The sequence below is a fragment of the Dehalobacter sp. CP genome (genome assembly GCF_047652685.1).
Classification (GTDB): Bacteria; Bacillota; Desulfitobacteriia; order Desulfitobacteriales; family Syntrophobotulaceae; genus Dehalobacter.
The window spans coordinates 892,176-949,846 of record NZ_CP157399.1 but is presented as its reverse complement, the minus strand read 5'-3'; the positions used below and the strand labels follow the sequence as shown (position 1 = coordinate 949,846).

General features: G+C 46.1%; 54 protein-coding genes (2 of these 54 cut by a window edge). 11 read left to right on the top strand and 43 right to left on the bottom strand.

Annotated features, from left to right (window positions below; translation table 11 throughout):
• Together serA and AAH944_RS04765 are read right to left on the bottom strand one after the other, a co-directional pair.
• On the bottom strand, positions 1 to 1,031 hold the 5' portion of the coding sequence (gene serA / locus AAH944_RS04770; RefSeq protein ID WP_415536945.1) for a phosphoglycerate dehydrogenase. It extends 562 nt beyond the left edge of the window; 1,031 of the gene's 1,593 nt are visible here — the first part of the coding sequence; its start codon is at positions 1,029 to 1,031; the stop codon falls past the left edge of the window.
• A 182-nt stretch (positions 1,032 to 1,213) separates the two neighbouring features.
• A complete protein-coding gene (locus tag AAH944_RS04765) occupies positions 1,214 to 1,876 on the bottom strand; it encodes a C40 family peptidase (protein ID WP_415536943.1) in 663 nt (220 codons plus the stop codon).
• 312 nt (positions 1,877 to 2,188) lie between these two features.
• On the opposite strand from AAH944_RS04765, the gene AAH944_RS04760 reads away from it, so the two are divergent.
• On the top strand, positions 2,189 to 2,455 hold the full coding sequence (locus AAH944_RS04760; RefSeq protein WP_415536942.1) for an alpha/beta-type small acid-soluble spore protein: 267 nt from the start codon (positions 2,189 to 2,191) through the stop codon (positions 2,453 to 2,455).
• A 46-nt stretch (positions 2,456 to 2,501) separates the two neighbouring features.
• On the opposite strand, the gene AAH944_RS04755 is transcribed toward AAH944_RS04760, so the two are convergent.
• Positions 2,502 to 3,455: an NAD(P)H-dependent flavin oxidoreductase gene (locus AAH944_RS04755; protein ID WP_415536940.1), complete on the bottom strand. Its 954-nt coding sequence runs from the start codon at positions 3,453 to 3,455 to the stop codon at positions 2,502 to 2,504.
• Positions 3,456 to 3,715: 260 nt separating this feature from the next.
• Between AAH944_RS04755 and AAH944_RS04750 the strand changes: the two genes are divergently transcribed.
• From AAH944_RS04750 to ligD (AAH944_RS04740), 3 genes are all read left to right on the top strand, one after another.
• On the top strand, positions 3,716 to 4,522 hold the full coding sequence (locus AAH944_RS04750) for a Ku protein (RefSeq protein ID WP_415536938.1): 807 nt from the start codon (positions 3,716 to 3,718) through the stop codon (positions 4,520 to 4,522).
• A gap of 278 nt (positions 4,523 to 4,800) precedes the next feature.
• Positions 4,801 to 5,808 (top strand): non-homologous end-joining DNA ligase, encoded by a 1,008-nt coding sequence (gene ligD / locus AAH944_RS04745; protein WP_415536936.1) that lies wholly within the window; start codon positions 4,801 to 4,803, stop codon positions 5,806 to 5,808.
• On the top strand, positions 5,805 to 6,722 hold the full coding sequence (gene ligD / locus AAH944_RS04740; RefSeq protein ID WP_415536934.1) for a non-homologous end-joining DNA ligase: 918 nt from the start codon (positions 5,805 to 5,807) through the stop codon (positions 6,720 to 6,722). Before ligD (AAH944_RS04745) ends, ligD (AAH944_RS04740) begins: the two co-directional genes overlap by 4 nt.
• Before the next feature lie 66 nt (positions 6,723 to 6,788).
• Here ligD (AAH944_RS04740) and AAH944_RS04735 read toward each other — a convergent pair whose 3' ends face one another.
• The 6 genes from AAH944_RS04735 to AAH944_RS04710 form a co-directional block, all read right to left on the bottom strand.
• Positions 6,789 to 8,375, bottom strand: a complete 1,587-nt coding sequence (locus tag AAH944_RS04735) for a peptide chain release factor 3 (protein WP_415536932.1) — start codon at positions 8,373 to 8,375, stop codon at positions 6,789 to 6,791.
• Positions 8,376 to 8,411: 36 nt separating this feature from the next.
• On the bottom strand, positions 8,412 to 10,649 hold the full coding sequence (locus AAH944_RS04730) for a heavy metal translocating P-type ATPase (protein ID WP_415536931.1): 2,238 nt from the start codon (positions 10,647 to 10,649) through the stop codon (positions 8,412 to 8,414).
• 23 nt (positions 10,650 to 10,672) lie between these two features.
• Positions 10,673 to 11,038, bottom strand: a complete 366-nt coding sequence (locus AAH944_RS04725) for an ArsR/SmtB family transcription factor (protein WP_415536928.1) — start codon at positions 11,036 to 11,038, stop codon at positions 10,673 to 10,675.
• 224 nt (positions 11,039 to 11,262) lie between these two features.
• On the bottom strand, positions 11,263 to 11,835 hold the full coding sequence (locus AAH944_RS04720; RefSeq protein ID WP_415536926.1) for a cytochrome b/b6 domain-containing protein: 573 nt from the start codon (positions 11,833 to 11,835) through the stop codon (positions 11,263 to 11,265).
• Positions 11,832 to 13,235 carry a nickel-dependent hydrogenase large subunit gene (locus AAH944_RS04715; protein WP_415536924.1) on the bottom strand — a complete coding sequence of 468 codons (1,404 nt, stop codon included), beginning with the start codon at positions 13,233 to 13,235 and terminating at the stop codon, positions 11,832 to 11,834. The genes AAH944_RS04720 and AAH944_RS04715 overlap by 4 nt, the downstream gene beginning before the upstream one ends.
• A gap of 57 nt (positions 13,236 to 13,292) precedes the next feature.
• Positions 13,293 to 14,300, bottom strand: coding sequence for a hydrogenase small subunit (locus AAH944_RS04710; RefSeq protein WP_415536922.1), 1,008 nt, complete (start codon positions 14,298 to 14,300; stop codon positions 13,293 to 13,295).
• A 186-nt stretch (positions 14,301 to 14,486) separates the two neighbouring features.
• Between AAH944_RS04710 and AAH944_RS04705 the strand changes: the two genes are divergently transcribed.
• From AAH944_RS04705 to AAH944_RS04695, 3 genes are all read left to right on the top strand, one after another.
• Positions 14,487 to 15,437, top strand: coding sequence for a M15 family metallopeptidase (locus AAH944_RS04705; protein ID WP_415536920.1), 951 nt, complete (start codon positions 14,487 to 14,489; stop codon positions 15,435 to 15,437).
• Between the two features lie 208 nt (positions 15,438 to 15,645).
• Positions 15,646 to 15,999, top strand: coding sequence for a YraN family protein (locus AAH944_RS04700; RefSeq protein ID WP_415536918.1), 354 nt, complete (start codon positions 15,646 to 15,648; stop codon positions 15,997 to 15,999).
• Positions 16,000 to 16,174: 175 nt separating this feature from the next.
• A complete protein-coding gene (locus tag AAH944_RS04695) occupies positions 16,175 to 17,707 on the top strand; it encodes a YifB family Mg chelatase-like AAA ATPase (RefSeq protein WP_415537778.1) in 1,533 nt (510 codons plus the stop codon).
• A gap of 548 nt (positions 17,708 to 18,255) precedes the next feature.
• Here AAH944_RS04695 and AAH944_RS04690 read toward each other — a convergent pair.
• From AAH944_RS04690 to ylxM, 11 genes are all read right to left on the bottom strand, one after another.
• Positions 18,256 to 18,903 carry a ribonuclease HII gene (locus tag AAH944_RS04690; protein WP_415536916.1) on the bottom strand — a complete coding sequence of 216 codons (648 nt, stop codon included), beginning with the start codon at positions 18,901 to 18,903 and terminating at the stop codon, positions 18,256 to 18,258.
• Positions 18,904 to 18,981: 78 nt separating this feature from the next.
• Positions 18,982 to 19,803, bottom strand: coding sequence for a ribosome biogenesis GTPase YlqF (ylqF, locus tag AAH944_RS04685; RefSeq protein WP_415536914.1), 822 nt, complete (start codon positions 19,801 to 19,803; stop codon positions 18,982 to 18,984).
• A gap of 60 nt (positions 19,804 to 19,863) precedes the next feature.
• A complete protein-coding gene (gene rplS, locus AAH944_RS04680; protein WP_119774285.1) occupies positions 19,864 to 20,205 on the bottom strand; it encodes a 50S ribosomal protein L19 in 342 nt (113 codons plus the stop codon).
• Between the two features lie 387 nt (positions 20,206 to 20,592).
• Entirely contained in the window at positions 20,593 to 21,588 is a 996-nt protein-coding gene (locus AAH944_RS04675; protein ID WP_415536912.1) for an NAD(P)/FAD-dependent oxidoreductase, read from the bottom strand.
• A 74-nt stretch (positions 21,589 to 21,662) separates the two neighbouring features.
• The gene (locus AAH944_RS04670) at positions 21,663 to 22,223 is read right to left on the bottom strand and encodes an RNA methyltransferase (protein ID WP_415536910.1); all 561 of its coding nucleotides are present in this window, start codon (positions 22,221 to 22,223) and stop codon (positions 21,663 to 21,665) included.
• Between the two features lie 316 nt (positions 22,224 to 22,539).
• Complete coding sequence (gene trmD / locus AAH944_RS04665; RefSeq protein ID WP_415536908.1) at positions 22,540 to 23,343, bottom strand: tRNA (guanosine(37)-N1)-methyltransferase TrmD; 804 nt, start codon at positions 23,341 to 23,343, stop codon at positions 22,540 to 22,542.
• Between the two features lie 18 nt (positions 23,344 to 23,361).
• Complete coding sequence (rimM, locus tag AAH944_RS04660) at positions 23,362 to 23,871, bottom strand: ribosome maturation factor RimM (protein ID WP_415536906.1); 510 nt, start codon at positions 23,869 to 23,871, stop codon at positions 23,362 to 23,364.
• A gap of 159 nt (positions 23,872 to 24,030) precedes the next feature.
• On the bottom strand, positions 24,031 to 24,261 hold the full coding sequence (locus tag AAH944_RS04655) for a KH domain-containing protein (RefSeq protein ID WP_015044186.1): 231 nt from the start codon (positions 24,259 to 24,261) through the stop codon (positions 24,031 to 24,033).
• Between the two features lie 17 nt (positions 24,262 to 24,278).
• Positions 24,279 to 24,542, bottom strand: a complete 264-nt coding sequence (gene rpsP / locus AAH944_RS04650; RefSeq protein WP_415536904.1) for a 30S ribosomal protein S16 — start codon at positions 24,540 to 24,542, stop codon at positions 24,279 to 24,281.
• A 105-nt stretch (positions 24,543 to 24,647) separates the two neighbouring features.
• Positions 24,648 to 26,030 (bottom strand): signal recognition particle protein, encoded by a 1,383-nt coding sequence (gene ffh / locus AAH944_RS04645; RefSeq protein ID WP_415537776.1) that lies wholly within the window; start codon positions 26,028 to 26,030, stop codon positions 24,648 to 24,650.
• Positions 26,031 to 26,073: 43 nt separating this feature from the next.
• Positions 26,074 to 26,439 carry a YlxM family DNA-binding protein gene (ylxM, locus tag AAH944_RS04640; protein ID WP_415536902.1) on the bottom strand — a complete coding sequence of 122 codons (366 nt, stop codon included), beginning with the start codon at positions 26,437 to 26,439 and terminating at the stop codon, positions 26,074 to 26,076.
• A 330-nt stretch (positions 26,440 to 26,769) separates the two neighbouring features.
• On the opposite strand from ylxM, the gene AAH944_RS04635 reads away from it, so the two are divergent.
• On the top strand, positions 26,770 to 29,181 hold the full coding sequence (locus AAH944_RS04635; protein WP_415536900.1) for a putative bifunctional diguanylate cyclase/phosphodiesterase: 2,412 nt from the start codon (positions 26,770 to 26,772) through the stop codon (positions 29,179 to 29,181).
• Between the two features lie 51 nt (positions 29,182 to 29,232).
• Here AAH944_RS04635 and AAH944_RS04630 read toward each other — a convergent pair whose 3' ends face one another.
• The 11 genes from AAH944_RS04630 to AAH944_RS04580 form a co-directional block, all read right to left on the bottom strand.
• Entirely contained in the window at positions 29,233 to 30,531 is a 1,299-nt protein-coding gene (locus AAH944_RS04630; protein ID WP_415536897.1) for an amidohydrolase, read from the bottom strand.
• Between the two features lie 111 nt (positions 30,532 to 30,642).
• Positions 30,643 to 31,677, bottom strand: a complete 1,035-nt coding sequence (gene mtnA, locus AAH944_RS04625; RefSeq protein WP_415536895.1) for an S-methyl-5-thioribose-1-phosphate isomerase — start codon at positions 31,675 to 31,677, stop codon at positions 30,643 to 30,645.
• Positions 31,678 to 31,720: 43 nt separating this feature from the next.
• Positions 31,721 to 32,503 carry an S-methyl-5'-thioadenosine phosphorylase gene (gene mtnP, locus AAH944_RS04620; protein WP_415536894.1) on the bottom strand — a complete coding sequence of 261 codons (783 nt, stop codon included), beginning with the start codon at positions 32,501 to 32,503 and terminating at the stop codon, positions 31,721 to 31,723.
• A gap of 2 nt (positions 32,504 to 32,505) precedes the next feature.
• Positions 32,506 to 33,432, bottom strand: coding sequence for a signal recognition particle-docking protein FtsY (gene ftsY / locus AAH944_RS04615; RefSeq protein WP_415536892.1), 927 nt, complete (start codon positions 33,430 to 33,432; stop codon positions 32,506 to 32,508).
• Between the two features lie 732 nt (positions 33,433 to 34,164).
• Entirely contained in the window at positions 34,165 to 37,746 is a 3,582-nt protein-coding gene (smc, locus tag AAH944_RS04610; RefSeq protein ID WP_415537775.1) for a chromosome segregation protein SMC, read from the bottom strand.
• 16 nt (positions 37,747 to 37,762) lie between these two features.
• The gene (rnc, locus tag AAH944_RS04605; protein WP_415536890.1) at positions 37,763 to 38,509 is read right to left on the bottom strand and encodes a ribonuclease III; all 747 of its coding nucleotides are present in this window, start codon (positions 38,507 to 38,509) and stop codon (positions 37,763 to 37,765) included.
• A 71-nt stretch (positions 38,510 to 38,580) separates the two neighbouring features.
• Positions 38,581 to 38,808, bottom strand: coding sequence for an acyl carrier protein (acpP, locus tag AAH944_RS04600; protein ID WP_015044197.1), 228 nt, complete (start codon positions 38,806 to 38,808; stop codon positions 38,581 to 38,583).
• Between the two features lie 121 nt (positions 38,809 to 38,929).
• Complete coding sequence (gene plsX / locus AAH944_RS04595; RefSeq protein ID WP_415537773.1) at positions 38,930 to 39,925, bottom strand: phosphate acyltransferase PlsX; 996 nt, start codon at positions 39,923 to 39,925, stop codon at positions 38,930 to 38,932.
• A gap of 86 nt (positions 39,926 to 40,011) precedes the next feature.
• Positions 40,012 to 40,191 (bottom strand): 50S ribosomal protein L32, encoded by a 180-nt coding sequence (rpmF, locus tag AAH944_RS04590; RefSeq protein WP_015044199.1) that lies wholly within the window; start codon positions 40,189 to 40,191, stop codon positions 40,012 to 40,014.
• A 5-nt stretch (positions 40,192 to 40,196) separates the two neighbouring features.
• On the bottom strand, positions 40,197 to 40,709 hold the full coding sequence (locus AAH944_RS04585) for a YceD family protein (protein ID WP_415536887.1): 513 nt from the start codon (positions 40,707 to 40,709) through the stop codon (positions 40,197 to 40,199).
• 66 nt (positions 40,710 to 40,775) lie between these two features.
• Positions 40,776 to 41,978 carry an acetate/propionate family kinase gene (locus AAH944_RS04580; protein ID WP_415536885.1) on the bottom strand — a complete coding sequence of 401 codons (1,203 nt, stop codon included), beginning with the start codon at positions 41,976 to 41,978 and terminating at the stop codon, positions 40,776 to 40,778.
• 229 nt (positions 41,979 to 42,207) lie between these two features.
• Here AAH944_RS04580 and ylbJ point away from each other — a divergent pair, with 229 nt between their 5' ends.
• Entirely contained in the window at positions 42,208 to 43,386 is a 1,179-nt protein-coding gene (ylbJ, locus tag AAH944_RS04575; protein WP_415536883.1) for a sporulation integral membrane protein YlbJ, read from the top strand.
• 11 nt (positions 43,387 to 43,397) lie between these two features.
• Here the strand turns inward: ylbJ and AAH944_RS04570 are convergent, their stop codons facing one another.
• Positions 43,398 to 43,886: an ATPase gene (locus AAH944_RS04570; protein ID WP_015044203.1), complete on the bottom strand. Its 489-nt coding sequence runs from the start codon at positions 43,884 to 43,886 to the stop codon at positions 43,398 to 43,400.
• Between the two features lie 5 nt (positions 43,887 to 43,891).
• Positions 43,892 to 44,476 carry a 16S rRNA (guanine(966)-N(2))-methyltransferase RsmD gene (rsmD, locus tag AAH944_RS04565; RefSeq protein WP_415537771.1) on the bottom strand — a complete coding sequence of 195 codons (585 nt, stop codon included), beginning with the start codon at positions 44,474 to 44,476 and terminating at the stop codon, positions 43,892 to 43,894.
• Between the two features lie 287 nt (positions 44,477 to 44,763).
• On the opposite strand from rsmD, the gene gpr reads away from it, so the two are divergent.
• Positions 44,764 to 45,759 carry a GPR endopeptidase gene (gene gpr, locus AAH944_RS04560; protein WP_415536881.1) on the top strand — a complete coding sequence of 332 codons (996 nt, stop codon included), beginning with the start codon at positions 44,764 to 44,766 and terminating at the stop codon, positions 45,757 to 45,759.
• 165 nt (positions 45,760 to 45,924) lie between these two features.
• Here the strand turns inward: gpr and AAH944_RS04555 are convergent, their stop codons facing one another.
• From AAH944_RS04555 to AAH944_RS04530, 6 genes are all read right to left on the bottom strand, one after another.
• Positions 45,925 to 46,059 (bottom strand): small, acid-soluble spore protein, alpha/beta type, encoded by a 135-nt coding sequence (locus tag AAH944_RS04555; protein WP_415536879.1) that lies wholly within the window; start codon positions 46,057 to 46,059, stop codon positions 45,925 to 45,927.
• 127 nt (positions 46,060 to 46,186) lie between these two features.
• Positions 46,187 to 48,631 (bottom strand): ATP-dependent DNA helicase RecG, encoded by a 2,445-nt coding sequence (recG, locus tag AAH944_RS04550; RefSeq protein ID WP_415536877.1) that lies wholly within the window; start codon positions 48,629 to 48,631, stop codon positions 46,187 to 46,189.
• A 4-nt stretch (positions 48,632 to 48,635) separates the two neighbouring features.
• Positions 48,636 to 49,502 (bottom strand): L-serine ammonia-lyase, iron-sulfur-dependent, subunit alpha, encoded by an 867-nt coding sequence (sdaAA, locus tag AAH944_RS04545; protein ID WP_415536875.1) that lies wholly within the window; start codon positions 49,500 to 49,502, stop codon positions 48,636 to 48,638.
• A 17-nt stretch (positions 49,503 to 49,519) separates the two neighbouring features.
• A complete protein-coding gene (gene sdaAB / locus AAH944_RS04540; protein WP_415536873.1) occupies positions 49,520 to 50,242 on the bottom strand; it encodes an L-serine ammonia-lyase, iron-sulfur-dependent subunit beta in 723 nt (240 codons plus the stop codon).
• A 632-nt stretch (positions 50,243 to 50,874) separates the two neighbouring features.
• Complete coding sequence (locus AAH944_RS04535; RefSeq protein ID WP_415536871.1) at positions 50,875 to 52,599, bottom strand: DAK2 domain-containing protein; 1,725 nt, start codon at positions 52,597 to 52,599, stop codon at positions 50,875 to 50,877.
• 46 nt (positions 52,600 to 52,645) lie between these two features.
• Entirely contained in the window at positions 52,646 to 53,002 is a 357-nt protein-coding gene (locus tag AAH944_RS04530; protein ID WP_025205365.1) for an Asp23/Gls24 family envelope stress response protein, read from the bottom strand.
• A gap of 354 nt (positions 53,003 to 53,356) precedes the next feature.
• On the opposite strand from AAH944_RS04530, the gene rpmB reads away from it, so the two are divergent.
• A complete protein-coding gene (rpmB, locus tag AAH944_RS04525) occupies positions 53,357 to 53,548 on the top strand; it encodes a 50S ribosomal protein L28 (protein ID WP_415536869.1) in 192 nt (63 codons plus the stop codon).
• A 96-nt stretch (positions 53,549 to 53,644) separates the two neighbouring features.
• Here the strand turns inward: rpmB and AAH944_RS04520 are convergent, their stop codons facing one another.
• From AAH944_RS04520 to pknB, 4 genes are all read right to left on the bottom strand, one after another.
• Positions 53,645 to 54,304 (bottom strand): thiamine diphosphokinase, encoded by a 660-nt coding sequence (locus AAH944_RS04520; RefSeq protein WP_415536868.1) that lies wholly within the window; start codon positions 54,302 to 54,304, stop codon positions 53,645 to 53,647.
• Entirely contained in the window at positions 54,301 to 55,005 is a 705-nt protein-coding gene (gene rpe, locus AAH944_RS04515; protein ID WP_415536866.1) for a ribulose-phosphate 3-epimerase, read from the bottom strand. Before rpe ends, AAH944_RS04520 begins: the two co-directional genes overlap by 4 nt.
• Before the next feature lie 184 nt (positions 55,006 to 55,189).
• On the bottom strand, positions 55,190 to 56,059 hold the full coding sequence (gene rsgA / locus AAH944_RS04510) for a ribosome small subunit-dependent GTPase A (RefSeq protein ID WP_415536864.1): 870 nt from the start codon (positions 56,057 to 56,059) through the stop codon (positions 55,190 to 55,192).
• Positions 56,060 to 56,141: 82 nt separating this feature from the next.
• A protein-coding gene (gene pknB, locus AAH944_RS04505) for a Stk1 family PASTA domain-containing Ser/Thr kinase (protein ID WP_415536862.1) crosses the window boundary here: on the bottom strand, positions 56,142 to 57,671 show its 3' portion. The gene runs 147 nt beyond the window's last position; the window shows 1,530 of its 1,677 coding nt (coding positions 148–1,677); the start codon falls outside the window, past its right edge; its stop codon occupies positions 56,142 to 56,144.

Genomic DNA, 57,671 nt, shown 5'->3' with positions numbered 1-57,671 from the left:
CTTCCTTCAGTCAGTTTGACAGCCAGAACACACATTTTTTGCATCAAGTGAAGGTAAGGCTTGATCATATTCATGACATCTCTTGATACAGGCGGAATATTCAGTGAAGTTGAGACCGGTTCGGATCTCAGCGCAGCAAGCACTCCGCGGGCTGCGCAAAGTGCAACCTCATTTTCAGCCTCCTGCGTCCGGGAGGCAATCCTGGGAGTGCAGACCACATTCTCCATCTTCACCAGCGGATGATCTGACTGAAGAGGTTCTTCAGCAAACGCATCCAAAGCTGCCCCGGACACAATCTCTTCCTGCAGTGCCCAGATCAAAGCTTCCTCATCAATGATTCCGCCTCTGGCACAGTTAATAATCTTGATGCCCTTTTTCATTTTAGAAAACGCATCTTTATTCAGCAGATTGCGCGTGTCAACTGTCGCCGGAATATGCAGCGTCAGGTAATCTGCTTTACTTAAGATCTCATCCATATCCACCAGCTCGATCCCCAGCTCTCTGCCTTTATCATCACTTAAAAACGGGTCATAGGCAATCACTTTCATATCGAACGCTTTGGCCCGCTTGGCCACGCCCATGCCGACCCGCCCCAGGCCGATGATGCCCAAGACCTTTTCTTTCAGCTCCATTCCCAGGAACTTCTGTCTTTGCCACTCTCCGCGCTTGACGGAGGAATAAGCCTGAGGAATCCTTCTGGCCAGAGCCAGGATCATCCCGATGGTATATTCAATGGAAGAAGCACTGTTGCCCTGAGGGGCATTCAGGACAACAATCCCCTGCTTTGTGGCTGCCTGAATATCGATATGCTCAACTTCCAGACCGGCCCTTCCGATTACTTTCAAATTCCTGCCAGCTTCAATGACTTCACTGCTGACAATCGTATCGCCTCTGATGACCAGAGCATGATATTTCGGAATCATTTTGATCAGTTCTTCCTGAGATAATGTACAATAGGTATCCACGTCATGTTCTTCACGCAGCAGTTGAATTCCAGCCTCTGCCACTTTGTTATTCACCAGAATCTTCATCTGACTCTACCCCCAGTATCTGAAATAACTAAACCTCCCATCCCCATGGAGACGAGAGGTAATACCTTCCCTTGCAGCGATTTGCCTAAATTCTAGATTATTTTGATTATAGAGTTTATTGATTATTCTGTCAAGAATCCGTCTTTTATATCAACATACTTGCCAGATGATTGTCCTCAGTATCACGCAATCACTCTTCTGCTGCCCCGGTAATGCTCCGCCCAGTAACGCTCATCCATCGAAGAAATCTGTACGCAATGCTTGGCCGCAGAAATAAACTTGTTATCCCCGAGATAGATTCCTACATGACTTGCTCCCGCTCCGTTGGTATGAAAAAAGATCAGATCACCAGGTTGTAATCTTGCTTTAGGTATGCCAACCCCCTCTCTGAATTGTTCGTACGATGTCCTTGGAAGTTGAATTCCATTCTCAAGGAATACTCTTTGAACCAGCGCTGAACAGTCGACACCGGATCTAGACCGGCCGCCCCATTTATAGGCAGTCCCTTCCCAGGTTAGTACCGAAGCTACGATACCGGCCTGAATCTCTGCTTTTTCTTTGCTTGCTTCTATCAGGGAAAGCGTACTGACATTTACACAAGAAAAGCTGCTATTGCCAGCTTTTTCCTCCATAATTCTAATATTGTCGGTCCGCATTGGGCCTTCGTCAACCGTTTTAGCAGGAGCTGCCGTAATCTTCGTACGCAAGGAGGCAATCTCCTGCAGGGCATAAGGATTTGAGGGGACTACGGCAGTTCCGGCCAGTAGAAGTGCTGTTAGGCCAATCACCTGTTTTGGAACGAGGGTGGGCTGATTGGATTCTGTCAAAGGGAGCGCAACTTGCATGATTCGAAACTCCTTTCTAAATAAAATCCAGACAGTCTATATCATTTTTTTATGCAGAAAGAAGATGAATTATGCTTTTTATCCGGCCAGACAAAGAAAAAGGTTGTCTGCATTCATATCATTTTTGAATATTTGTTGTATTTTTTTCCCTTTGTTTTATTTCTTCTGTAACTCTTCTGTAACTCTTCCTCATAAAAAGATTTGTCTTTTTTTTGCCTGAATAGCAAAACATTTCATCGTATTTGCGCTGTAGAATTGAACAAACTAAAATAAGAAAAAATAAAGAGGTGATTTAGTTTGGGGAATTCTGACTTGAATCAACTAAAATATGAAGTTTCCAAAGAGTTAGGTATCATGAACAGCGGACCGCAGGAATATGCACAGTATCTGGACAACGCCAAATATGAAGTAGCCAATGAGTTGGGCATCCAGTTAAACAAGGGATATAATGGAGACATCACATCAAGGGATGCTGGCCGGATTGGCGGCCAAATTGGCGGTAGAATCGGCGGAAATATGGTTAAAAAGATGATTGAATTTGCTGAAAGTAACATGGTGAACAACGGTGGAAAACTCTAGTACTGATTAAGAGGATGGTTTCGTTTCCATCCTCTTTTTTAAATGATCACATTTCCTCAATTTCCTCATATTCTTTAACCAAATCACGGATCATCTTCCCTGCAGGTAGGATTTCAGTTATTTTTTCAATATATTGTCCTGAAAAAATCAGTCCCTGATCCAAATTACCCTGTTGGGCATTGATCAAGGCTTCCTTTATGCAAAAAGTTGCTGTGCATTTTTTTAAACAGCCCTCACATGTTTGTGGGGATTTTACTTTCCCCAAAAGGATTTCATCTGTAAATTTGTTTCGGATTGCTCTCCCGGGCAGCCCGACAGGGCTCTGAATGATGACAATATCCTCTGCCGTTGCTCTCAGATAAGCTTCTTTGAGGGACGGTGCTCCATTCGCCTCTTCACTGGCAGCAAAGCGGATCCCCATTTGCACGCCGTTAGCACCAAGGCTAAATGCCTCCTGTAAATCTCCGGTATCCACAATACCTCCTGCTGCAATGACCGGGATAGAAATAGCCGCCTTGATCTCAGGAACAAGAACTCTCATAGACTGATCTGTTCCGAGATGTCCTCCGGCTTCTTTCCCTTCTACTACGACCGCTGCCGCTCCCAGGCTTTCAGAAATCCTGGCAAGCTTGGCCGTCGATACAATCGGGACTAAAGGGGTTTTTGCCTCAGCGCACCAACGAAAAATGTCCCTGGAAAAACCGGCTCCCTGGATAATCAGGTCAATGCCTTCTTCCAGCGCAGTACAGACAAGCTCCTTGAAACGCGTTGCTGCAAACATAATATTTATTCCGATGATTCCTTTGGATTTCTCCCTGGCCTTTCTGATTTCGCCTTTTAATTCAGTTTCATCCAAAGCCGTCGCAGCAATAATTCCTATTCCACCGGCGTTGGCCACAGCCGCAGCCAGCCGAGAAGTGGAAATTCTAATAGCCATTCCGCCCTGGATGATCGGATACTTCGGGATCAGACCTCCTACTTTTAACACAGGTAACTTCAAAATACAGCCCTCCAATAATTTCTTCAGCAAATTTCTGCGTAATTTTTTGCAAACATTAATTCTTTCTAACGGTTCCCTTTATTCATTAATTTTTCAAGATTATTTTGATATTCAAAGTAATTTTCTCTTTGATTCTACCTCTTTTTGAGCCACTATTCAAGTTTGCTTTTTTCTGTCTATTCCACAACACCAGGCTTTTTCATATTTTACCGCGTAATGTTCATACTACATATATCTGAAAAATGGAGGGCTAAAACAGGATGCATACAATGTGGAAAGGTTCCATAAGCTTTGGTTTGGTTAATATTCCCATAAAAATGTTTGCTGCTACGGAAGAAAAGGATATCCATTTCAGATACATCCATAAGGAGTGCAGTACTCCTCTTAAGTATCAAAAGCATTGTCCGACATGTAACAAAGAAGTAAAAGAAGAAGAAATCGTCCGCGGGTACGAATATGAAACCGGTCATTTTATTGTTATCAATGAGACAGATCTTATCGCCTTAAAATCTGAAGTGGAAGAAAAGTCGATTGAAATCCTTGATTTTATTAATCTTGTGGAAATTGATCCGATTTATTACGACAAATCTTATTACCTGGCTCCGCAGGATACCGGCGGCAAAGCCTATCATCTCCTGCGGCAGTCCATGAATGATACCGGCAAAATTGCCCTGGCTAAAATGACCATCCGCAATAAACAGACGCTGGCTGCTTTAAGGGTTTACAACAAGGTCCTGGTCCTGGAAACCATTTTCTATCCGGATGAAATAAGACCCGTCAGCGAGGTACCGGGGATCAGCGAGCAGCAGGGTGTCAACGAAAAAGAGCTTAATATCGCGACCCAGCTGATTGCCAACTTAACTGCACCATTCGAGCCGGAAAAATATAAGGATAATTACCGGGAAGCACTGAAAGAGCTGATCAATAAAAAGATTGAAGGCAGGGAAATAGAAATTGCACCTGAAGCGCCCCACCGTAATGTCATTGACTTGATGGAAGCCCTTCAGGCCAGTTTAAAAGAGACCAAAAAGCCCTCCAGAAGCAAAACAGAGACGACAGCAAGCTAGTACATGTCGTCTGGACGCCACATTCCGCTCTCGGCAGATAGCGCCTCCATGGCCAGTCGCTCTTTGCCATCCATGGCATCGCGACATTAGGCCATCCGCGGCCGTCTAACAGCCGTGCTCCACATCCGCTCCGCTTACGCTGGAACTACGGCAACAGACCCTGCTATAAAGATTTAAATGTCTGGTACATTGTATTTTTGATAACTCCCCAAATTAGGTCTGGACGCCACAATTCCAGCGTTAAGCGAAGCCGGATGCGGAGCGCGGCTGTTTATGCCATGGAGGGCATAATCAGCCGCAAGCGGACTTGTGGCGTCCAGACCAAACCCAGAATGGAGATTCATATGAAACTACTGGAAGTAATGGAACCTATCCTGGCATCAGAAATCAAGACCGGTGATGAGTGGATCCACCAGATTAAATGGGACGGTATCAGAGGGATATCCTATATTGAAGACGGCAGCCTCCAGATCTATACCAAAAGTGGCAGAGAGCGAACTTCTTTCTATCCTGAAATCCAGATAGCTCCAAAACTGCTGAACGGCCATCAGGCCGTACTGGATGGTGAACTGGTTGTTTTCAATACCGAGAACAGACCATCCTTTCATCTGATCATGAATCGGGAACGCCTCAGAAACCTATCTAATCTGCCAGTCTATCAGCAAAAATACCCGGTCTGCTACATCTTGTTTGATCTTTTGTTCCTTAATGGCACAGACTTGCGCAGCCGGCCTCTAGAAGAGAGACAAGATCTTCTTCGGGCCAAGGTGTCATCTTCTTCCGACATCGCGGTTGCCGATGATTTTACGGACGGCTCAGCTCTGTTTAAGCTAATGAAAGAAAAAAATTATGAGGGAATCGTTAGCAAGAGAAAGAACAGCCGTTACCAAGCCGGCAAAAAACATAATGACTGGTTCAAAACCAAAATCAGCAAAAAAATCCTGGCCATTGTCGGCGGATTATCCTGGAAAGAGCAATTTCCAAACTCACTGCTGCTTGGTATCTTCCAGGGAGACCAGTACCTCTACATCGGGAATGCGAGTCTTGGACTGTCTCAGAAGGACTTCCAGCTTTTCAAAGCTTACGCTTCGGATTATACCCAGAAAAGCAGCCCGTTTGACAACCTCAAGAAAATGAAGGATACGACCTGGCTCAAACCGGACTTGACCTGCTGGGTAAGTTTCCTGGAATGGACAGACAGCAGGAGTCTCCGCCACCCTAAGATTCTTGGTTTCAGCAAAGATCCTGCCTCTGAAGCGCAAGGAAAGGAAACTATCATGGAATGAACCTGGAATTCGACGGCAAGACGCTCAATATAACCAACCCTGAAAAATTATTATGGCCCGCCCTCGGTATCCGCAAGCTTGATTATTTAAAAATCCTGCTGGAATTAGCCCCGTACCTTCTGCCTCACGTCAAAGACCATCTACTGACGACGATCCGTTATCCTGATGGTTTCCAGGGCAAGTCCTTCTTTCAGAAAAACATCCCTGATTATGCCCCTGGGTGGATTCCGACGATCGAATGGCGGGATAATCAGTATATCCTTTTAGAATCAGAAGCAATCCTCATTTGGCTCGGAAACCAGGCCTGTCTGGAATTCCACATTCCATTTAACCCCTATGACAGGGATCAGTATCCTTCTGCACTGGTTTTCGACCTGGACCCTTCCGAAGACCAGACCTTTGAGGATGTCACGGAAGCGGCTCTGCTGATTTTTGAAGAGCTTCAAGCGCTTCAGATTACAAGCTATATCAAAACTTCCGGGGCAAGCGGACTTCAGATCCATATTCCGACAGGCGGGAAGTATGATTACGGTACCGCCAGAAAAATCAATGAATTTTTCGCGGTTTATTTCAGCCAGAAATACCCCCGGCAAATTACCCTGGAGCGCAGTGTCGCCAAAAGAGGCCATAAGCTCTATTTTGACTATCTGCAGATGTGGCAGGGCAAAACCATCATCAGTCCATATTCACCAAGAGCAACAGCCTCCGCCTCCGTTGCCGCTCCGCTGGAATGGGAAGAGCTGCGGCGCGGGGTCAAACCCCAGGATTTTAATCTGCTGAATATCAGCAGCAGGCTGAAGGATAAAGGGGATCTTTTCGCTCCGCTGCTTAATAAAAAAAATGGACAGGACAGAAAGAATAGCCAGGATCTCGACTTTATCCTTGAACGGATTGTGGCCTACAGACAACCCTAGCAAATGATTTTAATCTAATTCAATGAATTTTAATTATAATTTGATAAATCATTTGAAAATAGCGTTTTAGTCGTTAGAGGATGTATGGAACGTGATCTCCGAGTATTTGTCCTTCAATCTGTCCAGGTAGTATTCATCTTCAAGAAGAACGACCAGCTGGTCATCCTGATCTTTGACGCACAGATTACGGAGTCCGCGCAAATTGGCCGGATCAACAGGTTTGTCGCTTCTGACCCAGCGGGCCATATGATGCAGAAGATGATGAAGCTGGATTCTTGTGCCATATTCATTTTCGAGGCGGTATTCCAGGACTTCAAACTGAAGCTTGCCCACAACTCCGACAATCAGTTCCTCCGGCCCATCCATAAAGGTCCGGAAGACCTGCACTGTCCCTTCTTCCGTCAGCTGCTTGATTCCCTTCTGGAACTGTTTGTATTTGGAAAAGTCCAGATTGATGATCTTAGCAAAATACTCCGGTGCAAACTGCGGCAGCTTTTCGAATTCAAAGGTTCCTTCCTCACTCAGGGTGTCGCCGATCCGAAAAATGCCCGGATCAAATAAACCCACCACATCTCCGGGATAAGCCTCTTCCAGGATATCGCGTTCCTGTGCCAAGAACTGCTGTGGCTGCGGAAGCTTGATCTTCTTACCGCTTCGGACATGATTGGCTGCCATTCCACGTTCGAACCTGCCCGAACAGACCCGCATAAACGCAATCCGGTCCCTGTGGGCCGGGTTCATATTGGCCTGAATCTTAAAAATGAAACCTGAAAATTGGGGATCAGTTGGCTGAATGTAACCAACCGAACTTTTTTGCGGTCTTGGCTCAGGCGCCATTTCCAGGAACTGCTCCAGAAAAGTTTGGACACCAATACTGCTCAGCGCACTGCCAAAGAAGACCGGAGACAGCATCCCCTGCTGAATCATTTCCTCATCAAACGGATCCCCTGCAATATCCAATAGTTCCAGATCTTCGCAGAGCTTATTATATAAGGCGGGTTCAAGACAGTCTTTGAGAGCGGGATCTTCAAGTCCGCGTTCGCCCGTATCAATCCGTCTCCGTTCGCCGTCCCGGTAAAGCTCCAGACATTGATGCCGCCGGTCGTAGATTGCACTGAAATCTTTTCCCATTCCGACCGGCCAATTCAAAGGAACCGTATTAATGCCTAAAACATCCTCAATCTCCTGAAGGACATCCAGCGGGTCTTTGCCAAAACGGTCCAGCTTGTTAATAAACGTAAAAATCGGTATGCCTCTCATCCGGCAGACTTTAAACAGCTTGATGGTCTGGGCTTCGACACCTTTGACCAGATCGATTAGCATGACGGCGCTGTCGGCTGCCATCAGCGTGCGATAGGTATCTTCACTAAAATCTTCGTGCCCGGGTGTATCTAAAATATTGATATGAATTCCGTTGTATGAAAACTGCATGGCGCTCGAAGTTACGGAAATGCCACGTTCTTTTTCAATTTGCATCCAGTCGGAAGTTGCATACTTGGCTGTTTTTCTTCCTTTCACTGTACCAGCCAGCCGGATAGCTCCGCCAAAAAACAGCAGCTTTTCTGTTAAGGTCGTTTTTCCCGCATCCGGGTGAGAAATAATTGCAAATGTCCTTCTGGGTTTAATCTGATTCTGGTTCGCCGTCTTTTCCATCAAATTCCCTTTCCTTTTTTACGTGCGTGTTTTTGCCTATATTACTATATCATATTCCTTAACTTTTTTCTTCTTTAACACCCGCATTGCATTCAGGATCGCAATCACAGCCACACCTACATCGGCAAATACAGCTTCCCACATTGTCGCAACGCCCATCGCTCCAAGGATGAGGACGCCTATCTTTATTCCGAGCGCAAAACCAATATTCTGCCAGACAATTCCTTTCGTTTTCCGGGCAATCCGGATTGCCTCGAGCAGTTTGGCAGGTTCGTCCGTCATCAGGACAATATCCGCGGCCTCAATCGCTGCATCCGACCCAAGTCCGCCCATGGCAACCCCGATATCAGCCCTGGCCAGGACCGGTGCATCATTGACCCCATCTCCGACAAAAACGAGTTTACTGCCGTTTTCCTTTTGTTCCTCCAGCGTTTCCAGAACAGCAACCTTTTGATCGGGAAGCAATTCAGCGTAAACTTGGTCAAACCCCAACTGCTGTCCGATCTGTTCACTGATCGCCTTCGTGTCTCCGGTCAGCATAACCAATTTCTTAACTCCTGCCTGTCTCAATCCCCGCAACGCCTCATGAACATCTTTTTTGACTCTGTCCGTAATCAGGATATAGCCGGCATATTGACGCTCAATCGCGATATAGGCAGTCGTTCCAGCCTCGGGTATTTGCGTCAGGGAGATTCCTTCCTCAGTCAGGAGCCTAGCGCTGCCGGCAATGACTTCTTTTCCCTGATATACTGTTTTTACGCCATAGCCCGGTATTTCTTGATACTGGTGGATATCTTTCTGATCAATGCCCTTCGTATTCAGTTTTTTCGTATCGTCTTCGGTGTATCGTTTCAAAATCGAAGCCGCAATGGGATGACCTGAAAAATATTCAGCCGCAGCAGCATATTCCAGCAAAGTATCTTCATCAAACCCCTGAGCAGCTTGTATTCCGGTAACTTCAAACACACCTTCGGTTAGCGTGCCGGTCTTATCAAAAACAACCGTACGCACTTGATTCAGGCCTTCCAGGTAGTTGCTTCCCTTGATCAGGATGCCGTTTCGGGAAGCGCCTCCGATACCCCCAAAAAAGCTTAACGGGATGGAGATCACCAGTGCGCAGGGACATGACACCACGAGGAAGACCAAAGCCCGGTTCAGCCATTCGCTGAACGTGGCCCCTTCAATAAACAGCGGGGGTAAAAAAGCTAAAAGTGCAGCTCCGAGCACAATAATTGGTGTATAGACACGCGCAAATGTTGTCATGAAATTTTCTGTCTTAGCTTTTTTCGAGGCGGCCTTTTCCACCAAATCCAGAACCCGTGCAACCGTGCTCTGCTCATAAACCTTCGTAACTTTCACGGTCAAAACCCCGGTCTTATTGATAAAACCAGCCAGAATACTGCTGCCGGCTTCGACCTCCCTCGGGATAAATTCTCCGGTGAGCGCCGAGGTATCCAAAACAGACCTGCCCGCAAGCACTGTGCCATCGAGGGGAACTTTCTCTCCCGGCTTGATCAGAATCATCTGGCCTTCCCTGACTTCCTCCGGTGGTACTTTGCTTATGGAATCGTCCTTCATTAAATTCGCATAGTCCGGACGAATATCCATCAGTTCACTGATCGAGCGGCGGGAACGGTTTACAGCACTGTCCTGGAAAAATTCACCGACCCGGTAGAACAACATCACAGCTACAGCCTCGGGATATTCCTGAATAGCCAGCGCCCCGACTGTAGCAATAAACATCAGAAAGTTTTCATCAAGAAACTTGCCGCGGCTAATATTTTGGAGTGCCGCCCAGACAATCTTGCCGCCAATCAACAAATAGCTGACCAGAAACAGTACGATTTCAATGGCAGGTTTCAATTTTAGCAGAAACGCAGCCGTAAAAATGACTGCTCCAATGACAAAGCAAACCAGCTCGGCATTCACTTTCTGTTCTTTCTGTTCTTTCTGTTGTTTCTGTTCTTTCTGTTCTCTTCGTTTTTCTTGTTCCGTGGTTTTCTCTTCTTTACTGGCTGCACCAATATCTTTGGACCGGATCCCAGTAATTCTTATCCCGGCTTCAATCCGGGAAGCAATTTTTTCAATTTTGAGGGCGATATCTGTGATCTTTTCAGAATCGTTTACCTCGAGATAGAGTTTACTGCCGGCAAAATCAATATTTGCAGTTTTTATACCATCCAGCTTTTTTACTTCTTGTTCGATTTTAGCCGAGCAGTTTGCACAGCCAAGACCGGCAAGCAGGATGACAGCTTCCTGACTTCTTGTATCCATATCTTTTTTCTCCTCGCTAATTCTTATCCTTCTTTGACATGGAGCATTCCCTGGCCGAAAATGCCTTTGATATGCTCGTCATCCAGCGCATAGAATACGATCTTTCCTTCTTTTCTGTTCTTTACCAGCCTGCATTGCTTAAGAATCCGCAGCTGATGTGAAATTGCCGACTGGGTCATATTTAGCAGAAAGGCTAGGTCGCAGACACACATTTCCGCTTCGGAAAGCGCCCAGAGTATTTTTATCCTTGTCGTATCACCAAATACTTTAAACAACTCGGCAAGATCGTACAGATTTTCTTCCTGCGGCATCGCTCCTTTGACCTTACTGACAATTTCTTCATGAATAACCAGACAGTCACACCGCAAATTCTCCGCTTTTCCCTCCATCAAAACAAACCGCTCCTTTGTATTTGCTCTATCAATTGAATACTCGATTGAATACTTGAATAAGTATTCATATATTATATTATTACGTATTTCTTTTATGGTCAATTCATTTTTCTATTTTTCTAATTTATTTTCCTTGTACGATTTCCTTGTACGATTCTCTGCATGATTTTTTTTAGCTTTTTCTGCCTTGGGTTCAAACGCCACGCTCTTTGAACCGGAATCTACGCATAGCCTGTAAATATTGATTTAAGTTTTTTAAGGCTATTTGTTAGGGTAAAATAAAGATGGACGGATATGAATGAGACCATCATTAATGCCGCCAGATAATGCAGCCAGCGTACAGGGTTTAATCCTCCTGCCGCTTTGACCGCTCTCTGCAGGGGCTTGAAGTAGAGGGTCATCCCGGTAATCATCTGGACCGGGATTAATCCTGCGAGCGAGGTAATCAATATTTTCTGACCTGGATTGTATTTGGGATACTTCGTCTTTTTTTCGGATAGGAAGAATTCGTATTTTAAGAATTCGGGTATTGCCTTTAAGGTCTTGCGGTTCGGAATGATTTCTTTATAGTTTTTGTCTTTAATCCCGTAGCAAATCCGTGCCAGGTACGAATTTAACAGTAAAAACTGGGCGACGGCATGTGTTTTCCGGGCTGAATCCATCCGTTTGAACCCGAAAGCGCGCGATGGGCTGTGAATGTAAAGCCCGCTAAAAATTAAAGCCAGTACGGCCGGCGCATAGACCCAGTGAAGCAATCTGACTGTTCCTGAATGACGTTGCTTTTTCCAATTCATATCATGATCTCCCTAACGGGTGTTCCCGTGGTTATTAAATGTGTCGAACAAGAGGAACAAATGTCAAATGCCCTGATCACCCGGCCGATTTCAATGGGCTGTTTTTCATCCGCAATCGGAATTCCGATCAGCGCTTCCTCAACCGGTCCTCTGCAATTCTGATTATCCCGAGGCGAAAAATTCCAGGCACTTGGTGTAATTATTTGGTATTGGGCAATCCTGCCGTTTTCAATTCGCAGCCAGTGTCCGAGCGGACCGCGCATTGCTCCGGTAATGCCAATGCCCTCGGCATTTTTCGGTACTTCAAAGGGTAAGAATATGCGTCCTTCCGGCTCAAGCTCATCGAGCCAGGATTCCATCAAAGCCCCTACTTTTTGGGCCTCGAGCGTCCTGGCGATCATCCGGTCCATCGTCGATATACCCTTTCGGTAATCTCCTTTGATCCAGAGCCTGGCCAGCGGGCCTCCTTCCAGCGGCACACCGAAATAGCGGGGCGCCTTTATCCAGGAATAAGCGTTTTCTTTTTCCCGTTCGGAAACAGTCCGTCCGTCAGAGGGGTTCCGCGGTCCGGGCTCTGCTGCATACCAGGACCTTGCCGTATGTTCTTTAATCAGCGACAGATCAAGCTTCTGGATTTGGCCGTTCACCACTGCTCCACCTGGAAAATATCTCTCCCGGTCTTGCTCCGTGCATGGAAACAGTCCGTATTCAAGCATATTCGGGGCTCTTTGGCCGAGTTCAAAGTAATCACTGTAAGCGTCTGCAAGGATGTATACATCGGCTACCATCTGATTCTGGATGAACCGATTTACTTTTTGGAGCTTCGACCGGAAATTCATGACCACATCGGCAGAAGGCGGAACTGTAGCCCCTCCAGCCAATATCCCATGAGGGAACGGGGCTTTTCCGCCTAGCAGCGCCACCATTTCGTGAGCCAGGCGGCTTATTTCCAGTGCTAAATACATATTCTGCACCATCGTATCGTTTTTCTTTTTTTCTAGCCGCTTATCTTTTGTATAACCTGGAACAAAGGGGGCTCTCTCTGGCAGGATCAAATAATCCACCAGGGAAAACAAATACAGATGACGGATATGATTCTGGAGAATATCTGCCCCGGTAATCAGGTTTCGCAAAATGTTGGCATTACGGGGCGGCTTGATCCCGGCAGCGTCTTCCAAGGCGTAGGAGGCAGCTGCTCCATGCAGCGATGAGCAGATCCCGCAGATTCTTTCCGTAAGGTATGCGGCGTCCCGCGGGTCTTTTCCCTGCAGTATCAGTTCAAACCCCCTGAAAAAGATCCCGCTGCAGCGGGCATCTACCACTTTTTTGTTTTCAACTGTGACCTCTACGGCGCAGGAGTTGTTAGCCCTTGTAAGTGGCCCTATGACAATCTTTTTCATGAAGTCATTCCTTTTGCTTTATTCGCGTCTTCATACAATCTTTTACCTGCCGTTTTCTTACTTATGACCTTTTTTAAGCCGGGGCCTGATTTTTAGCTTACTCCCGCCTGGAAGATCCTTTTTCAGTGTTTCCGCAAGTCTGCCTGTCAGGATGCTTCCCATCAGATGAGCGCCAATACCAAGCGCGGTCACAACCCCTGTCCATAGGCCCACCCTATTTGCCGTTACTTTGATCCCAGGAAGCTTTACATCCGGTAAGTGTTCAAAGAATGGAACGTTCCCATCGGAAAACTCCGGGCTGGCACAGCCGATACAAGGGGTATTGGCTTTTACCGGCCAGCTTAGATGCTCTCCGTTCCACTGGCGGACAGGGCAATCTGCATAGGTGACCGGCCCTTTGCAGCCGATCTTATACATACACCAGGGTTCTCCCGGCTTAGCGGCAAAGATGCTGTTGTCAAAATAATCCCGCCGCTGGCAAAGGTTATGGATGGTTTCTCCATAGAAAAGTTTGGGCCGGCTATAATCATCAAGTGCTGGCTCGCCGTACTGAATTAAATGGTTTAAAGTGCCCATCATCCATTCGGGGTTGATTGGGCATCCAGGCACATTGATAACTTTTCTGTCCAGAACAGCCTGTAACGATACGCATTTAGAAGGGTTCGGAGCCGCAGCATAGATTCCTCCGAACGCTGCACAGGTACCGGCAGCAACCACATAACGGGCTTCAGCACCCAGTTCCCGCACTGCCTGCAAAGCCGTCCAAGCCTTGCCGTTCCGATAACCGATCACAGAATACAGGCCATTGGACCTCGTCGGGATGCTCCCTTCAACTACCAGGATATATGCTGCTTTATGATTTTTCTGGAGATCATCAAGAACGTTGATGGCATCACTGCCTTCGGACGCGCCCAAAAGATAATCAAAACGAAGCTCTGCAATGCTGCTGATCAACTCCTGGTAGCCCGGATCCTTGGCATTAAGAAGGGAAAGCATGTCGCCGGCACAGGTATTCGTCCCGAGCCAGATAATGAGAGGTTTTGCTGGAACATCTTTATTCACCATCCCCTTACATCCCTTCTGCGGTCTTTCGTACGCTGTTATTTTATACTTCGCGATTTTTTTAGTTCAAAGAATATTATTACCGTATGCTATTGCACTATACGAGATTTACAGGTCTATCCTGTTTTGTTCAGGCATAGATAATTATGATTAGCCTTTCTCAAGGTTCCCCGGAAGGATGAACAAGCCATGAACTTTAAACAATTTATCTTAAGTCTGATTGTAATTGTCTTGTTAGCTACAGGCTGCAAAATCATCTGGGACAGACATCTAATAACCGTAAATGCAGTCGCAGTGTCCCCGGTTTCCGATTGGGAATATGAGGCCGTAATGAAAAGGGATATCCTCTGTCTGATGCTGGCCTATCCCGAAACCATTACCGGTGTGGATAAAGCATCTGAAAATGAGGTCTATGTCCTTTTAAAATCCGGGAAAAAAATCTTATATGATGACCGAAAAGAAAAAAACTCCTGGCAGAAATCTGGGAGCCCCGACCTCCAGGATATGATGGATCAGCTCTACCCCTTATCCAAGATTACGGAGATTTTGCCGAATTACTACAACCCTGGCTGCGCAAGAGTTTATCCGCTTCTGAAAGAAGCCTATGGAACGAGCAAGAAAGCAATCCTGTCCAATCTGATCAAAGTCAGCATTGGCTACAAGTATGTAGAGTTTAACGGTAACAATAAAGCTGCAGAATCCTTAAAAGCGGTCATGAAAGAACTGCTTCCGTTGTCCCGCCAAAGCCATAAGGTGTACGCTGCTTCTTTTCCGAGCAGCGGGGCTTTCAATTACCGGCTGATCGGCGGTACAAATAGGCTGAGTTCCCATGCCTACGGTATCGCAATCGATCTTAACAGTAATAAATACGATTATTGGCGCTGGTCCACCCGTGAAGAAGGTCAGAAAAGGCTTAATGCCTATCCCCAGGAGGTCTCTGCTATCTTTGAGAAATATGGTTTTATCTGGGGCGGCAAATGGGGAAATTTCGATATTATGCATTACGAATACCGTCCGGAAATCATTCTGAAAGCGCGTTATTTTTCCGAAAGACCCGTCTCGGGGATTCCATGGTATGACGGTTTACAAAGCAGCCAGAAAGCCTGGGAATATATCTGGCTGATTGAAGAAAGCCTGTAGCTTTATATGCTTAGCGTTCAGTCAACTTGAATCGCTAACAACACTGAATCGGGAACATCCTGGCGGTATTTTTTCTTTCATGATACAATTATTCACAACAATACATTACTATTTTATGTCATTTTTGGTAATATTAATCATGATATACAAGTTGATCTGTTACGTTGAATATGTACGGGAGTTTTTACTCTTAGGAGGTCCTGAACCATTGAATAAAAGACAGTTGGGGCAGCGGGGCGAAGATATGGCTTTGGAACATATTAAGGAAGCCGGCTTGAACATTATCCAGCGCAATTATCGTTGTCCCAAGGGAGAAATCGACATTATCGCCAGGGATGGGAAAACAATTGTATTTATCGAAGTCAGACTGAGGAGTTCCAATTGCCGGGGATCCGCAGAAGAAAGCATCGGCCTCTGGAAAATCCAAAGGCTTAAAAGTATTGCCTCGTATTATCTTCTGGAACAACACTATCGTCAATGGCCGCAAATCAGGTTTGATGTTTTCGCCATTAACATGGCTGAAGGCGTTCCCGAGTTTAATTGGATCCAAGGGGCACTATAAATGGCTCATTTTCTTTCCGTTTCTATTGACGTTTCTGTCTGATGTTTCTGTCTGTTTTCTGGTTTCTGTCTGATTCCACAAAGCTCGTTAAAATTTTACTATATTCATCCATTAATGTAATTTTATAGAAGGATATTTGCTGTCAGAAGCGAATTCTGTTTTCGAGGTGAAAAAAATGTTTGCTTCTGTCAGCGGAATGTCTGTCGACAATCTCTCGGCCCAGCCGGTCAGTGTCGAAGTGGATATTGCCAATGGTCTTCCCTGTCTGGAAATTGTAGGCCTTGCGGCCACTGCTGTGAAAGAGGCCAGAGACAGAGTCCGGTCAGCGTTGAAAAACTCAGGTTTCGATTTCCCTTTGAAAAGAATTACAGTTAATCTTGCTCCTGCAGACCTGCGCAAAGAAGGCTCCGGTCTGGATTTGCCGATCGCATTGGGTATATTGGCTGCCATGGAAGAACTGAATAACTCCGTACTGAACCGCTATGTTTTTGCCGGCGAACTTTCCTTGGAAGGTCTTTTGCGTCCGATACCGGGTGTTCTGACCATGGCGCTGGCTTTAAAAAGCGAGCCAGAAAAACAAGTCCTGATTATACCGCCTGCGAATCTGGCCGAAGCGAGGCTTGTAACCGAAATAAAGAGTGCAAGCGTGATCAGCCTTGCTGAGCTAGTGGGGATTTTGAACGGAGAAGACAGTTTTTCCGTAATTCCTTCTCCGCCCTCTGCCGAAATCCTTGAAAAGGTATCTGTGGACTGGTCGGATATCCATGGCCAGATACAGGCCAAACGTGGACTCGAAATTGCCGCCTGCGGCGGGCATAACCTAATTATGGTTGGTCCGCCCGGCTCCGGGAAAACGCTGCTGGCCAGAGCATTTGCCGGGATCCTGCCTCCGCTCACGGTTGAGGAGAGTCTTGATGTGACTCAGCTTCACAGCCTGACTGGTATTATCCGGGGAAATGGACAGCTGATTACGCAAAGGCCTTTCCGCAGCCCTCACCATACGGCTACAGTTGCCGGAATCATCGGCGGGGGACAGAAAATTAAGCCCGGGGAACTCGCCCTGGCCAATCATGGTGTTCTCTTTCTGGATGAACTGCCTGAGTTTTCCCGGGAAGTCCTCGAAGCACTCCGTCAGCCGCTCGAGGATCGGAAACTGACGTTAATCCGTCTGAGAGGCAGAATCGAGTTTCCGACACGCATTTGTGTCATCGCTTCGATGAATCCGTGTCCGTGCGGTTATTTTGGGGAGAATGGCCGGGAATGTTCCTGCACACCCCTGCAGGTTAGCCACTACCGTGGGAGGGTTTCCGGACCCTTACTGGACCGCTTTGATCTTCAGCTTGAAGTGCCCCGTTTGAGCTATGGGGAGTTAAAGCATGGGGACAACCGGGAAACCTCTGAGATTGTCCGCAACCGGGTGATCAGAACCAGAGAAATTCAGTACAAAAGATTGAATGAGAGCAGGACAAACTCAGAAATGACCGGACGCGAAACAAAAGTGCTGTGCCAATTGGACAGCGCCGGTGAATCCCTCCTGCAAAAAGTTTTTGATAAGAACCTCTTCAGTGCCCGGGCCCACGACCGTATCCTGCGGGTAGCCAGAACGATTGCTGATATGGTGGGATCAGAAAATATCCGGGCGGAACATCTGGCCGAATCACTACAGTACAGGGCTTTGGACAGGGCAAATTTGCATGAGATAAATTAAATTAATTCAGAAAAATAAAGTCTAAGAAAAAACAAAAAATAAAGGCCGCTTATAAAGCCTTTACAATTATTCATGATTTTGATTTTCAGACTCTTGACAATCTAGAATTACGATCATTTACAATTAAATAGTTTTTTGTACAGACACAAACAACCTTTTTCATTCCATAATATGGATATATAATTTGACTGAATGGAGTGATTAGTTTGCATCATCAGGTTCACAAGGGAGACAATTTATCAAAAATCGCGCGTTTACACGGCGTGACCATCGTAATTTTATTAAGATTGAACCCTCATTTAAAAAAACGCAGACACCGAATTTATGTTGGAGAAAAAATCCGCGTTAGTTGAAGATAAATATAGAGCTCATGGAAAAATACGTCTCAGAATAGTAAGGGATAGCCGCTTTCGTGCAGCTATTCCTTACTTTTTCCGGATATATGCTAATTATTATTCTAATAACCCTATTGTCTTATAGCTTCTTTATGTAGGCGCATGTTCTAAAATATATACTTACGTATCACAAAAGCTTACGTATCGTAAAGATTACCCAAGCTTGTACTGCGTTCCGGTAATGATTTCTTTGATCGGGGAGAAACTTTGCCGGTGGATTGGGCAAGGACCAAAGCGGTTTATTACCTCCATGTGCAACTTGGTTCCATAACCCTTGTGTTGATCAAAATGATATTCCGGATAAAGCTGATGCATCTCATCCATCAGCTCATCCCTGGTGACCTTGGCCAGAATTGAAGCTGCGGCAATACTCGCACTAAGACCGTCTCCACCAATAATGGCTTTCTGAACCGTATTAATGTTCAGCATGTCCCTGCCGTCAATAATGATGTAATCAGGGTTGGGTTTCAGGTTTTCCAAGGCTCTTGTCATCGCCAGCTTTGTAGCTCTTAATATGTTCAGCAGGTCAATTTCCTCGGATGTCGCACTTCCCAGCGCAAAAGCTACAGCCTGCCTTTTAATTTTTCCCGCTAATTCTCTTCTTTTCTTTTCCGAACATTTTTTAGAGTCATTCAGACCGGGCAGGTCAAACTCCCTTGGGAGGATGCAGGCAGCGGCAATAACAGGCCCGGCAAGTGGGCCTCTCCCTGCTTCATCTACACCGGCAATACGTGAATACCCTTCAGCGAACAAACCTTTTTCTATCTCCAGGAGTTTCTCTATCCTTTCGATTTCATTCATTCCTTCATCTCCCCAGCTGAATAAAATGTGGCACATACGCCAGAGACCAGTCTCCGTAATGTATAGAAGCGTCAAATTTTAATCCATCGTCACTTTGGCGATCTTACCGCTGCGGAACTCACGAAGAAAGATCTGGGCGGCTTTGAAGGTATCGATCCTGCCACCGCTAACCAAACAGCCTCTTTTACGGCCAATTCCTTCAAGATCAGTGTCTGTTTCTTCAAGCTTGTAAAAGCTTTGCAGTTCCTGAGGATAGTTCTGTTTAAGCCAAGCGAGAAGCCACTGGGCAAGTTCTTCCTGGTCGAATACCTCATCTCTTACCGCGCCGGTCACAGCCAGCTTCCTGCCTACTTCGGGATCATCAAATTTGGGCCAAAGCATACCCGGAGTATCAAGCAACTCGACTTTATCATGTATCCTGATCCACTGGTTGCCGCGCGTAACACCTGGTTTGTTGCCCGTCTTGGCTTGTGAACCGCCGGTCAGCTGATTAATCAGCGTAGACTTGCCAATATTGGGTATCCCGACAACCATGACGCGAATAGGTCTTCCCCGCACTCCCCTGGCGGCCAGCCGTTCTCTTTTATCCGTCATCAGTTCGTCGAGCAGCGGGACAATTTTTTTGACGCCAACACTGGTCATGGAACTAATCGCTAAAACAGGTCCTTCTTTGCCAAGTTCAGCTAACCACTGGTCGGTCCTCTTTTTGTCGGCCAAGTCCGATTTGTTCAACAAAAGCAAGCGGAGCTTGTTTCCAAGCAGCTGCTTCAGCAGGGGATTCCTGCTGCTCAGCGGCAAACGAGCGTCTCCCAGTTCCATGACAATATCAACCCAAGCCAGTTGTTCTTCGAGCTTTCTTTTCGCTCTGGTCATATGACCAGGATACCATTGAATGTTCATAATCCTCCATAGAAAACGAAAGAGCTGAATTTCTCCAGCTCTTTTCCATCTTCTCTGTTATTAGCGGCGTTCTCTGATTCTGGCCGATTTGCCGTAACGGTCACGCAGATAGTAAAGTTTCGCTCTGCGGACAATACCTTTACGTACAACTTCAATCTTGTCAATACGTGGAGAATGAAGGGGGAATGTTCTTTCTACACCTACTCCGTTGGAAACACGGCGCACGGTGAAAGTCTCCCTTAAGCCATCGCCCTTCCTTTTAATCACAAGCCCCTCAAAGACCTGAATACGCTCACGAGAACCCTCGATAATACGTACATGTACTTTGACTGTATCTCCAGGACGGAATGAAGGAATATTATCTTTAAGCTGCTGCTCTTCAATCATACGAATATAATCCATAATAAATTACCCCCTTCCTTGCCTAGATGTTCTTAACTTCTTACATCAAGCCAGAGGACCATCCGTTTTTTACACTGTATCATATTACCACACACACCAAAAATGCGCAATATACTATATCTTTTTTACTAAATCTCTAGTTAATATTCTTCAAGTTTTCGATACAGCGTCAATTTTTGCTTGTCCTTCATATCTGCTTTTCATTTCTGTTTTTTCTGATCTTCTCTGATTCCGGGATTATATAAAACGGCCAAACCAGTATTTTTCAAATCCGAGTTTTGCCAAATAGGCTGCCCGTGTTGGCTTCCATAGAGAGATCGATGGGCTTGGCTTTTTATAATACTGAACCGATGAATATCGGGCTCGACCGAACCCGGTATTCATGATTCAGGTTCCCTTTCCTTTATAGGTATATTCCGGCTTTGCCCCCCTGGACAGAAGATAGATATTTCTTGCCACTACATCTGCCTGGTAATGCGCAAACGTGCCGGCTTTCGGTGCGTAGGCCCCCATTACCGGAAGCTTTACCGCTGCAGCATCACCAATGGCATAGATTGTCGGGTAATTTGTTTCCAGCGTGTGAAGGTCTACTTCAACAAATCCACTGCTATCCACCAAATTCGACTTTCGCAATACCTCCGGAGTCCAGTGAGGCGCAATACCCAACAAAAGATCCGCAGCAATTTTCGTGCCATGATCCAGGATTAAAGCTTTTTCCTCAATCCTGAGCACTTTCGCTTCCGTGATCAATTCTATCCCTTTTTCAGCAAGCATTTTCCTTACGCTTTGCCCAACCTTGGGCTTGGCTAATGGCTCCGGGGAGTAATCCGGCGTCACCAAGATAAGCTCAATTTTATTTCGAATTCCCCTTTTTCGAAAAAACTGGTCCAAAAGAAACATTATTTCATAAGGAGCAGGTGGACATTTGTAGGGCAAGCTAGATATAAAAAAAACAATTCGTCCGGAGGAGAAATTGTTTAATTGCTGATTTATCTTTCTCACCCCATCAAAATCATAAGCATTTAAAGCATATTCTTTGAATCCGGGTACGGTCTCCGTGTGATACTCCACTCCCAAAGAAATAATCAAGTAGTCAAAAGGCAAGACTCCCTGATTTGTTGAGACCTGATGTCCGGTTACATCGATTTTCTGTACTTCCTGATGCAAAACATGGATATTCTTCTTTTTTAAATTGGTTAACTTCCTTGTTATATCCGTTGGTTCTCGCTGACCGATCATCAGAAGTGGATAAGCGGCTGCAAAGTAATGATTTACTTCCCGGTCTACGACCGTTACCTGCATGGAATCCCCCGCCGCATTTTTAAGAATATTGGAGGCAACAATACCGCCGATTCCCCCACCCAGAATTAAAGTGTTTTTCATAATCTCACCCCAGCACTATTTTCTCCAAAAGAAAACACTTTATTCTAGTGCCTTGTCAATCCGAAAGATCGCGATTAATGGCCTCTGAGCCTATCCAAAATGATTGCCGCAGCTGACCGGACAGACAGATGATTATAGTCCCCAAAACCATAAACCGGCTTCAGAATATAGTCTGCTTTTTCCATTTCTTCCTTTATAATACCCCAACCTGTTCCGAAAAGCAGCAGAAAGTCCTCATCAGTTTCCTCGAGTTTCCGGCGCAGGTCGGAATATTCAATCGTATTCCGATACAGTCTCGCATCCGTTGCAACCGTGAATAATTTCTTGCCGGGATTCCTGCTTTTGATTTCCTGGACAACTTCTTCCAGCGTCGAAGCAAGCTTCACTTTCTCAAAAGCTTCATATCTATTGGGGTTATATTCAGCGCCATACCCTTCCCGCCAAAAGCCCATGATCCGCCGGGCGAGATCCTGCTGAGCCGGACCGGGATGGACAACATAATAGGTATTCACCCCATAAGTAGCTGAGCTTCGGGCAATATCGTGCAAATCAAGGTTGGTTATCGACGTTGCGATCTGCTCCATATTTTTGTTGTAGACAGGTGCGTGAATAAGGGCTACATATAATTCTCCCATTATTTCCTCCAGATCTTATTAAATAGTAATCTAGGGTTAGTCTGTGGGTCACAATATCCGCGTGCCATGGATGGCATAATCCGTTTAAAGGCCGCGCTACGCAATCCTGCTCCGCTCACAGCGGAACTGTGGCCCCCAGACTGATCGTAGGATTATTTACGCAGATCTGCATGCCAGAATGCAGATCTTTCTTTAGACGCATAAGCATTCACTTCGTAAGACGGCACTAGAAACGAGGCTTACAACGAAAAGCAATACGCTAAATAAGTGGCTATATAGCATGCAGACCTGCCACAATAGGTCTTTGGTCTTTATACTACTCACTCTTAATTCGTCGTCTCCGTTTCGGAGCAGTCTTTAAATGCTCCCATTTCTCGCGGTAAATCTTAATCTCCGGATGATCGAGCGCAAGTTCCTCTAGAAGTGGATAATCTGTTTGCTGAAACTCTATCTGCGGGATTAAATCACTTCTTTTCAGGAGAGTCCTTCTCAGAGACTCTTTTCTACGCCAGCATTCAATGTTGGCGTGGTGTCCTGAAAGCAGAACCTCGGGCACCTGCATTCCTTCAAAGTCGGGAGGACGTGTATACTGAGGATACTCGAGCAGACCCTGACTGTGGGAATCATCCTCTTGAGAAACACTGTTCCCGAGGACGCCCGGTAAGAGCCTTGCCACCGAATCGATCATCACCATCGCAGCAAGTTCTCCTCCCGTTAAAACATAATCTCCGATGGACATCTCCTCATCGACCAGGGCGCGTATTCTCTCGTCAAATCCTTCATAATGGCCGCACAAAAAAACTAACTCATCATACCCAGCCAGTCTCAAAGCTTCCCGCTGCTCAAATTTTTTCCCCTGAGGCGAGAGCAAAATAATTCGGCGGCTTCCTGCAGGCTCCGGCAAATTCCGGACAGCCTTGAACAGAGGCTCCGGCTTTAAAACCATTCCCGAACCCCCGCCATACGGGATATCATCCACATTTTTATGTTTGCTCTCGGCATAATCGCGGAAATTGACAAGCGCTATCTCAAGCAGGCCCGCTTCCTGAGCCCTTTTCAGAATGCTTTCTTTTAATGGCGCAAACATTTCCGGAAAAATCGTCAGTACCGTAAACTTCATATGCAGCCTCTCTTTATGCTAAGACTCATCATCGAGTAGCCCCGGAGGCAAAATGACATCCATTCTTTTCGCCTGGACATCCACCTTTTTGACAACGGTTCTTAAGGCCGGAACACAGAATTCAGTTTTTTCGCCGCGGACAATATAGATATCGTTCGAACCAGTTTCCTGAACTCTTATCAAAGTTCCCAGCAGAATATCATTCTCGTAAACCTGCATTCCCTCAAGCTCAAAGTAATACCAGCGGTCTTGCAGCGGAGGAATCTCCGATCGATCTAGCCTGACCTCAAATCCACGGATCTTTTCAGCATCCTCCCTGGTAGCAATGCCTTCCAAAGTCAGGAACACGATACCTTTCGGATCGATCCTTACCCCCTGGACATGAAAAATTTTTTCAGTCTCTCCATCAGATAGATAAATTTCTTTCAGATCCCTGAACCGCTCTGTATTATCCGTAATCGGATATACCTTGATCTCTCCTTTGATACCCTGCGGTTTCAGGACCTCTCCAATTAATACACTTTCCAAGGCGTTACGCCCTTTCCTTTAAAGAATTTCCGAAATCCATCCATCCCATTTAAAGAAAACTTGGCCATCGTCAGCCTTAGCTGTCCTTAGATGGTTCAAAAAGCACTTAGCGTTTTTCTGAACCAGTAAAGTCAAAAAGGGCCTGAGCCCTTTCCAACCTTACTGGTCAATATCAACAATAACCCTGCGTCCGTCTTTCACGGCCGCAGCCTTGACAATTGTCCGGATAGCGTTAGCGATCTTGCCCTGTTTACCGATCACTTTACCCATATCTTCCTGAGCAACTGTCAACTGAAGGTGCACAGTTCTCTCTGTAGCATTCTGAACCACAATAACTTCTTCAGGATGATCCACCAATGCCTTAGCTAGTACCTCTACGACTTCTTTCACAGGAGTCACCTCCATGCTTACTTGGATTTATGAAATTTCTCCATAATTCCGGTCTGACTGAGCAGAGATTTTGCGGTATCCGAAGGTTGAGCTCCCTGAGTCAACCATTCCAGCGCTTTGATCTCATCTATCTTGATTTCATGAGGATTTTTGGTAGGATCATAATACCCAATTTCCTCAATTGCTCTGCCATCACGGCGGGATGCTGAGTCGCATACTACAAGACGGTAGAAAGGATTTTTCTTTGCACCCATGCGGCGCAAACGAATCGTTGTTGCCATAATTTCACCTCCTCCAACAAACTCTAAGAATATATTCAACAACATAAATGTTATTTGGGAATCGCCAATAATTCTAAGGTATATTCCAATTATTTGAAATTGACACTATATCTGGAAAGGAAATTTGGGGAAAGACTTCTTGCCTTGTTTTTTCCCTTTTTTCCCTTTCTTCGCACCGCCTTTGGCGGCTCCTCCCATCCCTGGGAGCCCGGAAAGCTGTTTCATCATTTTCTTGGTTTGTTCATATTGCTTAAGAAGCCTTCCAACATCGACAACCGTTGTTCCGCTCCCTTTCGCTATCCTTTTTTTACGGGAGTCCTTGATTAGGATCGGTTTTCTTCTTTCATCCGCTGTCATCGAGCAGATGATGGCTTCCGCCTTGTAGAACTCTTTCTCATCGATCTGGACGCCTTTCATCTGCTTGCCGATTCCAGGCAGCATTTCCAGCACAGACGACAAAGGACCCATCGAGCGCAACTGTTTGATCTGGTCAAGATAGTCATCCAGCGTAAGCTCTTGTTTGCGGATTTTCTCTTCCAGTTCCCTGGCTTTTTTCTCGTCGACATTCTGCTGGGCTCTCTCGATCAGGGTCAGCACATCGCCCATACCTAAAATCCTGGACGCGATCCGGTCAGGGTGAAAAACTTCCAAAGCATCTATTTTTTCGCCGGTTCCGGCAAATTTGATTGGGCAGCCGGTCACTGCTTTGACGGAAAGCGCTGCACCGCCGCGGGTATCCCCGTCAAGCTTGGAAAGAATAACGCCGTCAAGTCCGAGCTGTTGGTGAAAAGCATCGGCAGCATTTACTGCATCCTGACCTGTCATGGCATCGACGACCAACAATATTTCATGCGGTTTGACATTTCCTTTGATCCTGGACAGTTCATCCATGAGTTCTTCATTAATATGCAGCCGTCCGGCAGTATCAATGATGACGACATCATTGCCATTTTTTCTCGAAAATACCAGACTCTCGGAAGCGATCTTCACGGGATTTTCCTGACCGAGAGAAAAAACCGGAACCTTGATCTGTTCCCCTAAAACTTCCAGCTGTTTAATTGCAGCAGGACGATAGATGTCACAGGCGACCAGCAGCGGGTGTTTCCCCTGCTTTTTCAGCATATTGGCGAGCTTGGCACCATGGGTGGTTTTTCCGGCTCCCTGCAGTCCCACCAGCATAATAATTGTCGGTGGTTTGGAGGAAATCGATATTTTGCTTTCACTCCCACCCATCAGACGGATAATCTCTTCGTGGACAATTTTTATCACATGCTGCCCGGGAGTAAGGGATTCTAGTACTTCCTGACCTACAGACCTCTCCTTGATCCGGGCAATCAGTTCTTTGACAACCTTGAAATTGACGTCTGCTTCAAGCAGCGCAATTCTAACTTCACGCAGGGCCTCTGTAACATCGGCTTCGGTTAATTTACCTTTTCCTCTAAGTCTTTTGAAAGTAGCCTGGAGTTTTTCGCTTAGACCCTCAAACATTGCCATCCCGGCGTCCCTTCTTTCCCCATCGTATTTTTATTCGCTATTCGAGCGTATCTGCGATAATCTCTTTGATCCGCATATTTATATCCAACTGACGTTTCCAGGCAGATCCGCTGGAGAAATCTTCTTTTTTTACTTCTTCCAGCAGGGATTCTATGCGGTGGAATTTATCTCTTTCCTGGATAAATCGGAAAATGAGTCCAAGCTTGTGCTCATATCCCTCCAGAATCTTTTCAGTTCTTTTGAGTAAATCATAAACCGCCTGGCGGCTGATGCCTTCTTCGGCAGCAATCTCAGACAGTGAGTAATCCTGCTGATAGTACAAATCCCATATTTTTCCTTGCTTTTCTGTCAGCAAGGGGCCATAAAAATCAAATAACAAGGCTTTTTCAGCAATTTCTTTCATTTTGATATTCCGGCCTCACCGTAAAGTATTTTTGCTTTACATCTTTTGTATTTTATCCAAAAATACTTTCGTTGTCAAGTTTTTTACTGCGTGTTGGATTGGGATTGGCAAGTCAGAATAATAAGAAATTTGTAAATCATTGTCTAGTTTTAGCATTCTTAAAGCTACTCACTTCATTTATTATTATGAGTATAATTGACTATATAATAAATGTATTTACATTTTTATGTATAAATCGCTATTTTTCCGTGGTAATATATTACATATATTTCAGAAAATCAAAAAAATTTCCGATAATATTATGGATAAATACTGTACGGAGAAATAAATATGAAAGTAACAAAGAATAAGACACTAATTTTTGTTTTCATTGCTGTTTATTATCTTTTTTACCTTACTGCGACCATTAACCAATCCAATTTTTGGGGGAATATTCTCTCGCCGATTGGTGCCCTGATATCATTTTCTCTGCTTTTGTATGCCTATTTTAAGCCAAACCAGCCAAAGTATGTCCGTTACATCTGGCTGTCTTTTTCTTTTGCTTCCCTTTCCTGGGCAGTCGGTGACTTCATGTGGGACTATTCTGTTTGGGTGCTTGGGATTGATCCAATAGATGATTTGTATATTGCGACCCTGTATTTTGGCACCAATTTTTTTCTTTCGATCGGTTCTGTCATCTTTGCCCTAAACCGCTTCAGAAGATGGAATGCCCTACAGCTGCTGATTGACAGTCTGACGATGTCCGTTTCCATTCTGCTGTTGATTTGGGTCATTTACCTTGATGCGCACTATGAGAACCTTTACCTTATTTCCAAAGGCGGCTGGACTTTATCTATGAGCATCCTTCTCGATATTGGAATGATGACCGGTATATCCATCTGGTTTTTCTCAATCCGGGCCGGAAATATCGCCCCCTCCGTCCGACTTTCATCAGGCTCCGTTTTTGCCTTCGCTTTGCTCGACTTGATCTATTATTATCTCTATCTCCATGATCTTTATATTCCGAATTCAGTGATTGATTCGATTTATATGGCAAGCTTGCTTGGTATTGCGCTCAGTGCGCTTATAACGCCCCAGAATATAACAGCAGAGGCTGATGATCTCACGCTATATGGGGATTATTCTAACGAAGGTTACAGAAATCAGGGGTTACTTTTATTGGTCGGGCCTATTATCATTCTGTTTTTTGTTGGATTCAATATTCAAAGCTTATTGATTTTTTTCATTATTATCTTTCTTCATGGAATATTGAGCAATCATATTCAGAATTCCATCAAAGACCAGCGTCTCTTAACAAGAGAAAAAGAGCTGAATGCCGAACTTGAAAAACGTATTGATGAACGTACACGGGAGCTTTCGGAAAAAGCCAGAGAACTCGAGAAAAAAAACCGCCAGCTACATTGTCTCTCCAGTCAAGATATCGTAACGAAGCTTTACAACCGCCGCTTCTTTCTGGAAGCTGTGCAGGAAAAAATCAAAAACTGCCAGGACGATAATATTCTCGTCCTGTTATTTCTTGATATTGACCGGTTCAAAACGATCAATGATGTTTATGGCCATATTATCGGAGATAAACTGATCATTGCACTTTCCAAGCGTCTCCAGAAATTTACCGATCCTGAACATGACCTGCTGGCCCGCTTCGGCGGTGATGAATTTGTGCTGGCGTTCCATGGCAAATATCATAACGGCGATATTGAGAAGCTGGCCCAAGGTATCATCGCCATCTGTACAGAGCCAATCCAGCTCAGTAAATATACATTCCACATAACGATCAGTGTCGGGATCTCCATTTACCCGCATGATGCTTCAAGTCTTGACGCCCTGATCCAGAATTCCGATATAGCGATGTATGAGGCCAAGAAAATAGGGTTCAATAAATACGTCTTTTTCAATGAGCAAATCAATGCGATCCTCCAACGGAATCTAAAGCTTGAAATTTTATTGAGAAAGGCGATCTATGATAAAGAATTTTCACTTCATTACCAGCCCCAGTTCAGCATACCGGATAACAGTCTTATCGGAATTGAAGCACTGCTCCGCTGGAATAGTCCGGCTGAAGGTTCAATTCCTCCGAACGAATTCATTTCGATTGCAGAGGAGACAGACCTGATTATTCCGCTTGGAAAATGGGTGATGAACAGGGCGATCCGCCAAATTGCCGAATGGAACAACCGTTATCAGACCACTCTGAAAATGGGCATCAACGTTTCGATCAAACAGCTGAATCATAAAGAATTTGGTGAAATGGTCAAATCAGCAATCAAATTCTATGCTGTTCCTCCGGAATGGATTGATATGGAGATCACTGAAAGCATAGCAATCGAAGAAGCCTATGATATTCACGGGATTATCAAAACGATCAGGGATATCGGAATTTCTATCTCGATTGATGACTTTGGAACCGGCTATTCCTCTCTAAATCATTTGAAGATGTTTCCATTTGACCGCATAAAATTTGCCAAACTCTCCATTGATCATATTGTCAATGATGAGTTTGACAAAGAAATTGTGCGTTCGATTATTGTGCTGGCGAATTTTATGAAAATTAAAACCATCGCCGAAGGCGTTGAAACTGCAGCCCAATACGAAGTGTTGAAAGAATTGGGCTGTGATCAGATTCAAGGCTACTATCTGGGCAAGCCCATGCCGGCTAAAGAGTTCGAAAAAGCCTTTTTTAGCTTACCCCAACAGTTCCTTTTAGAAAATTCTCCAGTAAATTCTTCAATAATTTCTTTATAAAATTTTACAGAATTCCCCTTGTTTAACCAGGTCGGCAGGATAGCGAAAAGCTCAGACTTCAGACGCTATTCTCCTGGCTCTTTTTTCTGCTTCGCGGCAGATTTTCTGTTCGTCAAGTGTCAGCAGTCTCCTGTCTTCCATCAGGATCTTTCCGTCGACGATTACCGTTCTGACATCCCCGCCCCTGGCACAGTAAACCAGATGTGAAGGTATCGAGAACCTCGGATAGAAATGCGGCTGATCAAAGTCAATCGAAATCATATCCGCTTTATAGCCGGGCTGAAGTTTACCTAGATCCTTCAATCCTGCCACAGTTGCCCCTCCGGCCGTCGCCATTTTCAGAACTTCATAGGCTTTGAGGTCTTCAGGAGAGCCAACCAGTTTTTGCTGAAAGGAAGCCGAACGCATTTCCCCAAACATATCAAGATCATTATTGCTGGAAGTACCGTCTGTTCCGAGTCCGACAGCAATCCCCCGCTTAAGCATTTCCGGAATCCGTGCTGTTCCGCTGCTCAGCTTCATATTGCTTTCCGGGTTATGGGCAACCCCTACGTTATACTTTTTAAGGATATCCAGTTCGGCATCATTCAGGTAAACACAATGGGCAGCAATCATTTGTCCTCCCAATATACCCTGTTGTTCCAGCCAGCAGAGCGGCGTTGTTCCATATCTCTCCCTGATCGTAGCGAGTTCGGATTCTGTCTCCGCGAGATGGATATGGATGCCGGCTCCTAACCTGTCGGCCTCCTGTTTTACAGTCAGCAGAAATTCTTCTGAACAGGTATACGGGGCATGCGGGCCAAACATAATCTTAATTCGTCCGTCCCCAGCGTTATGATACTTCCGGAATAATTCAATATTTTCCTGCAGTGATCTGTTGCCGGCTTCTTTATTGTGATCAATCATGCCGCGGGACAGCAGTGCTCTAGTCCCTGATTCCAAAACTGCCCTGGCCGTTTCTTGTTCACTGATATACATATCCGTCATGGTCGTCGTACCGGAACGGAGCATCTCACAAAGAGCAAGCGAACTCCCCCAGTAGATATCTTCCGGTGTCATTTTATCTTCAAAAGGCCAGACCTTTTCCTGCAGCCAGGGCATAAGCGGCATATCATCGGCATAGCCGCGCAGCAGTGTCATTGCAGCATGCGTGTGCGTGTTAATAAGTCCGGGCATCACGACATGGTTCGTTAAATCCAGGACTCTGTCTGGATTAAAACCCGCCGGGGCTGTTCCTCTCTCCCCGACAGAAACAATACGGTCCCCGTCTATCGCAATTTCTCCCTGCAGGTAGAAATCCTGTGCATCGGTCATCGGTAAAATCATCGCTCTGATTAGATACCTGGACATTGGGTTACCTTCTTTCTCTTCTATATCATTTGACGCCTGTTTGCAGAAAAAAACGGCTTAAATGAACCTGTACAAAAATCCATTTGAGCCGAACGTTTTTTCTATTTCGTATTATCTTACCAGCATCTTCACCATATTTACAGAATAGGGCGGGGATATGATCCCTTTTTCCGTAATAATCCCGGTAATATATTTTGCCGACGTAATATCAAAAGCGGGATTGTACACACTGACTTCATCGGGAACAATCCTTACATCCATGATTTTCCGAACTTCCTGATCGTCCCGCTCTTCTACAGGGATCTCGTCCCCGCCAGATATTTTCAAATCAATGGTCGTTGTCGGTGCCGCCACATAAAACGGAATTTGATGAGCAGCAGCCAGCACGGCCAGCGAATAGGTTCCTATCTTGTTGGCCGTATCGCCGTTGGCGGCAATACGGTCCGCCCCTACGATAACCATATCGACTTTCCCCTGCTGCATCAGATAGCCGGCCATATTATCCGTAATCAACGTTAACGGGATCTGATCCTGAAGGAGCTCCCAGGCCGTTAATCTGGCCCCCTGTAAAAGGGGTCTCGTTTCGCCTGCAAAGACATGAATCTTTTTCCCGGAATCATGTGCAGTCCTAATAATCCCCAGGGCTGTCCCAAATTCAACCGTAGCAAGACTGCCTGTATTGCAGTGCGTCAGGATATTTGCTTTTTCCGGAATCAGCGTGTTGCCGTATTCCCCAATACGTTTGTTCATTCTGCGGTCATCTTCGGCAATTTCATTCGCTTCATTGATTAAAGCTGCCCGAATATTTCCAATATCATTCATATTCAGAAATTCTCTGAATTTATCTTCCATTTTTCTAAGTGCCCAAAAAAGGTTTACAGCAGTTGGACGTGTTCCTTCCAAAACGGTCCGAACCTCACCCATATAATCTTTAAAGTCTTCACCGCTTCCGCGGTATTCGGCAGCCCCCAGCGCAAAGCCGTAGGCTGCAGCCGCCCCGATTGCTGGAGCTCCGCGAACTTCCATATTTTTTATTGCCTCTGCCATTTCTTTATAAGAATGTATTTCGCGGTATTGTTCGACAAACGGCAATTTCGTCTGATCGAGTATCAACAAATGATCTCCCTGCCATTGAAGCGCTTTCACACGATTTCCGCCTTTCTTAAGAAAACTTGGCTGGTGTCAACCTTTAAAATAAGCCTGCTTCTTTGCTTCCGGTAGTACAGTAACACCGCTGGTCATGATCCATGATCTTACAGGTGCTTTCCACCAATGCTGCCACAGTTTTGCTCAACAAGTCCATAGTAGCGATTACTTCGGCATGTGTCAATGGGTCTTTTTTAATGCCCGCAGCCTGATTGGTTACGAGGGCCATGGTCGCATAGCACATTCCAAGTTCCCTGGCCAATACCACTTCCGGAACTCCGGTCATTCCTACCAGGTGCCCGCCCAGCATCCGGAACATGTTTATTTCCGCCGGAGTTTCAAAACGGGGGCCTTCGGTACAGACATAGACCCCACCGTTTTTTACATTTAAGCCGGATCTTACTGCACCTTCTATGATATGATTACGCACATCGGGACAGTAAGGTTCCGAAACATCGACATGCAAAACCCCCTGTTCCCCATCCTCAAAAAAAGTCGCCGCACGGCTTTTCGTAAAATCGAGAAACTGGTCCGGCAAGACAATATCACCGATTCGATAAGCTTCAGATATGGAGCCTACTGCACCTGTGGCCAGAATCTTTTTCACGCCTATTTTTTTGAGGGCCCAAATATTGGCCCGGTAATTAATCAGGTGAGGCGGGCAGGTATGCTTTGCACCATGTCTTTTTAAAAACACCATTCCAATCCCGCTGATGAACCCTTCAGCCAGCTGAACAAAACCATACGGCGTTTCAACTGTCTTCTCGATCCTATCGTCAAGCGTCAGATTTTCAATTCCGGTACCGCCAATCAGTGCAAAATCCAAGACTACTCCTCCTCAGAACGGTCAAACAGTGCCCGGGCAAATTCCCTCGGTTCAAAAGGCCTTAAATCTTCTGCCCCTTCACCGATTCCAATCAATTTTACCGGAATATCCGCTTCATTGCGGATCCCCAGGATTACGCCGCCTTTAGCCGTACCGTCCAGCTTGGTGAGTATGATCCCTGTTATATCGACTGCTTCCTTGAAAAGCTTCACCTGCTGGATAGCATTCTGTCCGGTCGTCGCATCGAGCACCAGCAGCACCTCGTGCGGGGCATCCGGAACTTCACGCTCGACCACCTTTTTGATCTTGGTCAATTCTTTCATCAGATTCACTTTATTGTGCAGTCTTCCGGCAGTATCGATCAAGAGGACATCTGCATTCCGGGATCTTGCCGCATGAAGCGCATCAAAAGCCACCGCAGCAGGATCAGCCCCCTCCGACTGTTTGATAACCTCTGTCCCGGACCGTTCTCCCCATACTTCCAATTGTTCGATCGCTGCTGCTCGGAAAGTATCCCCTGCCGCCAGCAAAACGTTTTTGCCTTGGCCCTGCAGATTTTTGGCCAGCTTGCCAATCGTGGTCGTTTTTCCTACACCGTTGACACCAACGACCAGATAGACGGTGGGCTTGGAAGCCGCAAAAGACAAGGGACTCTCTTCGCCCAATAGCGCAGTAATATGTTCCTGCAGTGTATTCCTCAGCACGGAGCGGTCATTAATTTTTTGTTCTTTGACGGATGCACGCAGCATTTCAACCAATTTCAGCGTGGTATTGACACCCACATCTGATTGAAGCAGAATCTCTTCCAATTCTTCATAAAGATCTTCATCAATTTTGCCTGAGCCGGTAAAGAGCTGTTCAACTTTGCCGACAAAACCTTCCCTGGTTTTGGTCAAACGCTCTTTAAGTCTGGAAAATATTCCCGCCACTTCATCTTCTCCTATCAAAGCAATATTTGCACAACTGAAATTTTAGCACACTCGGTTAATTCTAACAACTCGGTCCATTCGACCAACCCCGAGGCTGGAACATACATTCTGAAATTTATTTACAAGCTATTAAATTAATCTTGGGTAAGTCTGGGGGCCACAATACCGCTTTTCGGCCGTTGTGCCATCCATGGCACAAAAGGCCGCGCTTCGCAATCCTGCTCCGCTCACAGCGGAACTGTGGCCCCCAGACTGATCATAGGCTTATTCAAGCATGTCTGCATGCCAGAATTTTGGACGTTTTACTAGTTCAGCGACTCCAAAGCAACATTAGCTTCAAAAGAATCACTCACTCCAAATTAAGTCTCCGTGATGGATAACCGCTTTCGGCAGATTGCGCACTCCATGCTCCGCTTGACGCTGGCTATCCATTACGGAGACGTAATATGGAGCAATTGAAAGTTTTTAAGCTATCATTGTTTGGTGTCGTCGAACTAGTAAAACGTTCTAAAATATCCACACAGAAAATGCTCTGCATGCTAGAATGCAACTCATACGACTCCAAAGCAACGCTAGCTTAAAAACCTTTGACCCACTCCAGATTAGGTCTCCGTAATGGATGACCAGCGTCAAGCGGAGCATGGAGTGCGCAGCGCGGCCTTTTGCGTCAAGGAGGACGCAACGGCCGAAAGCGGCCATCCATTATGGAGACTAACCCAAGCAAAAATACTTTTAGATAGCCGGAGCCTCTATTCTGTCTTCGAGCTCGACAGTCAAAAGCTTCGATACGCCCGATTCTTCCATAGTGATTCCATACAGCCTGTCCGCGGATTCCATGGTTCCCCTGCGGTGCGAAATAATGATAAACTGCGTATGTTTGGATAGTTTGCGCAGATACTGCACAAATCTTTTGACGTTGACTTCATCCAGTGCCGCCTCAATCTCATCCAGGAGGCAAAACGGACTCGGTTTGACTTTCAGGAACGCAAACAGCAGGGCAATCGCCGTAAAGGACCTCTCCCCACCTGACAGAAGCGATAGGAGCTGTGCCCTTTTGCCCGGGGGCTGGGCCATGATCCTGACTCCGGTCTCCAGAAGATTGTTCGGATCATCCAGTAACAATTCAGCTTGTCCGCCGTTGAAAAGCTGTTTAAATACTTCTTTGAACGCTTCATTGACGGCCGTGAAACCTTCCTGAAAACGTTCGATCATACTCTTGTCTAGTTCCCCGATCAGCTCCTGAAGTGTCCTTCCGGCCTCATCCAGATCATTTTTCTGGGTGGACAGGAATTCAAATCGTTTCAGCGTTTCCGGGTATTCCTCAAGGGCTGTATAATTTACGGGTCCAAGTTCTTCAATTTTTTGTTTGTAAAAAGCAATCTTCTCCTGTAAAGCGTCTTTCTTTTCAGGCGAAAGATAGCTTAACGCGTCTTTCCAGGCCAAGTGGTATTCTTCCTGAAGGCGGTCATTTCCAGATTCCCATTCACCCTGCCAGCGGGCAATCCTGAGCTCATTCTGGTGAATCTGCTGTTCCATGTCCCTGGCCTGACTCCGCAGCATCTGAATATCCTGTTCCTGCTTGAGATTATTCGCTGAGAAAGATTCTTTTTCCCTGCGCAGTTCGACAAGCTTGAATTTCTGGGCATTAATTTGGACCGTGTATTCCTGAACACTATTTTCCTGTTGTTCCTTGCCGGAATACAGTTCCTGCTCAGCCTGTTGAAGCCCGACGATCTCCTTGTCCTTTTCTGAGATCAGGTCCCTGTTAAGCAGAATCCGCTCATTTTCCTCAGTGATCTGCTGAATGATCTGGTTAGACTCCTGCTCCGATCTGGCAGCCTCGACTTTGGCCGCAGTAATTTTTTCCGAAAGCTCCTGCGCCTCTGAAGTTTTTTCTTTCAGCAGTTGTTCCTGCTCGGTCTGCTCTGACTGCAGAGCCAGAATCTTCTGTTCTGTTTCGTTCAGCAAGTGTCCGGTTTCTTCATATTTGGCAGCAAATCCTGTCAGTTCATTGCGGACTTCATCCAGTTCATACCGGATGACCCGGAGATCCTGTTCCAGCCGGTTCATTCTTTCCTCGTGGTGTTTGCTGTCCACATCGATGATATCTTTAGCCCCATTAATTTTCAGCAATTCCATATCAATGGTTTCTTTCGCTTCCCCGAGGCCTTCCATCTCTTTCTTTATGGCAGTGTATCGCTGCTTCTTTTCTTCCAGTTCGGCCTGCATGTCCTTAGTCTTCAGAGACAGTTCTTCAATCTCTCTTGCTCTGCTTAAGAGGCCGCTGCTTTGAGATCTCGTGCTTCCGCCGGTAAGCGACCCGCCGATGTTGACTTGGTCACCCAAGAGCGTTACTACCCTGACCCGGTATTGGTTAGCTTTAGCCAGCTCAATCGCAGAATTCAGATTGTCTGCAACCAGAATTCTTCCAAGCAGCGACTCCATGATATCTTTAAAACGCGGCTCAAACTTGACCAGATCAACCGCCAGCCCTTGAAAACCGTGATGCCGTCTTGTTTTGTCATCAAGTGACTGCCTCGTTCCGCGGATTGCATCCAAAGGCAGGAAAGTGGCCCGGCCACTGTTCGTCTTTTTCAAGTACTCAATACATTTTTTCCCGTCCTCGGTTTTTTCCACAATAATGTTCTGCAGAGAACTCCCCAAAGCGGTTTCCACTGCAAGCTCATATTTGGCCTCTACTTCGATATTGTCAGCCACTGTACCGAATATAGTCTCACAGGTAATTTGGCCTTTCCGGTAAGCCAGGACTGTCTCCTTGACGCCCCTGTTATACCCCTCCAGACTGTCCTGGAGTGTATGGAGGGCATGAAGTCTCGCCCCGGTCTGGTCAATTTTACGTTGAAACTCCGAGCACGCAGTCTCAGCATTTTGTTGTTCCAACCTGTTGTTTTGGATCGTCTTCCTGATATTTTCTATTTTTCCCAGAAGTTCGACCTCTCTGGCTTCCAGTTTTTGTTTTTCCTCGATTTGGGCAGTAATTTCCTGAAGCACAGATTCCTTCTCTGCTTCTTTGGCTTTGATGTTTCGGGTATATTGTTTCTCTTGTTGAAGAAGAGCTTCTTTCTTTTGATTAATTTCAGCAATTTCACTAGCAAGTTTGCTCTTGTTGGAGAGTTCTTCAAAGATTTCCGTTTTCAGCTCTTCCAGACGTGCTTCCCCGCTTAATTTCCGAAGCTCTTCCAGCTGTTGTTCTTTCTCTTTTAGATCCCTAGCTGCATTTTGGAGGATTTCCTGCAGAAGCGTTTGCTTTGCAGTAAGGTTTTCCTTCTTTTCAACGGATGCGGCCAGCGTTTCCTGTGCAGCCGCCAGTTCTTTTTGCAGGCGCCCAAATTGTTCCTGGATATAGCCGCTTCTCTCGGAAAGCAAGGATAATTCGTGTTCTGCTTCGTTCATTTTATTTTCAAGAGCGTATATTTCCCCCTGCAGGTCTTGAACGCGTTGCTCCAATTGATTCAGTTCGTACCTGCCGCGTACGCTCAGGTTTTCTTCTTCATTGACCCTAGTTGTCAGCGCCGTAAATTCCTGACGAAGCGTCTCTTCGGAGGTCTGGGCATTGGTCAGCTTACTGTGTATATCAGAAAGTTCATTAACGATTAAATTAATCTCGAGCTTTTCCAGCCCTGAGATTAATTCCTTGCTTGTTCTGGCTGTTTCGGCCTGTTCGGCTAACGGCTCAATTCTGGCTTCGACTTCGGCGATAATATCGCTGAGACGATCGACATTTTGCCGGGTATCCTCAAGTTTTCTCAAAGCTTCTCTCTTGCGCAGGCGGAACTTACTGATGCCGGCGACTTCCTCGATCAGCAGACGCCTTTCATCAGATTTCAGATTCAGAATCTCTTCAATCCTGCCCTGTCCGATAATTGAAAATCCTTCTTTTCCCGAGCCGGTATCAAGGAAAAGTTCCTGGATATCTTTTAACCTGCAAGGTGTCCGGTTGATAAAATACTGCGCTTCTCCATCCCGATAAACCCGGCGGGTAATGACAACTTCCTCATAATCCAGCGGAAAGAGACCTGAAGCATTATCAAAGAGCAGAGATACTTCCGCCATCCCTACAGGCCTGCGGGACGAGCTTCCGGAAAAAATGACATCTTCCATTTTGCTTCCGCGGAGACTCTTGGCACTTTGTTCACCAAGCACCCAACGTACGGCATCGGCAACATTGCTCTTACCGCTGCCGTTTGGTCCAATAATGACGCTCATGCCCGGCTGCAGGTCAATTTTTGTTTTATCTGCAAAAGACTTAAATCCCTGAATATGAATCGATTTGAGAAATAATTCTGCGTCCATTCCAGGTATCACCAATTTATACCTCCCATGCTTTCAGCGCAAAATGGGCTGCCTGCTGCTCTGCTTCTTTTTTAGTCTTACCGATTCCTTTTCCCTGCAGTTCACCTTGAAGATAGACCCCTGCCGTAAATCGTTTATCGTGGTCGGGTCCTGTCTCTTCAATGATCCTGTAGCAAACCTCATATTCCTTCTTTTGCGCTTTTTCCTGAAGCATGGTTTTGAAATCTCCATAATTTCCTTCGTTAAGTTCCAGAATCTCCGGAACAAGCATGTCGAGTATGAATTTACGAACTTTTTCAAAGCCATACTGCAAATAAATCGCTCCAATGACTGCCTCCAGCGCATCGGCAATGATGGACGGCCTGTCCCTGCCGCCAGAGGACTGTTCCCCTTTACCCAGAAAGAGCGCCTGGCCCAAGTTAATACTGCGGGCTTTTCTAGCCAGCGTCGTTTCATTGACGACTGCAGCCCTCATTTTGGTAAGCTCACCTTCAGGCTTATCCGGATAGTTCTGATAGAGATACTCGCCAATGATAAAATCCAAAACGGCATCGCCTAGAAACTCCAGCCGCTGATTATTCTCCAGCCCGCTGTTGGGATTTTCAAAAGTAAAAGAAGGATGCGTCAGCGCTGTAAAAATCAGTTCGCTTTGCAGGTTTTCCAATCCTAACTGGCTGATAAAGGATTCAACTTCTCCCGTTTGTTCAAGGTATTTATTCCGGGAGCTCTTATGGAAATACGCGCGGCGGTTTCTTTTGGCCATATATTGCTCCTTTCATCCTAAATGAGTTAAAAGCCCCGTAGTAGCCTAACTACGGGGCCTTGGAACTAGGCTTATTGGTTCTCTTGCACATACTTCACAACGTCAGCAATGGACTGAATATTTTCCACCTCTTCATCGGCAATATCAAGGTTGAATTCCTCTTCAAGTGCCATAACAAGCTCAACAATGTCCAGAGAATCTGCGTTTAAAGCTTGGAAAGTCGTGGTAGGAGTAATTTCATCTTCGCCTACTCCCAGTTGATCAATAACAATTGCTTTTACCTTTTCGTATACATCCATTTATGCCACCCCCTCTCAGGTAGTTTTATTTCTTACCCTATTATTCTGAGCAGTAAAGCCTTTTATTCAGAATTGTACCAGTATTTATCAATAATGCAAGCAACTTTTTCATGACAGCAACCTATTTTTGCGTATTTTTTTCTAAACCATCGACGATTTTTTCGATAATTTTTCCTTCGATACACTCTTTGGCTACACGAACAGCATTAAAAATAGCATTTTCTTTGGAACTTCCGTGACAGATAATACTTGTACCGTTCACGCCGAGAAGCGGGGCCCCACCGTACTCAGAATAATCCAGCATGTGTGCAATTTCTTTTAATCCGGGTTTAACCAGTATTGCTCCTATCTTCCTGGTAGTGCCAGCTGTAATTTTCTGCTTAATCAGCTGGAAAAGCGATGACGACATTCCTTCAATGGTTTTTAGTACAATGTTGCCGACAAAAGCATCACAGACAATGACATCTGCAGTCCCATAGGGAATGTCCCTGCCTTCAATATTTCCGGCAAAATTCAGGGAAGATTGTTTCAGCAAGTCATAAGCAGACTGAACAAGTTCGTTCCCTTTGCCCTCTTCACTGCCGATATTCAGCAAGGCCACCTTGGGACTTTTAAGTCCCAGAATCTTTTCGGCGTAGATACTTCCCATCATCGCATATTGCAGAAGGTTCTCCGGTTTGGCATCCGGATTGGCACCGACATCGAGCAGCAGCTTTCCGCCTTGAAGCGTCGGCAGAACCGTGCAGATCGCAGGCCGGTTGATTCCTTTAATTCTGCCTAAGCCCAGCAAAGCTGAAGCCATCTGTGCTCCGGTGCTGCCTGCTGACACCAGAGCATCCGCATATCCTTCCTTCACGAGTCTCGTGGCGACAACAATAGAGGCATCTTTCTTCTTCTTAATCGCGGCGGCCGGATGTTCATCCATCTCAATGACTTCGGAACATTCATAAATCTCAATCGTGCTTTTTAAGTCTTCAGGTATATGTAAGTCTATCTTGTCTTTCTGTCCGACAAGGATGATCTGGATATCCGGAAGAATCTTGGCCGCTTTTAAGGCGCCTTTGACAATCTCTCCGGGCGCATGATCTCCGCCCATGGCATCAACGGCGATTTTCATCCACGACATACCCTCTTTCTCTCATTATATACAGAAAACTTGGCTGACGCCAAGCTTTGATCTGTTTTTTTGAGTACTCTAACTTATTATTCACCCATAGAGATGACTTCTTTGCCATTGTAATAGCCGCAGTTCGCACAAATATGATGCTGAAGCTTCTGTTGATGGCACTGGGGGCATTCCACAAGATTAGGAACGGACAACTTATCCATTGCTCTGCGCCTGCGGACTCTAGATTTGGATTGTTTATTTTGATGAACACCCATTGATATTACACCCCCTTATTCCATTTGGATAATATTTCTAAGCGAGGATCAATATCCTCAGTGGAGCACGAACAAGGATTCGTATTGCGGTCAGCGCCACATTTCAGACAGAGACCCCTGCAGTCTTCAGAACATAAGAACTTTAAAGGAATCTGCAGCAGTATATGTTCTACAATCCTGTCGTCAATCGGGAATTCGTCCTTTTCAAAAACCAGCATGCTGTCGTCTTCGGCTTCAGAAGCAAATTCCGCCGGGACCCATTCGTCTTCAAAAACAATCTTCAGATTATACGAAAATTCTTTCAGACATCTGGAACAACTAGCAGCAATCACAGACGATATTTTCCCATTCGCCAAGAGTGATTTGCCGACATTTTCAGCTTTTAATTCCACTTCAAGCGGGGATAAGAAACGATAAGACTCATTTCCAAGCTGCAAAGGCGGAAAATTTTCCTCATGAAAACTAAAGGTTTTTGACCCACCCTCGGCCCGCCTTACTTGAAAAACATTGACGATCACCAGCAATCACCTCGATATGCAACAACTGTAATTATAGTTATCACTTTTTTCTTTGTCAAGAAAGGATTACATCTTCTGGATGATTTCCTCAGTATCCAAGGCAATCATGAGTTCTTCGTTTGTCGGAATGACCATGACCTTGCATCTGGCTCCCCACTTGGAAATGTCCACTTCCTGTCCTCTGACCGCTTCATTTTTCTCATCGTCAATACTGACACCGATGCAGCCCAGCGTATCACAGACTGACCGGCGAATTAAAGGAGAATTTTCTCCCAGTCCGGCTGTAAATATGATCCCGTCGACGCCGTCTAGAATTGCAGCATAGGCACCGATGTATTTTTTAACGTCATGAACAAAAACATCCAAGGCAAGCTGGGCACGGTAATTGCCTTCGTCAGCAGCTTTCTGTAAATCGCGGAAATCACTGCTGACTCCCGAAAGGCCAAGTACGCCGCTTTTCTTGTTTAACAGCGCATTGACTGCGTCCCCGGAGATCCTTTCTTTTTTCATGATAAACGGAACAATGGCCGGATCAAGATCCCCCGACCGGGTGCCCATCATCAGCCCCTCCAGCGGGGTGAACCCCATGGAATTTTCGACTGATTTCCCATATTTTACGGCCGTAAGCGAAGATCCGTTACCCAGATGGCAGCTGATCAGCTTTAACTTTTCCAGTGGTTTGTCCATGACCACTGCGGCCCGCTGGCTGACATACTTATGTGAGGTCCCATGGAAACCGTATCTGCGGATCTTGTACTTTTCATACAGCTCGTAAGGTATCCCGTAGATATAAGCCTCCGGAGGCATCGTTTGATGGAATGCCGTATCAAACACCGCAACCTGAGGTGTCCCCGACATCATCTGTTCACATGCAATAATTCCTGCCAGATTGGCCGGATTATGAAGAGGTCCAAGTTCAAAACACTCTTCAATCGCCCGTTTGACCTCTTCATTCACAAGCACGGAGCCGGACACTTTTTCTCCGCCATGGAGAACTCTGTGCCCTACTGCATCAATTTCTTCCAGGGACGCTAAAACACCGAAATTCGGATCGATCACAGCCTGTAAAACCAATTTGATCGCAGCAGTATGATCCGGCAAATCAGCAACAATGACCTCTTTTTCTCCACCTTTCGGACGATGCGTAAGCATCGCTCCGGGAAGCCCGATTCTTTCCACCAGGCCTTTTGCCATCGCACTCTTCGTTTCCATATCCATCATCTGGTATTTGAGCGATGAGCTGCCGCAATTTAGCACGAGAATCTTCACAAATTACACTCCTTTACTCTCTTCCACCAATCAAGATACATTGCCTATATAGTATTGTATTTTTTTCTCTTTCTTATCTTTGTATACTCCGGTTATATAAATCACATATAGGAATACCCTAAATATGAGTGAAATAAGTAAATGATATATAAACTGATTATAAAGAGTCTATCACATCTTTGTGCCCTGTCAACCCCAGTTTAGTGTTCCGTTCTAAATACGCTAAAGGATGGTGATGGCTGCCTTGCCATTCCTAAGAATCCTGGTCTTTTTAATCCTTGCCACCTGTATGTTCATTTATCCCCAGGAAGTATTGAGTTCTGCCGCCAAAGGCTTAGCGCTTTGGGTGAATTATATCTTGCCGGCCTTATTTCCATTCTTCATTGTCTCCGAACTTCTTCTGCAGCTTGGCCTGGTCAATTTTCTGGGAATCTTGCTCGAACCACTGATGCGTCCTGTTTTTCGTCTGCCGGGCAAAGCCTCTTTTGTTTTGGCCATGACACATACTTCGGGAATTCCGATCGGAGCGATGCTGACATGCAAGCTCAGGAAAAACGGAGAGATTACACGGATCGAAGGGGAAAGACTTCTTGCCTTTACCAGCAATCCCAGTCCAGGTTTTATGTTCGGGGCCGTGGCATCCGGGATGCTTGGAAACCCTGCCCTGGGTATCATTATTGCAGGATCTGTTTATCTCGCCAACCTGCTGGTCGGTTTGATTTTCCGTAATTATGGTGTTTCATCCGAAAAGGCCATTCCAAGAACATATTCTTCCTGGAGAAAGGCTTTGCGTGAATTAAAAAACCTCCAACAAAACAATAAAACCATTGGCGCATTATTGGCTGATGCAGTCAGGGAAAGTACGTCAACGATTATCCTGGTTGGAGGATACATCATTTTTTTTTCTGTTATCACCCATCTTTTAGCAGTTACGCATCTAAGCTCCGTTCTGTCAGACACAGTCCATCTTCTCTCGGCCGGATCCATTTCTGTGCTGGAAGCCAATGCTATCATCCAGGGATTCCTGGAAACCACCTTGGGCTGTAATGCAGCCGTCCAGGCCTTTTCATCCCTGAACAGCAAGATTGGGGTTCTGGCCTTGCTGCTTGGATGGGGGGGGATTTCTGTTTTTGCACAGGTATCCAGCTTTACGGCGTCGACAGATCTTCGGCTCCTTCCATTTGTAGCCGGTAGAACCATCCATTCCTTTTTGGCGCTTCTGATCAGTCAGCTGCTGCTAAAATTCAGCGATATTCCAACCACCGGCCTCCCTGTACAGCCAACTGGAGGTGATGCTTCCTGGCTGTTGTCCTTAAGATGGAGCAGCCTGTATTTTGGCCTATGCATTTTGGCTCTGCTTTTCATTGTCTTCATGATTGGAATATGGAAAAAAGTGCACCGCCATTAAGATAAATTTGTTTATTCCTGCTCCATGGTCTGAACCCGTTCATCCCAGCGGGCCATGGCATTTAATTCTTCCCGGCTGGCCTTGATGGATTGAAAAGCCTCTCCCATTTTTGATTCAATATCCTGAAGCAGATCATCGGAATATTTCAAAGCGCCTAATTTTACTTCGCGGGAATACTGCTGCGCCTTTAAGACAATTTCTTCGGCATAAGCCCGGGATTGAGCAACAATCTCATTTTCCTGAAGCAGCTGGTCAGCCTGCTTTTGCGCCCGGTCTACAATTCTCTGCCCATCACTGCGGGCTTCTTCCATATAGCGGTCTCTTTCAGCCAAAACATAATTCGCCTGTTTGATTTCCTCGGGCAGAACGGAACGAATTCCATCCAATATTTCTAATACTGTTTCCTCATCAACCATGATCTTGCCGGTTAAAGGCACCTTGGTTCCATGGTCAAGCACTTCTTCCAACTGTTCAATGAGATCAATTAAATGATTTTCCAAAGGAATTATCCCTCCTCATGCTCTTCTTTGTTCTGAATAAACCATAACCTGGTATCTCCATATTCTCTTATTAACCTTATTTCCAGAGGGTCTATCGCATCGTCAACGGTTTCGTCTGAAGAAGTTTCAATGATGATGACCCCACCGGGATTTAAGAGAGGCTGCGTCTGCAAATAGGCAAGGGCCATGTCGGCCAGTCCCTGCCGATAAGGCGGATCAAGAAAAATTAAATCAAAGCGTTCCTGAACTGCTTGTTTAAAAAAATTCATTGCGTCCATCCGGAGTATGCTGGTTCTTGGTACTGCCCCGAGAATTTCGGCATTCTTTCTGATTGTCTCCAGGGCTGAAGTATCTTTCTCAACCAGAACTGCATGACGGCCCCCCCTGGACAAAGCTTCAAAGGAAAGGTTTCCGGTTCCCGCAAAAAGATCCAGCACTCTGGCGTTCATTACCTTGCCGGCAAGAATATTAAAAATCGCCCCTTTGACTTTATCGGAAGTCGGACGGGTATTCATGCCTTTAACAGTTTTTAAATTACGGCCTTTCCATTGTCCTGAAATAATTCGCACGATGTTTAGTCCTCTGGATATGATGTCTTCACTTTATCCTTTTATTATACAGTGATCTAACCTGATTTAAATATTTTTTTACAGGATACTCCCATTTTCTAAGTATATCATATCTGATTCCAAACGAGAAACATATTATTCCATTCCAGTATCTAATAAATCTCCGACTTGAATCTCAAATTAATATTTCATTTGATACGCAATTTGAATTTTCCACTTTATCTTTCACCCATTAATCTTCCTGATTTGAATATCTGTGTTAGAAATCCAACATACTAAAACAGATTTAAAAAGGAGCTGCTGCCGATATGAAATTATCGAACAAATCAAGCTTTCTAAAAAAAATGAATATTTCTCTCGACCTGGCGGTGGAAGCCCATGACTTGCTGCGGGGAGAAAGAGGTCAAGAGATAGCGGGCGTCATCATGAAAAAAGAAGAACTTCAAGAGGCAACTGTCACCGCAATCCAAATCACAAATGCCAAAGGCGAAAAAGAATTGGGCAGGCCTAAAGGAAATTATATTACAATCGATGCTCCGGATATCAAAGAAAACAACTACCAGCAGCACAATAAAATCGTTGCAGTATTAGCAAGGCATCTCGCCGGATTGTTAAACTTTAAGGAAGATACCAGTTTTCTGATCGTTGGTCTTGGCAACTGGCAGGCAACTCCAGACGCGCTTGGGCCCAAAGTTGTCGAGAAAATCATGGTCACCCGTCACCTTTTTCATTATACCCCCGAAGAAATTGAGGGGAAAATGCGCCAAGTGTCAGCGATATCACCTGGTGTGCTTGGACTGACCGGAATCGAAACGGCGGAGGTAATCCGCGGACTGGTTGAACATGTCCGCCCGGATTATGTGATCGCGATCGATGCCTTGGCCGCGGGCGCCCTGGATAGAATCGGCACAACCATTCAATTAGCGGATACCGGGATCAATCCTGGTTCCGGAATTGGTAATCATCGCAAAGGGCTCAATGAAGAAACCCTTGGCTGCAAAGTCATTGCTATCGGCGTTCCGACTGTTGTCAATGCTGCAATCATCGCGCATAAAACCATCGAAGAGCTTTTTGAACAAATGGAATCCGAACCTTCCCTGGCCAAAATTTATCAACAGGAAAATGAACAGGTCTTGATGAATGTCATGCAGAAAGCCTTGTCGCCTTACGAGGGCAGCCTGATGGTTACACCCAAGGAAGTTGATGAATTAATTGAAAGAAGCGCCAAAATTATTGCTGCAGCGATCAACCAGAGCATTCATCCCGGAATTGACAGCCATAATTTTGAGACCTACCTCCATTAAACAATCTACTTTTTACATCGACCCGAATAACGATAATGATTATAAGAAAAAGAATATCTTTTAACCGTAACTAAAAAACCTTTTGTTGCAGCATATCAATCAATGCTTCAACAGAAGGTTTTTTATTCCGTATCTCGTCATTCGTCATTCGTAATTCGTCATTCTTTATTCTTTATTCGTTACGTCTTCTCTGTTTTTACTTTTTCTTTTTGTTTTTCTTTGGGGAAGACCCATCTCTTGCGCAATTTCATATTTTAGATTTTCCAATTCACTTGCCGTATCTTTTTTCGTCTCTGTCATACCCTCTGCCTCCTTGAAAGTTCTGCATCAATCCATGACTGGAATGTGCCAACAAGAAATAGTATGAGCCTGTGCAAAAAAATCATACGTACTGTGACTTGTTCATCGTATAAAATTGCTCTCAGCACTAATTCACTCCGATTTTTTCTTTGGGATAAAGGCGGCTGACTTCCTGATAGGCTTTTTCGTACTTTTGAGGATCTTTCAGAACCTTTTGAAGCAGTTGATAGGCTTTTTCGACCAGCCTTCCATCAGTTCCCAGGTCTGTAAGCTTTAACTCCGGTACGCCATGCTGGCGAAGCCCAAGTAGCTCTCCCGGGCCCCGCATCTTCAAATCCTCCTCGGCAATCCGGAAACCGTCCTCTGTCTCACAAAGAACATTCAGCCGGGCACTGTCCCGGGTATTGCTGATCAGGAGACAATACGACTGCTCTTGTCCGCGTCCGACTCTTCCGCGAAGTTGGTGCAGCTGGGCAAGCCCGAATCTTTCAGCATCTTCGATCACCATCACAGACGCGTTCGGTACATTGACTCCGACTTCGACGACAGTTGTCGTAACCAGGATATTAATCTCCCCACGTCGGAAACGCTGCATGATCTCCTCTTTCTCCTGTCCTTTCATTCTTCCGTGCAGAAGCGCAACGCTGCTTCCTTCAAAAATGCGGCTCAATTCATCAGCCTTTTGGGTTGCTGAAACAAAATCCGATTTTTCTGTTTCCTCGACAAGCGGACAAACGACATAGATCTGCCGACCCGCAGCGACATGCTGCTTCAGAAATTTCTCCATGCTGGAGCGGCTGCGGTCTGAAATTTTTCTGGTGATAATCGGCTTCCTGCCAGCAGGCAGCTCGTCTAGCACCGAAAGCTGAAGATCGCCGTATAAAGTCAGCGCAAGCGTCCTCGGGATCGGGGTAGCGGTCATGACCAGGACATGCGGGTTCTCGCCTTTGTCCTGCAATAGGGTCCGCTGTCTGACGCCAAACCGGTGCTGTTCATCGGTGATGGCAAGACCGAGGGCGTTGAACCGGACGGATTCCTGAATGAGGGTCTGGGTTCCGACGACAACCTGGGCTTTTCCGCTCAAAATCTGCCCTAAGATTTGTTCCCTTTCCGGCTTACTCTGGTTCCCGACAAGGAATACAACTTTTACCCCTAAAGGTTCAAACGCGGCCTGCAGCGATTCATAGTGCTGCTGGGCAAGCACCTCAGTCGGCGCCATCATAGCGGCCTGAAAACCCGAGCCCACAGCCTGCAGCAGGGCAGCCATCGCTACCACGGTTTTACCTGATCCAACATCGCCCTGAAGCAAACGGGTCATCGGCCTCTCGATGCTCCCCATATCCCGGAATATTTCCCGGATGACTCTTTGCTGGGCGCCGGTCAGCCGAAAAGGAAGCCCGGAAACAAATTTTTGGACCAAAGCTCCACCCTGGTTTAAAACGAGACCTGCTTTCTGAGGCCCGGGGGAACGAAGCCTAGCCAGCGCCAGCTGAAGCAAAAGGATTTCCTCAACGACCAGTCTTTCGCGTGCCTTTTTCAGGTTTTCTGCGGAGTGCGGAAAATGAATTTCTTTAATGGCTTGCCGCCGTTCCATCAAATTGTTTTCCTCATACGGAAAGAACTCGTCAAAGATTCGATCAACCTGCGGCAAAACAACCTGGATGATCTCCCGGATCGTTTTCGAATTGAGACGGGCTGTTTCCGAATATACTGGAACCATTTTTTGAGCAGGACCCTCGTAAAGTCCTTTCATGATTTCGGACGCAAGCAATTCCGGGACCCTGGTGCGCCATTGTGCTTTTCCTGTCACAGTGACCTTTGTTCCGTCCGGATATTGTTTTGGAATATGTATTTGATTGAACCAGACGGCATGAATGCTTCTGCCGTCCTGTTCAATATTTAGTTTGACGACCTTGACTCTGCCTTTGGTAACCTGGCTTCCAGTTACAATCCCGTCAATCGTAACATACTCTCCGTCCTGAATATCCTGAATCCGCCGTTTCGATCGGATTTCATATTTACGCGGATAATACCGCAGAAGATCCTCAGCAGTACAAATCCCCATATTTTCGAACTGTTTGGCTCTTTGCGGTCCGACACCTTTGATATACTGCAGGTTTTGGGGCTGACTGATGCTCCCTGTCTGAACTTTAAGGCTGGTTAAGGCTTTCTCTGTGGTACGAAAGGTTCCGGATGCTTCTTCGGTCGTTGTTCCGCAGATTGTTCCAGAAGCTAGTCCAGGAGTATCTAAAGATGCTGTTTTATCTGCAGCATGATAGGTTGCTGCAGATAAATCTCCAGCTGACTTTTCGGTTACTTCCGTTTTGTCCAGCAGTTCCTGGAGTTCACGCCATAAAGCCCGTCGTTTATACGGGCTGACTTCATGATATTCCTCTGCAATACACTGCATTGAGGCAAGGTTTTCCGCGGAAAAAACACCACCCAGTTCAGCAATTAAGTCCAGTAAAAATCTGCTGAAGCCGCCGACTGCGCCTGTATTAATAAATCCCTGTTTTTCCTCGGCTTTCATTGCCCTATTCACGCTGTTTCGCCAATGATCTGATTGCAGCACATTCTCACCTTGCCAAATGATCTTTATATTTCTGAGCCGCAGGAGTGACGGCGAGTCCCCCCCGGGACGTTTCCTTAAGGCTGCAGGACATTTCCCTGCCGATTGAAGCCATTGCATCAATGACCTGATCCAATGGGATCGCACTTTTGATTCCAGCCAAAGCCATCTCGGCTGCGGTTAATGCTATAACTGCTGCCATGGCGTTCCTTTTTACACAGGGCACCTCGACCAGCCCAGCTACAGGGTCACAGACCAAACCAAGAAAACTTTTCAAAGCCAATGCTGCTGCCTGCGCTGTTTGATCGGGCGATCCGCCGCACAATTCCACTGCCGCAGCTGCAGCCATGGCAGCCGCTGAACCTATCTCAGCCTGACACCCGCCTTCTGCACCTGAGACACTAGCTCTTTCCGCAATGACCATCCCAAGGCCAGCAGATGTAAAAAGAGTCTGAACAGCATCTTCTTCCGTTGCATCCGACATTTCTTGAACTGTCAGCAGTACAGCGGGCAACACGCCGCATGATCCCGCTGTCGGTGCTGCAACGATCCTGCCCATGCCAGCGTTTACCTCAGCTACGGCCATTGCTCTGGCTGCTGCCTTGTTTACCGGATTACCCAGAATCGACTTGCCGCTTTCTCTATATTTCTCCAAAAGAACAGCTTCTCCTCCTACAAGACCTGACAATGATCTCCATTCTCCGGTCATTCCGCTTTCAACTGATTCCCGCATCACGGCATAATGGTTCTTCATTTTTTTTAACAGCTGTTCAGCCGGTATACCTGTCCTCAAACATTCCTCCTGAAGAACCATATCACTGATTTTTTTATTAAGCTTTTCGGTTTTTTCCACTAATTCACCATAAGAACGCATCTGCCAACCCCCCCGCGTCAAATGTCTATGATGGGTTCAATAAACATCACCTGCTCGATCATCGGCATCTTTTTCATTTCGCTGCTAAGAATATCCGTGATCGGCTCATCCGTCTCAATAACCGCCAGCGCATTTTGCCCTTTGCCTTCTCTGGAGACTTTCATCTGGGCAATATTAATTCCTTTGCCTGCGAGCAGTTTAGTTATTTCAGCTATCATTCCCGGGTAATCCATATAGATCGCAATTAAAGCAGGATATTCCCCGGTAAACTCCACGTCAAAGTCATTAACCGCAGTAATCAGAATTTTCCCGCCGCCCAGTGATGAGCCATTGATTTCAGCTTTTCCCCCGCCCCAGCCGGTTAGCAGGAAACGAACCGAATTCGGGTGTACATCACCCAGATTGACATTTTCAAATACCGTTTCCATCCCAGCCTCTAGTGCAATCCGCGAAGCCTCCCTGATCCGGCTATCATCCGGCTTCATCCCGAGCAGCCCTGCTGTCAAGGCAAGATGAGTTCCATGTCCCTTCCCCGTCTCAGCGAAAGAACCGTGCAGCTGGATACGGGCCTGCTTCACTTTGGCGCCAAGTATTTTCGCAGCCATAAGACCAAGCCTGACCGCCCCCGCCGTATGGGAACTTGAGGGTCCGACCATCACCGGCCCTAGCAAATCAAAAACACTCCCAACCTTCACCGGCTCACCTTCCTTCAGTAATAATTTGGGGTAATCCGTTTTCATCCATTCATCCATTTGCTATAGCTTAGTTACTTATAAAACCATTATGCTAGGGTAAGTCTGAGGGCCACAATACTGCTTTCCGGCCGTTGTGCCCTCCGTGGCGCGTCGCTCCTTGCCATCCATGGCATCGCGACATTAGGCCATCCATGGCCGTCAAAAGGCCGGGCTCGCACTCCATGCTCCGCTCACAGCAGAACTGTGGCCCCCAGACTGATCCTAAGGGTATTCAAGCCAATCTGCATGCCAGAATGCAGATCATTCTGGCGGCTATTCAGATCGTTTTATTCGTCTTCTCTCTGCATAGCCGACGTCAAGCGAGCACGAACGATGAAAGATTTAACTTGTGTTGAAGGCATCTTGGAAAGCTTGTATTAATTCCTCTGCACACGGACTGATTTAAATCAAGCTTATGATCAGTCTGCATGCCACAGTTCCGCGACAAGCGAAGCCTGGATGGCGTAGCGCGGCTTTTTGCGTCAAGGAAGACGCAATAGCCGAAAGCGGTATTGTGGCATGCAGACTTACCCAAGCAGATTGGCTTAGGAGATCTGCCCTAACAAGATGCTTTCGAAGACCTACATCGAGAAAACGGCTTGATAAAAAAAACTTCGGCCGAAGCCGAAGTTTTTTGTTTATTCAACCCCGAGAATATAATAATATAGTGGCTGTTTCCCTGAATAAACCTCGACTTCAATCTCCGGTTTTTCTTCGCTAAGCCAGTCCGTAAGCAGGATTACATCTTCTTCAGCCATGTCTTTACCGTAAAAAATGGTGACAAGATCCTTTTCACGCCAATTCATTTCCTCCAGAACATTTTTGGCAACGTCGAGAATATCTCTGCCTGTCGTCTTTATTGTTCCCTCAATCAGGCCAAGAATATCCCCTTCGGCAATCTCCAGCTCGCCATACTGCGAATCTCTGACTGCATAAGTTACTTCTCCCGAACTTACCTGTCTGAACGCAGTTGTCATATTTTGAACGTTTTCCTCCGGAAGGCTGTCGGAATTGAAAGCAAGTAAAGAAGCGATCGCCTGCGGTATTGTCTTTGTCGGAATAACGTAGATTTCCTTGTCTTCAATCAGTTCGTTGACCTGGCCGGCCGCCATGATGATGTTACTGTTGTTCGGCAGAAGGAAAATATGGCGGGCGGGGACTTTCCTAATCGCTTCGGCAAGATCACTGGTACTCGGATTCATAGTCTGACCGCCGAAAACAACCTCATCGACACCCAGACTGGTGAAGATTTGGGCAATGCCTTCTCCCATGGCGACGGCAACGATCCCATATTCCTTGACCTCTGTTGTCCCAGCCGAAGCCGCCTGGTCTGCAGGCGCCCCTGATGAAACATCCACAAGCTCTCCGGTATAAGCAGCTTCACTGCTTTCAGGCACATTTTTGGCCTGATGGGCCGCTAGCTCATTCTGGGCAAGCATATTGTGAATCTGAACTTCATGCAGAGAACCATATTTGATGGCATAATCCAAAATGAGTCCGGGGTTCCGGGTGTGAATATGGATCTTGACCACATCCTCCGTGCCCACGACCAACAAGCAGTCACCTTTGTCCAGGAGTGCCTGTCTTATAACATCGGGATCAAGGCCATTTCCTTTTACCAGAAACTCAGTACAATATGGAAATTCCAGGCTTCCAACGGCAATAATACCTGAAACCGCAGGAATCTGGACCTCCTCCTGCTGTACCTCAGCGTAACCAATTTCCTTGCCTTCCAAAGCCGAGATCCAGCCGTATAGAATAGTCAGGAAGCCCTGACCGCCGGCATCAACCACACCTGCCTGTTTCAGAACAGGCAGCATCTCAGGCGTCCTGGCCAGCGCCTCTTCACCTTTTTCACAACCAGCCCTCAAAACTTCCAAAATATCAGTCGTTCCGCTTTTTGCTTTAATATATGCACCCCGGGCAGTCTCCCTGGATACAGTAAGAATTGTTCCTTCGACTGGTTTCATTACTGCCTTGTACGCGCTTTCAACGCCCGTTTGCAGCGCATGAGCCATCTGGAGAGCATTTGCTTCGTTAAGACCTTCCAAGCCCCTGGCAATCCCTCTCATGATCTGAGACAAAATAACACCTGAATTCCCTCTAGCTCCCATCAGGGAACCTGTAGAAGCGGCACTTGCGACTTCATGCACAGAATTGCCCGTTACCTTGTCTGCTGCCAATGATGCTGCTTTGAATGTCAAATTCATATTTGTACCCGTATCCCCGTCCGGGACCGGAAATACATTCAAAGCATCAATTTCCTTCTTCCTTTGCTCCAGCAGACGAGACCCCGACCTTATCATATCTTTTAATACGTTTCCGTCAATTTTTTGAGCTATAGCGTCCGACACGGCTTTCAAAATTTATCCTCCTACTCATCCTAAGATCATCTGAGTGTATTCTCAACTATTCTAAAAATCTTACCCCTTGAACATTTACATTTACTTCAGCCACTTTTAGACCTGTCATTGTCTCGACAGTGTAGCGGACCCTGTCCATTACATTGGAGGCAACCTCCGATATTTTAATTCCGTATCCCACAATGATGTTAAGGTCTATGATCAAGTCCTCTTCCTGAAGGGTGACACTCACTCCTTTGGATAAGTTTTCCCTTTTAAGCAAACCTGAAACACCGTCCGAAATCTTTCTCGAAGCCATACCCACCAAACCATAGCACTCGATTGCTGCCGCACCTGAGATCGTAGCTATAACGTCTTCTGATATTTCTACATTTCCCAGTTTTGTTTCCATCAACTTTGCCATCTTCTTCAACCTCGCTTTCCCTATATCCGGCATAAATTTAATCTTTTGCATAATAAAATTCCATTTTGAAAGATTCACCGTTTCCTTTAATATAATTAGGATAATATACGCGGTAGCTTTCGTCAAATACTATGTGAATACCTCAGGGAACAACTCCTTATTTTTTTCTTATCAGTACCTGGTAAATGTAGTATAATATACGAATAAAACATTTGCATTTGCAGTATGTATAAAACCTATATAAACACCTATATAAACCTCGTCCGATAATAAAAACCTACTCTTGCCAATTCTTTTAAGTTCTGCTAAACTATAATAGTGTCATTTTTGGGTGAAAAGGAGGTAGAAGAAATCATGGCTAGTATTTGTGATGTTTGCGGAAAAGGAGTTTCTTCCGGGATGAGTGTCAGTCACTCCCATATTCGCTCCAAGCGTACCTGGAAACCAAACCTCCAGCGTGTCCGTGCTGTAGTGAACGGTACTCCCACCCATGTCAAAGTCTGCACAAGATGCCTTCGTTCAGGTAAAGTGAAACGAGCTGTCTAACTTCATCGTGAAACGACTGTGATTGGATTAAAACAACCCCGACTTTAAAGCCGGGGTTTTTGCTTTTCAACCCATTTTGAGGAGTAAGTTTTAAGATTAACAAGGTATCTGAACATAGACCAGAACTTTGCCTTCATGAATCTCAATCGAAATATCTTCATCCGTAAACACATTGCTGATTCCACGCGGGGAATTATGCGCAAGATTCAGCATATCCAGCTCATAGTACAGCCCTTCGGCAGATACCCGTGCATCATCGGATAAGGCGACGATCGACAACTGCTGGCCAACACTCCCCTTGATGTTCTCTTTACCCTTAAGCATCACCCAGGCATCGGATCTTGGGTCTTTCATCTTCAGCCGTCTGCCTTTTTCAGCATACGCAATCATAATCGAGATGTTCCCCATCAGGTGATCCAGCCTTTTACCGCCGGCGGCATAAAGAACGATTTCGTCCAGGAAGCATCCCTGAGAATTTAAATATGTATCCGCATAGGCCACAGCGAGCTCTAAATCCGTCTCATTTTTTTCGCAGGGATATTGTTTGACGGTTGTTTTGGCCGCTATACATTTTTCCAGATTTTCTTTTGTAATGGAATCGAGGTCCCCAATCAATACATCAGGGATTCTGTCCGAAGCGATGGCCTTGTTGCCGCCTCCGTCCGCACAGATCAACATCTCGATATGATTTCTGGTGAGTTCGCCGCGGCCCCAGGCAGCATCCCATTCTCCGTTTGCCACGACTGCAACCTTCATTGCTTAATTCCCCGGAATCTTTTACTTTTGTTGGTACCCTGTTCCTCTTTAGCGGCTTCAAGGATATCACGAATCGCCTGCTGCGGATCCGGGGAAGCAAATACAGCTGCACCGGCTACCAGGATCTCGGCCCCGGCTTTGCTTACCAGACGGGCTGTCTCAACATTAATTCCGCCATCCACCTCAATACGGCAAAGCGGGTTTACTTCCTTCAGGATCCCCGATAGTGCTACGACTTTCGGCAAGACTTCCTGAATAAACTTTTGGCCGCCAAAACCAGGGTTCACCGTCATCAGCAGCACAACATCAAGTTCCTGCAAAACATAGGTCAGCATTTCCAGCGGGGTCGCAGGGTTCAGTGCAACGCCCACATTCACCCCAAGAGATTTGATCTGCTGGATAGCCCGATGAAGGTGCCTGGTGGCCTCAGCGTGAATCGTGATGGAGTCAGCACCTGCTTTTACAAAATCTTCAACATACTTTTCAGGATGTTCAATCATCAGATGAACATCAAACTCCAGCGAGGAGACCTTGCGGAGCGATCCAACAACGGCAGGCCCTATCGAGATATTTGGGACAAAATGTCCATCCATAATATCTATATGCAGCATATCAATCCCCGCATTTTCAACAAGACTGACGTCCTCTCCCAATCTGGCAAAATTGGCAGACAGTATCGATGGGGCAATCGTCAAGGCCATAAAGATCCTCCTTCCAAACCTATAGTGCTGTTCCTTTGGCTGCATGCAGTTTCTTATCATTATTATCCGGTTTTCTGTAATTATTCTTCGTTCAGCCCTGAAACCCTTTATTAGGGTATCAAAAAAATTCCAAGTTAATTTCTGATACTAAGTGCAGCTAAGGCTTGGTGCCAGCCAAGTTTTTTTAATATTTTTTCTCATTTTCAATGACTTCTTTTAAAAACTGCAGATAGTGCTCATATCTGGAAGAATTAATAAGGCTCTCGCTCAGGGCTTCTTTTACAGCACAGTCAGGTTCCTTGTCATGAAGGCAGCTTGAAAAGCGGCATTCATGTTTAACCCGGACAAACTCAGGAAAGTAGGATTGCAGTTCCTCTCTCTTCATTTCGGGCAGGTACAGGGATGAAAATCCCGGCGTATCTGCAACAAGTCCTCCTGCTACGGAAAGAAGCTCGACGTGCCTGGTTGTATGCCTTCCCCGGCCAATTTTGTCGCTGACGTTACCTGTTTTAAGTGTCTTCCCCGGATTCAGCGCATTGATCAGGCTGGATTTGCCAGATCCGGAAGGCCCTGCTAACACAGACACATTGCCCTTGAGCCGTTCAGCAATTTCATCGATTCCTGTCAGCGTCCGATTCGACACCTGGACGACTTCATAGCCGATCCTGCGGTAATCGACAGACGGGGCTTGATTTCCAACATCCAGATCTTCCTTGGTGAATACGATCAAAATGCTGATTTCTGCTTTTCCGGCCTGAATGAGCAGCCTGTCCAGCAAATTGTAATCCGGATCCGGGGTCCTCAGGGAGAAGACCAAGAGAACCTGATCCACATTTGCAATATACGGCCTGACCAGAGAATTTTGACGTTCGAGTACCTTTTCAATCGTGGCCTTATCCCCTGTTCCTGGAAGAACCATCACCTTGTCGCCGGGAATAAATTGCTGCTTTTTCACACGAAAACGACCGCGCAGGGAGCATTCCCATACCCGGTCATCGGCGTATACGTAATAAAAGCCGGCATATCCTTTCATCAATGTTCCCTGAATCAGCATATATCCTGTTCTTTCCTCCGCTCTAATTCAAATAACGCCTGTACCTCTTATCAAAATGATTACATCAGATATTTGGATCATTTTAAGCCGGAGGCCCCGGCCCCTGAGACACAACGATGGTCACTTCCGAACCCTGCTGGATTGGTTTGCCTGGTTTGGGTTCAGTGGTAATCACGGCTTTCTCCGGAAATAAATCTGATTCTTCCATAATCGGCATTACTTTCATATCATATTTTTCTAGGTAATCCGTGGTAAATTCCAGCGACATGCCTGTAAAATCAGGCATAGCGGTAATCGTTGGTTGAATCCCTTCACTGACAAACAGTTCGATCTCCCCGTTCTTTGTCCAGGTCGAACCGGGAGCAACCGATTGCCCGAAAACATGTCCTTTCGAAACGGAAGCGCTCAGCATTGTTTTGACCGTAATATTCGTAAAACCGGCTTCCTTAAGCGTACTCTCAGCGTTTTCCTGAAGCGGATACCCGGTTGTTACATTCGGTACTTTAATGTATTCTACCCCTTTGCTGATCTCAATGTCCACTGACCTTCCAGCCTTGACCTCACTCTTCGGCTTAATGCTTTGAGAAACAATCTTACCCTGTTCAATTTCATCGCTGTAGGTTTCGGTCCTGTTGCCGAGAGTCAGACGGTCTTTGGTCAATTCAATTTTAGCTTCTTCTACAGTCTTACCGGTAAGATCCGGAACGGTAACCACCTGTGTATGGGTGAAAATCCAAACTCCCGAGGATGCCCCGACAATTACAATCAGTGCGGCGATCGCAATCATAACCGGCATTGGAATTTTTCTCCTGCGCTTTTTAGTACGCAGAAGCGCATCATTCTTGGCCTCATTCGGGACTACTTTATCCTTCAAACCCCTATGAACCTGGGTCTGCATGGTATCTTCATGGTCTCCGGCCTGTCTTTTTTCCCAAACAATGGTCTCTCCGGCTTCGATCCTGTCGAGATCCTCAAGAAATTCCGCTGCACTTTTATAGCGGTCTTGAAGTGATTTGGCCAGTGCTTTCATGATCACGGTTTCCAGTTCCGGGCTGACTCCGGCAACAAGCTTCCCGGGCAGCTCGACTTCCTCCTGGATATGCTTCAAGGCAATGGTAATCGCGGTATCTCCGTCATACGGAAGCCTTCCCGCAATTAGTTCATAAAGGATGATTCCAAGCGAATAGATATCGGACTGTTCCGTGGTCTGGGAGCCCTTGGCCTGTTCCGGTGACAGGTAATGCACTGAACCGACGATATCCCCGGTATGGGTGACAGTTGCCGAAGAGGCGGCTCTGGCTATCCCAAAATCAGTGACTTTGGCCCTTCCATCCGGTGTAATTAAAATATTCTGCGGTTTGATATCCCGATGAATAATATTGTTGGCATGTGCATGCACCAGTGCTTCAGCAATCTGACGGACAATATGAATCGCCTTATCCTGGGGAAGAGGCGCTTGCGTACGGATAATATCCTTTAACGTCTGGCCCTTGACATACTCCATGACAATATAATCTTCATTCCCGTCTCTGCCCACGTCATAGATCGAAACGATGTTCTGGTGAGACAGGCTGGCTGCAGACTGAGCCTCCCGGCGAAAACGACGGATAAA

Coding starts and splice junctions, on each gene's coding strand:
- AAH944_RS04520 (WP_415536868.1), bottom strand. CDS start 54,304: ATGAAGGTTGCAGTCGTGGCAAACGGAGAATGGGATGCTGCCTGGGGC.
- AAH944_RS04705 (WP_415536920.1), top strand. CDS start 14,487: ATGAACTTTAAACAATTTATCTTAAGTCTGATTGTAATTGTCTTGTTA.
- AAH944_RS04695 (WP_415537778.1), top strand. CDS start 16,175: ATGTTTGCTTCTGTCAGCGGAATGTCTGTCGACAATCTCTCGGCCCAG.
- rpmF (WP_015044199.1), bottom strand. CDS start 40,191: ATGGGTGTTCATCAAAATAAACAATCCAAATCTAGAGTCCGCAGGCGC.
- AAH944_RS04670 (WP_415536910.1), bottom strand. CDS start 22,223: ATGGGAGAATTATATGTAGCCCTTATTCACGCACCTGTCTACAACAAA.
- AAH944_RS04675 (WP_415536912.1), bottom strand. CDS start 21,588: ATGAAAAACACTTTAATTCTGGGTGGGGGAATCGGCGGTATTGTTGCC.
- ligD (WP_415536936.1), top strand. CDS start 4,801: ATGGAGGGCATAATCAGCCGCAAGCGGACTTGTGGCGTCCAGACCAAA.
- AAH944_RS04750 (WP_415536938.1), top strand. CDS start 3,716: ATGCATACAATGTGGAAAGGTTCCATAAGCTTTGGTTTGGTTAATATT.
- ylbJ (WP_415536883.1), top strand. CDS start 42,208: ATGGTGATGGCTGCCTTGCCATTCCTAAGAATCCTGGTCTTTTTAATC.
- sdaAA (WP_415536875.1), bottom strand. CDS start 49,502: ATGCGTTCTTATGGTGAATTAGTGGAAAAAACCGAAAAGCTTAATAAA.
- sdaAB (WP_415536873.1), bottom strand. CDS start 50,242: ATGAAAACGGATTACCCCAAATTATTACTGAAGGAAGGTGAGCCGGTG.
- AAH944_RS04710 (WP_415536922.1), bottom strand. CDS start 14,300: ATGGTGAATAAAGATGTTCCAGCAAAACCTCTCATTATCTGGCTCGGG.
- acpP (WP_015044197.1), bottom strand. CDS start 38,808: ATGGATGTATACGAAAAGGTAAAAGCAATTGTTATTGATCAACTGGGA.
- AAH944_RS04690 (WP_415536916.1), bottom strand. CDS start 18,903: ATGAATGAAATCGAAAGGATAGAGAAACTCCTGGAGATAGAAAAAGGT.
- smc (WP_415537775.1), bottom strand. CDS start 37,746: ATGGACGCAGAATTATTTCTCAAATCGATTCATATTCAGGGATTTAAG.
- rnc (WP_415536890.1), bottom strand. CDS start 38,509: ATGGCCAAAAGAAACCGCCGCGCGTATTTCCATAAGAGCTCCCGGAAT.
- AAH944_RS04765 (WP_415536943.1), bottom strand. CDS start 1,876: ATGCAAGTTGCGCTCCCTTTGACAGAATCCAATCAGCCCACCCTCGTT.
- trmD (WP_415536908.1), bottom strand. CDS start 23,343: ATGAAGTTTACGGTACTGACGATTTTTCCGGAAATGTTTGCGCCATTA.
- ylxM (WP_415536902.1), bottom strand. CDS start 26,439: ATGAAAGAAATTGCTGAAAAAGCCTTGTTATTTGATTTTTATGGCCCC.
- AAH944_RS04720 (WP_415536926.1), bottom strand. CDS start 11,835: ATGAATTGGAAAAAGCAACGTCATTCAGGAACAGTCAGATTGCTTCAC.
- AAH944_RS04630 (WP_415536897.1), bottom strand. CDS start 30,531: ATGTCCAGGTATCTAATCAGAGCGATGATTTTACCGATGACCGATGCA.
- ffh (WP_415537776.1), bottom strand. CDS start 26,030: ATGTTTGAGGGTCTAAGCGAAAAACTCCAGGCTACTTTCAAAAGACTT.
- rpsP (WP_415536904.1), bottom strand. CDS start 24,542: ATGGCAACAACGATTCGTTTGCGCCGCATGGGTGCAAAGAAAAATCCT.
- gpr (WP_415536881.1), top strand. CDS start 44,764: ATGAAATTATCGAACAAATCAAGCTTTCTAAAAAAAATGAATATTTCT.
- rpmB (WP_415536869.1), top strand. CDS start 53,357: ATGGCTAGTATTTGTGATGTTTGCGGAAAAGGAGTTTCTTCCGGGATG.
- plsX (WP_415537773.1), bottom strand. CDS start 39,925: ATGAAAATCGCCGTTGATGCCATGGGCGGAGATCATGCGCCCGGAGAG.
- AAH944_RS04635 (WP_415536900.1), top strand. CDS start 26,770: ATGAAAGTAACAAAGAATAAGACACTAATTTTTGTTTTCATTGCTGTT.
- AAH944_RS04725 (WP_415536928.1), bottom strand. CDS start 11,038: ATGGAGGGAAAAGCGGAGAATTTGCGGTGTGACTGTCTGGTTATTCAT.
- rpe (WP_415536866.1), bottom strand. CDS start 55,005: ATGGCCTTGACGATTGCCCCATCGATACTGTCTGCCAATTTTGCCAGA.
- AAH944_RS04735 (WP_415536932.1), bottom strand. CDS start 8,375: ATGGAAAAGACGGCGAACCAGAATCAGATTAAACCCAGAAGGACATTT.
- rplS (WP_119774285.1), bottom strand. CDS start 20,205: ATGGATTATATTCGTATGATTGAAGAGCAGCAGCTTAAAGATAATATT.
- ligD (WP_415536934.1), top strand. CDS start 5,805: ATGAACCTGGAATTCGACGGCAAGACGCTCAATATAACCAACCCTGAA.
- AAH944_RS04555 (WP_415536879.1), bottom strand. CDS start 46,059: ATGACAGAGACGAAAAAAGATACGGCAAGTGAATTGGAAAATCTAAAA.
- ylqF (WP_415536914.1), bottom strand. CDS start 19,803: ATGAACATTCAATGGTATCCTGGTCATATGACCAGAGCGAAAAGAAAG.
- rsgA (WP_415536864.1), bottom strand. CDS start 56,059: ATGCTGATTCAGGGAACATTGATGAAAGGATATGCCGGCTTTTATTAC.
- AAH944_RS04715 (WP_415536924.1), bottom strand. CDS start 13,235: ATGAAAAAGATTGTCATAGGGCCACTTACAAGGGCTAACAACTCCTGC.
- AAH944_RS04730 (WP_415536931.1), bottom strand. CDS start 10,649: ATGGATACAAGAAGTCAGGAAGCTGTCATCCTGCTTGCCGGTCTTGGC.
- AAH944_RS04530 (WP_025205365.1), bottom strand. CDS start 53,002: ATGGCAAAGTTGATGGAAACAAAACTGGGAAATGTAGAAATATCAGAA.